We start from the raw sequence: 54,446 nt of genomic DNA on the forward strand, positions 1-54,446 counted from the left end.
AAGGGGAGGGCCGCGCATTCCGGCGTCAATCATAAAGAGGGAGCCAGCGCCATCGAGGCTCTGGCGCGCAAAATCGTCCGGCTTCACGCCCTCACCAATTATGCGACCGGCGTCACCACCAATGTCGGAGTGATCAAAGGCGGCAACACACACAACACCGTCGCGCCGTGGGCCGAGGCTGAACTTGATCTGCGTTTCGTGACCCTGGCCCAGCGCGGCGAACTCATCGCCGAGATCGAAAAGATCGTGAAAGCCGAGGACGTGCCGGGCACGAGCGCGGAGGTGAAGACGAGGGCGCTATTCCTGCCGCTCGAGGAGAAGCATTCGAAGGGCCTGTTCGACCTCTATCAGAAAGAGGCAGACAACCTTGGCTTCGCGGTGGAAGGCGAGTTCACGGGGGGCTGCGCCGATTCCGGCTTCACGGGCGCCCTCGGCATCCCGACTCTGTGCGGTCTCGGGCCGGTCGGCGGCAAAGCTCACACTGACGATGAGTTCTGCCAGCTCGAAACTCTGCTGCCGCGCACGCAAGCGCTCGCGGCGACGATCTGCGCGCTGGAGTAATCCGCCTAGCGGCCCATGCCGCGATGTCGCGGCGTGGCAAAAGGTGCGTTGCTGCCATGGCCCAGCTTGCGCGAAATCTGTTCGGCCGCATGCATCAGAGCGGCGATATCGCCCGGCCTGGCTTTTTCCGGCAGGAACTGGATCGAACCGACCATGGCGAGCGCGCCGACGCAGGCGTCATTGCTGTCGAAGATCGGCGCCGCAACCGCGTTGATGCCGAGCATTGATTCTTCCGGGGCCGCGCCATATCCGCGCTTGACCACTTCCTGCAGCGCTTTTTCAAGGCGCTCGGGCGAGACGATGGTCTTGGCCGTCACCTTCTCGAACGGACCGCGCAGCATGCGCGCCTGAAACGGCCTTGGCGCATAGGCAAGCAGCACTTTGCCTTGGGCCGAATTATAGAACGGCAATTCGCTGCCCGAGCGCACGCCAATTTCGATCGGCGAGGTACCCGGCAGCGTCACCAGCACCATGGCGCCGCGCGGCGTCATCTCCGAGAGCACGACGGTCTGTCCCAGCGCGTCGCGCAACTCGCGCATTGGGCCTTCCGCGACCTTCACCAGATCGGTGTCCGGCGACAGCCGCGCGAGCAAGCGACTCTTCGGGCCGATGGCATAGCGGCTGGTGGCAGGGTTCTGTGACAGATAGCCGCGCTCGACCATCGTCGTCAGATGACGATGCACCGAGCCCTTCGTCACCTTGAGCCGATCGGCAATCTGCGTGACGCCAAGCTCGTCGTCCGAAAAGGCCACTGCCTCCAGCACATCAATAGCGAGATGGACGGACTGAACCCCGCCTGAACTTTCCGAAGCCATCGTCAGACGCCTCAATCTTAAATGCGATGTTCGCGACAGCGAAACACGATACGCGCCATCTAAACACGCGCCAAGAACCAATTGCACTTTAATAACGCCGTCGCTCGTAAATTTTGTCAACGCACGCCGGCCGCCATTGACTCACTGCAAACCCCACCGATAGATTAGACAAAACGTCGTTCCGCGCTCGCGAACGACGAATGGGGGCGGAAACGAAGACCGTTTTGCTGCACTGCACGGTCGACTCCAGGAAGGTTACGTATGGCGACAAGTTCAACTTCTGACAGCGACATCGAAAAACGCGTCGACGACCTCCTGGTTGGCGCCATCGATCCCCACGTCCACAGTGGTCCCTCGATCGCCAAGCGCGCGTTGGATCACGTCGAACTGGCCCGGCAATATTCCAAGGCCGGGTTTGCCGCGGTGGTCACCAAGGACCACGACTACAGCGGCGTCATGACCGCCAAGCTGATCGCCGACAATTTCCCCGAACTGACGACCAAGGTCTATTCCGGCATCGCGCTGAACAACGTCATCGGCGGCTTCAACCCTTATGCCGTCGAACACACGGCGGCCGCAGGCGGCAAGGTCGTGTGGTTTCCGACGCTGGCAGCCGAGCAGCACTTCCGCTGGCAGGCGCAGGCCAAGAGCACGCATCCGGCCTCGACCGACAAGATCCGTCCGGCCGTCGCAATTCCCGTGCTCGACGCCAACAAGCAGGTGCGCGACGAGGTCAAGGAAGTGATCGATATTCTCGCCAAGACCGGCATGGTTCTGGCGAGCGGCCATATGCACATCAGCGAGACCTGGATCGTTCTCGAGGAAGCCAAGAAACGCGGCGTCAAGCGCATGTGCGTGACCCATCCCGAAGAGATCGTCGATGGCTCGTTGAACGACGTGAAGGGCCTCGCGGCCATGGGCGCTTTCATCGAACACTCGGTCTGCATGTTCCTCGACGGCTCGAAATTCCAGCATCGCCGGGAGGAAGAGCTCGGCCAGTTCATCGAAGCCGCCGGCGTCGACCAGACCGTGATGGGATCCGATCTCGGCCAGCCGGGCACGTTCCTGCCGCTCGACGGCATGCGCCGCGCCGTCAAGCTTTGCATCAGGCTGGGCTATAGCGACGAGGACATCCGCAAGATGTTCTCGCTCAATACGGCGCGCATGCTCGGTATCGAAGCGGACCTGCCGGCGAAGAACTGAACGCCGGACACCTTTGGAATCAAGACGACACTTCGGGAGTGAAGACGATGTATGACGCGAGCGATCCGCGTTCCGCTCTGGCCGCCAAGGCGCCGGCCGGCAAGGGCCCCGTCACCGGGCCGTTCGGCACCGCCGAGTATGTGCGATTCTATGAGGAACCGCCGCAGGAAGACAACGCGACCGGCAAGACCTGGATTGCCCGCGGCCAGAATCTGGTCATGGTCTGCATCGAGCCGAAAAAAGACTACGTCCTGTCTCGCGAGGCGCAGCCGGACGAATATGCGGTTCTGATGCCGGACCCCAAGACCGTCGTCGAGTTCACCACCAAGAACGGCACCCAGCGCGTCACCGGCAACAACCTCGCCTTCTTGCCGCCGGGCAAGTCATCGATGAAGGTGATCGAGCCGGGCCGCATCTACGCGATGTTCACGACCCGCTCGGAAGACCTCAACGCCAAGTGCAGCAACAAGGATCACTTCAAGACCGCGAAACCTTATGTCGCGCCGGTCGTGAACTGGCCGGAGCCGAAGGGCGGCTTCAAGCTGCGCGTCTACAGCCTCGACGTGCCGCCGGAGCCGGGCCGCTTTGGCCGCATCTGGCGCAGCACCACCATCATGGTGAACTTCCTCGACTATTACGACGGCCCGCGTGACGCCAGCAAACTCTCGCCGCATCATCACGACGACTTCGAGCAGTGCTCGCTCGCGATCTCGGGCGAGTTCATGCACCACCTGCGCTGGCCCTGGGTCGTTAACAAGAACAACTGGCTGCCTGACGATCACGAATTGTGCGGCACGCCGTCGATCGCGATCATCCCGCCGCCGTCGATTCACACGACCGAAGCCTGCGGCAAGAGCCGCAACCAACTCGTCGACATCTTCTGCCCGCCGCGCATGGATTTCTCGCAGAAGCCCGGCTGGATCCTGAATGCCGACGATTACCCGATGCCCGGCCAAAACTGAGAAACGGAAGACCCAGAATCATGAGCAGGACTTCGACTTTTCGGCAGCGCATGCAGGCGGGCGACAAGCTCGTCGGTTCGTTCCTGAAGACACCGACCAGCCACGCCACGGAAATCCTCGCCGGCGCCGGATTCGACTTCGTCGTCATCGACCAGGAACACGCTCCGTTCGACCGCACCACCACCGATATCGCGCTGATGGCGGCGCGCGGTCACGACATTCCCGCGCTGGTGCGGGTGCCCGGTCCGGACACCATTCTCTCGGTGCTCGATTGCGGCGCCACCGGCATTCTGGTGCCGCACGTGAAGAGCGCGGCCTATGCCCGCGAGGTGGCGGCGCTGTTCCGCTACCGCAACGGCGCCCGCGGTTTCGCCACCTCGACCCGCGCCGGCGCCTACACTGCCGTGCCGATGTGGAAGCACATCGCCGAGCAGGATCAGCAGATGACTTTCGTCGCCCAAATCGAGGATCCCGTCGCGCTCGACGAGATCGAAGCGATCGCGGCGGTCGAGGGTGTCGACTCGCTGTTTATCGGTCGCGGCGATCTCACGGCGGCCTATGGCGATGAAACCAAGGATCCGCCGGCGGTGGTTCGCGCGGTGGAGCGAATCTCCGAGGCTGCCCGCAAGGCTAAGAAGAACATCAGCGTCTACGTTGGTAACGCGCAGGAGGCGGCGTGGCTGAAGTCGCACGGCGCCAGCGTGTTCATTCTGTCGTCGGATCAGGGCTTCCTGCGCCAGGCGGCAATGAAGGGTCTTGGCGAAGTTCGCGACGTCGCTTCGAAGTAAATCGCATCATGCCGGCTCGCCGGCGATCTGAAGAATGACAAAACTCGGGAGGATTTTGAAATGAAGTACAGCAAGGCATTCATCCTGGCGGCGGCACTGTCCGCCGGCATGGCCGCGACTGCGTCGGCCGAAGACATCGTCATCGGCTCGTCGCTGGGTCTCACCGGCTACGGCTCGCTGACCGACGCTCACTGGCGCGACGGCCTCGCGGCGGCGATCGAGCAGGTCAACAAGCAGGGTGGCGTGCTCGGCAAGCAGCTGAAGCTGGTGACCGAGGACAACAAGTCGACGCCGCAGCAGGCTGTGGTCGTTTACCGCAAGATGATGAGCGAAGACAAAGTCGTCGCCTTCGACTCGGGGTGTATCTCGGCCGGCAATTTCGCGGCGGCGAGCTTCGTTGCTCGCGCCAAACTGCCGATGTTCCTGTGCTCGATCCTGCCGCGTCAGCCCGAAGAGATTAAGTGGGCGTTCCAGTTCCTGCCGCCGCCGAAGTACGAAGTCGACACGCGCTACCAGTACCTCAAGGAGAAGACCCAGGTCCGCAAGATCGGCCTCCTGGCCGATCCGAGCCCGTACGTGACACTGATGAAGGGCATCGCTGAAAAGACCGCGGCCGAGTTCGGCCTCGAAGTTGTCGCCAGCGAAACCTATCAGCAGGACGACTCGGACTTCAGCGTGCAGATCGGTCGTCTCAATGCGGCCGGCGCCGGCGCCGTCATCATGCTCGGCCAGGGCAATGCCGTGGTCACCGCCGCCAACAACATCCGCAGCCTCGGTCTGAAGAACATGCTGATGCTGGGCTCGATCCAGGAGCTCGACATCCACCTCGCCGCGGGCAAGGTGCTCGGCGACCAGTACATGGCGCCGTCGCCGCTCATCCAGCTCGCGTCGGAAGACATGAGCATTCTCACCGACCCCAAGGCTCGCGCTGCTGCCGAGCCCTTCGTCAAGGCGATGAAGGACAAGTTCGGCCGCTCCGATAACGCGCAGGCCTCTCGCGCCTGGGACTCGCTGCTGATGATGGTTGAAGCGATGAAGAAGGCGGGCACGACCGACGGCGAGAAGGTTCGTGACGCGTTCGAGAAGCTCGGCCCCTATGTCGGTGCCGGCGCCTCGTACAACTTCACCACCGAAAACCACATCGGTATCACCCAGAACCCGTACGTGCTCGTCTCCGTCAAGGACGACAAGCTGGTTCTCCGGAAATAAGATGACGGAGGCTACTCCTCTCATCTCCGTCCGCGATCTGGCGGCGAGCTACGGTCACATTGAGGCTCTTCGACCGACGAGCCTCCATGTGGCCCCGGGCGAGTTCGTCACGATCCTGGGTCCGAATGGCGCGGGCAAGACTACCTTGCTCCGCGCCATCACTCGGCTGATTCCGAGCAAGGGACAGGTCTTGTTCAACGGGCAGGATGTTACCGGCCTGAAGACACACGACCTGGCCAAGCTCGGCATCATCATGGTGATGGAGGGCCGCGGCCTGTTCGGCGACATGAGCGTGCGGGAAAACCTGCAGCTCGGCGCCTATAAGATGGCGGGCTCGCAGGCCGATCTCGACCGGCGGCTCGACAAGGTGTTCACGCTCTTTCCGCGGCTGAAGGAGCGTATCGACCAGACGGCGTCATCGATGTCCGGCGGCGAGCAGCAGATGCTGGCCGTTGGGCGGGCGCTGATGGCCGAGCCCAAGCTGCTCATTCTCGACGAACCGTCGCTCGGCCTGGCGCCGCGCGTCGCGACTGAAATTCTCTCGACGCTGGGCGCCCTCAACAAGGAAGGCCTCGGTATCCTGCTGGTCGAACAAAAAGCGCCGCTGGCGCTCAAGCTTGCGCAGCGTGTCTACATCCTTTCCTCTGCAAGCGTTCGCGCCGAATTGCCGACGCACGAGATCAAATCGCACCATGACCTCGCCCGCTATTACTTCAGCTAAACCGCCCGCGACCAAGTTCGCCTCGCGGTTCGACCGTTTCCAGGTCGGCTTGCTCGGCCTTGCCGCGCTCGCTGTTGTCGGCACGCTCATCTATGGCGGCTATCTGCTGACCGTGATGCAGCTCGCCATGATCTACGGCGTCTTCTGCATCGGCCTGAACTTCTTCATGGGTTATACGGGGCAGGCCTCCTTCGGCCAGAACGCCTTTGCCTGCATCGGCGGCTACGGCAGCGCCATTCTCTGCGTGCAGTTCGGCTGGGAGCCGCTGCTGGCCTTGATTGCCTCTATGGTGATCGCCGGCATCTTCGCACTGATCATCGGCTACCCGACCTTGCGCCTGCGCGGCCACTATCTGGCAATGGCGACGTTCTCGCTCGGGCTGATCACCTATGATATCTCGATCCAGTGGACGAGCGTCACTCAAGGCTACATGGGCTATGCCGGCATCCCGCCGCTCGGTATCGGCAGTTTCACCGTCGATAGCGAACGCTGGAAGCTGGTGGTGCTGGCCGTGATCCTCGGATTCAGCTTCTGGCTGTCGCTGCGCATGCGGGATTCCCGCTTCGGCCGCGGCCTGCGCGCGATCTCCGGCAGCGAGAACGGGGCCGCCGCGCTCGGCGTGCGCGTGCCCCGCTTCAAACTGATCGCCTTTATCGTCGCCGCACTCTACGCCTCGGCCGCGGGATCGCTGTTTGCCCACACCGTCGGCTTCATTAGCCCTGAAGTGTACGGCCCGCAAATGGCCGTGATGACCTTCACCATGCTCTTCGTCGGCGGCGTCGGCACCATCGTCGGCCCGATCATCGGCGCGGTGGTAACCTCGCTCCTGCAGGAAGTCGTGCGCGGCAGCGGCCACTTCCAGGATATCGCCTATGCCGTCGTCCTGCTGGCGACACTGATCTACGCGCCCAAGGGGCTGTCGGCGCTCGGCGCCCTGTTCCGCCGCAAGAAGGAGGCCTGATCATGGCTCTCCTCAAGACGAGCGAACTGACCAAGCGCTTTGACGGTCTGGTCGCCAACAATTCCATCGATCTCGAGGTGCCGGAAGGCAGCCTGTTCGCCGTGATCGGCCCGAACGGTGCCGGCAAGACCACGTTCTTCAGCATGGTGTCGGGCTTCTTGAGTTCGACCTCCGGCAGCATCGAGTTTGACGGCCGCGACATCACGCGCGTGCCGCAGCACGAGATCGCGGCCATGGGGCTGGTGCGCACCTTCCAGCTCGTTCAGCTGTTCAAGGGCATGTCGGTCTCCGAGAACGTCGAGGTCGGTTGCCACTTGGCGACCCGTGGTGGCGTTGCCGCCTCGCTGCTCCGACCGGCTTGGTTCCGCAAGCAGGAACTGGAAGTGCGCCAACGCGCTCACGAGCTGCTCGAGTTCGTCGGACTGAGTGCGCATGCCGATCTGGATGCCGAACTGTTGCCCTACGGCCAGCAGCGTTTGCTTGAGGTCGCCCGCGCGCTGGCGTCCGAGCCCAAGCTGCTGCTGCTCGACGAACCGGCCGCCGGCCTCAACACGCAGGAAACCGAAGGCCTCGCCGAGATCATTCTGAAGATCAACGCGCAGGGCACGACCGTGTTGTTGATCGAACACGACGTCGCCCTGGTCACGCGTATTGCGCACCGGATCGCCGTGCTCGATTTCGGCCGCAAGATCGCCGAAGGCACGCCGGACGAGATCAAGGTACACCCCGAAGTCATTGCCGCCTATCTCGGCGTCGAGGAGGCCTCCAATGCCTAGTGGCGTCGAACTCATCCAGAGCCTCGTCAACGGCATCGGTATCGGCCTGATCTATGGTCTGATCGCGATCGGCTTTTCGGTCATCTACAACGCCAGCGGCATCGTGAACTTTGCCCAGGGCGTGTTCGTGATGCTGGGCGGCATGTTCGCGCACACCTTGTTGATGCGCTACGGTTTGCCGATGTGGCTGTCGGCCATCCTCGCGACGCTCCTGACGGCGGTCGCGGGCGTCCTGGTGCAGATCTTCGTCATCAACCCGATGTGGCGCCGTAACGCGCCGTTGTTTGCCATCATCCTGGCGACGCTCGCGGTGCAACTGCTGATCGAGCAGATCGTCATTCTGACCTTGGGCGACCAGCCGCGAACCTATCCGGAATTCACCGCAGGCGGACCGCTCAAGATCGGCGCGATCGCCGTGCCCTATCAGCTGTTCTGGATCCTTGGCTGCGGCGCATTGATGGTGTTCGCGCTGACGCAGTTCTTCGAACGCACCCGCATGGGGCGGGCGCTGCGCGCCTGCGCGCAGAACCGCGAAGCGGCGGCGCTGCTCGGCATCCCGGTCGAACGCATGCTGGTCGTCGCCTTCGCGCTGAGCGCCGCTCTCGGCGGCGTTGCCGGCATTCTCATCACACCGACGCAGTACACGGCCTATCTCATCGGCACGCCGTTCGGCATCAACGGCTTCATCGCCGCGATCATCGGCGGCTTCGGCAGCCCGGTCGCGGGTCTGGTGGGCGGCATCTTCCTCGGCGTCATCCAGTCCGAGGCGATCGTGTTCTTCGGCGCCGGCTTCAAGAACATCGTCTCGCTGACGCTATTGCTGATCGTGCTGCTGTTCTTCCCCAAGGGCCTGTTCGGCGGCCTGGCGAAGAAGACCTGACGCATCACGAGAATTCCGACATGAATGTTCTGCTCGTTTACGCGCACCCGGAGCCGACATCGTTTACGGCTGCGCTGAAGGATGCGGCGGTTGAGGCGCTGACCGCGGCCGGCCACAGCGTCGAGGTGTCCGATCTCTACGCCGAAAACTTCAATCCGGTTGCCGGCCGGCACGATTTCGTCAGCATCCATGACGCCAGCCGGTTTCACTATCAGAACGAGCAGGGGCACGCCCACGCCAATGCGGGCTTCGCGCCGGATATTGTGCGCGAACAGCAGCGTGTGCTGAAGGCCGACATGATCGTCTGGCTCTTCCCGATTTGGTGGGGTGGCCTGCCGGCCATCCTCAAGGGCTGGTTCGACCGCGTGATGGCTTTCGGCTTCGCTTATGCCGACGGTAAGCGCTTCGACAGCGGCTTCTTCAAGCACAAGATCGGTCTGCTCTGCCTGACCACGGGCGGCACGGTCGAGCGCTTTTCGGCAGGGAATGTTTATGGCCCGGTCGAGCAAGTGCTGTATCCGACACAACACCTGATGGTCGAATACCTCGGCATGAGGTCGTATCCGCCGTTCGTGGCTTATGCCTCGCCGCGCATCGATGAAGCGGGCCGTAAGGCGTACCTCTCGCAATGGCGCGAACGCCTCCTTGAGATCACCAAAGACGCCGTGCCCTCGCAGTAGGGCGCGGCCCAATTTATTTCGATAGGAATGGCTCATGACAGCACACACCTCGGCTGACACCTATTCACTGACCGGTAAGGTCGTGCTGGTGACCGGCGCCTCGCGCGGCATCGGCGCCGCCGTGGCCAGGCGTTTCGGCGCCTGCGGTGCCAAGGTGGCGGTCGCCTATCGCAGCGGCGCCGCCGCTGCCGAGGCGGTCGTCAAGGACATCGCTGGCACCGGGACTGAAGCGATGAGTGTTGCCGGCGACATCGCCAAGGCCGACGACGCCAAGGCAATGGTTGCCAAGGTTGTGGAGCGTTTCGGCCGTATCGACGTGCTGGTGAACTGTGCCGGCGTCGCCGAGTATCGCCCGTTCGAAAAGAGCGATCTGGACCTGTTCCGCTCGACCTTCGACACCAACGTCTTCGGCACCGTCGCCATGATCCAGGCGGCGTTGCCGCATCTGCCGTCGCCAGGTGGTCGCATCATCAATTTCTCCTCGGCGTTGGCAACCCGGCCGATCCCCACCGCGTCGATCTATGCGGCGTCGAAGGGGGCCGTCACGAGCCTCTCGCATGCGCTGGCCAAGGAGTTCGGGCCGCGCGGCATCACCGTCAACACCATCGCCCCCGGCGTCATTGAGACCGAAATGACGACCAAGATCCTGAAAGAACGTGGCGACGGCATCAAGGCGATGACGCCACTCGGCCGCATTGGCCAGCCCGATGACGTCGCGGGTGTCGCGGTGTTCCTGGCTTCGCCGGACGCCGGTTGGCTGACCGGACGCACCTTCATCGTCGACGGTGGCGTGAGCTGAAGCCGGACCGGCGGCTGAAATAACCTGAGGTTACCCTCACGAGAGGTCTATGAAATTGCCTCGGCTTGGTCGAGGCTCTATGTCTTCACGGCTGCCTACGGAACCGGTCCCCAGACGGCCGGATTGTGATGCGGCTTCCAGGTGAGGACGATAGCCGATGAAGACCTCGATCGCGACCGTGTGTCTGGCCGGCAATCTGCTCGAAAAGCTGGAAGCCATCGCATCGGCGGGCTTCAAGGCGGTTGAGATTTTCGAGAACGATCTGATCGCCTATCCGGCCTCGCCGAACCAGGTGCGCCGCATCTGTGACGACCTGGGGCTGACGGTCGTGACCTGCCAGCCGTTCCGTGAATTCGAGGGCCTGCCCGACGATAAGCGCATCAAGGCGCTGGATCGCGCCGAGCGCAAATTCGATCTGTTGCAGGAGCTGGGCTCCGACCTGCTGTTCGTCTGCTCGAGCGTATCGACGGAGGCCTCCGGCGGCATCGACCGGCTGGCCGAGGATTTCGCCATGCTTGGCGAGCGTGCCGCCAAGCGCAACATGCGCGTCGGCTATGAGGCGCTGGCCTGGGGCAAGCAGATATTCGACTACCGCGATGCCTGGGAAGTCGTACGCCGCTCGGGCTCGGATCGGGTCGGCATCGTGCTCGATTCTTTCCACATCCAGTCGCGCGGCACGGATCTGAAACCGATCCGCAATTTTCCAAAGGACCGCATCTTCCTTGTCCAGGTTGCCGACGCGCCGAAGCTGGAAATGGATTATCTGTCGTGGAGCCGGCATTGGCGCTGTCTGCCGGGGCAGGGCGACTTCGATCTTGCCGGCTTCATGGATGCACTCATCGCCACCGGCTATGACGGCTACCTGTCGCTGGAAATCTTCAACGATCGCTTCCGCGCCGGCTCGGCGCGCTCGGTCGCGCTCGATGGTCATCGTTCGCTGATCTACCTGCTCGACCAGGCGTCGCGTCGTCACGGCGCCCCGGTCAAGGGTGCGGTGCCGATGCCGCCGCCGGCGCGGGTCGAAGCGGTCGAGTTCATCGAATTCGCCGTGGACGAGAGCGACCGCGACGGTTTCGAGCGGTTGCTCTCGCAGCTCGGCTTCGCGAAAACCGGACGCCACAAGTCCAAGAACGTGAATCTGTGGACGCAAGGGAATATCCGTATCGTCGTCAACAGCGAGAGCGACGGCTTCGCGCACAGCTATCAGATCACGCACGGCACCTCGGTCTGCGCCATGGCGCTGCGCGTGCCGGACGCTGACGCGATTACCGCGCGGGCCAAGGCGCTGCTCGACGTGCCGCATGAAGGGGCGATCGGCCCCGGCGAACTCAATATCCCTGCGGTACGCGGCGTCGGTGGCAGCCTTTTGTATTTTCTCGACGCAAAGTCGTCGCTCGGCGGTTGGTCCACGGTCGATTTTGAGCCGGTCGTGCCCGATACGCCGGATGCCGGTCTCTTCGCCGTCGATCACGTTTCGCAGACCATGTTCTACGAGGAAATGCTGACCTGGCTGCTGTTCTACTCGTCGCTGTTCGAAACGAAGCGGACGCAGAGCCAGGCGGTAGTCGATCCCGGGGGTATCGTGCAGAGCCAGGTCATCGAGAGCGGCTCGCTCGCGGCGCCGGGGCAGGGCTTGCGCCTCGTGCTCAACGGCTCGCAGAGCCATCACACAATGTCGTCGCGCTTCATCTACGAATTCTTTGGCTCGGGGGTGCAGCACATCGCGCTGGCGACAGCGGATATCCGTAAGACGGTGGCCCAACTCGTCGCCAATGGCGTCGAGATATTGCCGATGCCGCAGAACTATTATGAGGACCTCGCCTCGCGCGCCGACCTTTCGGACGAGGACGTCGCCGCGCTGAAGAAGCTCAACATCCTCTACGACACCGATCAGCACGGCGCCTATTACCAGGCCTATACCGGGACGATGGAAGGCGGGTTTTTCTTCGAGATCGTGCAGCGCGACGGCTATGGCGGCTACGGCGCTCCGAACGCAGCGATCCGGCTCAACGCCCAATCCTTCGCGGCACAGGGCGAACCGGTTCCGGATCGCTGATCAGGCCGGGACCTGGTCCTCACCAAGCGCGAGTGCTTCGCGTAGCGCCTGCTGGGGCACATCGCGTCCGGTGAAATGCCGGAAGGCGTCGACACCCTGGTAGAAGAACAACTCGTAGCCGCTCATCAATTCGACGCTTGCGGCACGCGCCGCGACGACGAAGGGCGTTTCGATGGGCGTGTAAACGGCGTCGAAGGCCCAGCGGCGGCCGCGAATTGTTTCGGCCGGGAACGGACACCCGCCAATACCGACCATGCCGATCGGCGTTGAGTTCACGAGCCCGTCGGCCTCGCGCGTCGCATCTTCAATGGAGGCCGCAACGCTCACCGATGTCGTCACCGGAAGGCGGCGCAGTGCCTCGGCTACCGATGCGGCCTTGCCGGCATCGACATCGAACAGTCGCAGCTCCGTGGCGCCGAGCTGACAAAGAGCAAATGCGATGGCTCGGCCGACGCCGCCGGCGCCCGCCATGGCGACGCGGCCAGGTGAGCGGTTGCCGAACACATGACGATAGCCGCCCATGAAGCCGGAGAAGTCGGTGTTCCAGCCCTGCGGCTTGCCGCCGCCGAACAGCACGGTGTTGCAGGCGCCGATGGCGCGCACCACGGGATCGGGCACGTCGAGATGCGCGATCACGCGCTCTTTGTACGGGTAGGTTATGTTCAGCCCGCGATAGCCATCGGCCTCCGCGAAGGACAGCACGTCCTCGAAACTCCGCTTAAGGTCGGCCGGTCGCAGCAGGTCGTAGCTCACTGCAAGCCCGGTCAGCCGGCCGGCAATCCTGTGCAGCGCCGGCGAACGCGAGGCGGCGATATTGTCACCGATTAGTCCCAAGCGAATTGGCGATGGGCCCATGCAGACCTCCAGCGAATGACCGCCTGCAATCTCGCATGGGACACCGAACAGAACAACTGAGATTATATGTTTACTCGGATGAAAACGGTATGACCCGTCAAACGATACGTCCCACGGCCAAGGCGTGCTCAACCCCGCCGGTAATGTGCGCCTTCAGCACTTCGCCGGCTTTGGCGGCATCGCGCTTCAGCGCCAGCTCCATCAGTTGGCGGTGCTCGCGGGCGGCGATCTCGCCGCGATCGGTCAGCGCCAGCATCTGGTAGCGCAGGTATTTGTCGAACACGGCGCCGTGGGTCTCCATCAGTTCGCGCGACCCGCAGGCCGAGATCAGCGCCTGGTGGAATTCCCAATCGTAGCGTTTCCAGGTCTCATTATCCGGACTGCCCTCGGACTTCTTCTTTTCTTCCATTGCTGCGAGCTTGTGATGGGCAGCGACGACGCGTGCCTCCCACTCCATGTCGCCGCTCTGGAACGATTGAGCGATGGCGTGGACCTCGAGCAGCAGCCGCAGCGATGCAATGTCCTTGAGTTCTTCGACTGACACCGGCGCAACTTCGAAGCCGCGCTGGCCCTCGGCGACGACAAGCTTTTCTGAGGACAGCCGGCTCAGCACCTCTCGCAAGGTACTGACGCTGACACCGTAATCTTCCTTGAGACGATCAAGTTTCAGCTTCTCGCCCGGCGCCAGCCGACCTTGCAGAATATCGCCGCGGATTCGGCGGTAGGCACGGTCGCCAATGGTGCCTTCATCGCTGTTCTGAGCCATTGGTGCCATGCGTTAAGAGGCGAGGGCGCCGGATTTAATAGTATGTTGCACGCAATCGCGAATGTGCTTCACAAGCACATCCGCGGCCGCGTCGGCGTCGCGTTTCAGCGCCGCCTTGAGCAATTCGCGATGTTCGCGCGCCGCCGCTTCGCCGCGGAATACCACGGCGATAATCTGGTAGCGCAGGTATTTGTCGAAGATCGCCGAATGAGCGTCGAGCAGCGCCTTGGAGCCGCAGCACGAAATCAGAGCGTGGTGGAATTCCCAGTCGTAGCGTTTCCAGGTTTCAGTCTGCGAGCGATCGCCTGACAGCAACTGTTTTTCCAGGGTCGCCAGCTTGTGATGGGCGGCGACGACGCGCCCTTCCCATTCGACGTCGCCGCTCTCGATCGACTGGCGCAGCGCGTGGCCTTCGAGCAGTTCGCGCATGGCCGCGATCTCATGCCAGCGGTCGGCCGACACCGGCATAACCTCGAAACCGCGCTGTCCCTCGGCGACGATGAGGCCTTCGACGAGCAGGCGGTTGAGCAGTTCGCGCAAGGTGGCGATGCTGGTCTCGTACTGGGTGCTGAGCCGCTCGAGGCGAAGCTTTTGGCCGGGGGCAAGGCGCCCGAAAATGATGTCAGAGCGGATCCGGCGGTAGGTCTTCTCCCCAATCGTCTCGGTCGATCCAGTCTGATCCAGCACGCGGGCAGTCCTCATCCGACGAAATCAGGAATCTACGATCTTTAGCACCCGGCGGGGGCGGGGCTCAATCGAGAGCAAGTCTCCGCCATTTGCCCGTGCAGGCACAGTTTGGTCAAATCATATGACCTTCTTTTCATCATAGATTTTCGAATTTGCCTATTGATTTCGGTTCCGTCCAATGGATAATCGACGCCAACAAGTTAGAACCGGGGAGGAATACCTAATGCACCAGCCCATCAGCCGCCGCACCCTGCTGGCCGCGTCGTCGGCGCTTGCCGCCGGATCGATGCTGCCGAGCGTGTCGTTCGCTGCGCCGACCAAGATGAAGTTGAGCGCCGCTCCCTCTGAGACCGATCTGCGCGTGAAAGGCTATGCCGCCTTCGCCGAGGCGCTCAAAGGCGACATCGAGATCGAGCCGCATTGGTCGAACTCGCTGTTCAAGCAGGGCACCGAGTTGGTCGCACTTCAGCGCGGCAATCTCGAAATGTGCAATCTTGCGCCCGCCGATATTTCCAAACAGCTTCCGGCCTGGTCGCTGATGACCTCGGCCTATCTGTTCCGCAATTACGACCACCTGAAGAAGACCTGGCAGAGCGATGTCGGCAAGGAATTCATCGACATGGCCCGCGAAAAGCTGGGCATCGAGGTTATCCGTCCGGTCTATTTCGGCGCGCGTCAGGTCAACCTGAAGCCCGACAAGCAGATCAAGACGCCGGCCGATCTCGCCGGCATCAAACTGCGCATGCCGCCGGGCGAATACTGGCAGTTCCTCGGCGAATCGCTGGGCGCCAATCCCACGCCGGTCGCCTACGCCGAACTCTACACCGCGCTGCAGACCGGTGTCGTCGATGGCCAGGACAACCCGCTGGTCGCCGGCCGCACGATGAAGTTCTACGAAGTTACGTCGCAGTTCGTCCTCACCCGGCATGTGCTGGGCTACGACATGCTGACCGTCGCCAAGAAGGTCTGGGATGGTCTGGGCAAGGACGTGCAGGCCAAGTTCCGCGCCGCGGCCGACAAGGCCTTCGACGCCAATGCGGCCGAATACGACAAGCAGGAATCCGAGGCGATCGAGTTCTTCAAGTCGCAGGGCAAGAAGATCTACGAGCCCGATCAGAACGCCTTCCGCGAGTTCGCGCAGAAGAAGTATCTCGCCCAGTACGGCAAGGATTGGCCGAAGGGCGCGCTCGAGAAGATCAACGCGATCAAGTAAGAGGTCGCGGTCTTTTCGGGTTCATTCGGCCGGCCTGAGTGCCGGCCGAAAATTTACCGGCGGGGGATCTGATTTGATGCCGACTGTGATGACGGCCGTTCAGTGGCTGAGCCGGCGAGCGAAGGATATTTTGGTCCTGCTGCTGGCGACGATGTTCGTCACCTTCGTCCTGCAAATCGTCTTCCGCTATCTGATCAACGAACCGTTGGGCTGGTCGGAAGAAGTCATCGTCGGCGTCTGGCTCTGGACCGTGCTGTGGGGCGCCGCCTTCGTCCTGCGCGAGTCGGAGGAGATCCGCTTCGACATCATCTACAGCAACATCTCGGAGCGCGCCCGGCGTATTTTCACCGTGATCACCGGGGTGGTGCTGATGGCGGTTTACGGCTTATCGCTGCCGGCGGCCTATTCCTACGTTACGTTCATGAAGGTGGAGCGCTCCGCCTATCTCCATATCCGCATGGACGTCCTCTACTCGATCTACGTCATCTTCGCGGTCGCGAGCATCGCACGCTACGCCTATCTCGTCTGGCACGCCCTGCGCGGTGATACGGTCACGCCGCAGACCAATCCCTCCGAACTCGGCGATTGACGATGCACATCAGTCCCTTCGCCATTTGCGTTGCGATGATCGTCGGCCTGGGCATTCTAGGCCTGCCGATCGGTCACTCGATGATCGTCGCGACGATTGTCTATCTGCTGCTGTCCGGGCTCGACCTCGGCACCGCCGCCGAACAGGTGCTCAACGGTCTGTTCAACAGCTATGTCCTGATCGCGATCCCGCTGTTCATCCTCGCCGCCGACCTGATGAACATTGGCAGCCTGACCGACAAGCTGCTGCGCTTCTGCCTGGTGCTGGTCGGCCGCTTCCGCGGCGGCCTCGGTCACGTCAACGTCGTCGCCAACATGATCTTCGCTGGGATGTCGGGCTCGGCCATCGCCGATGCCGTCGGCATCGGCCGCATCATCGTCGGCATGATGGCCAAGGACGGGCGCTATCCGGTGGCTTATGCCGCGGCGATTACCGCCTCCGCCGCCATCATCGGGCCGATCATTCCGCCGTCGATCCCGATGGTGGTCTATGCGCTCGTCTCCGACGCATCGATCGGCTACCTGTTCCTCGGCGGCGTCGTGCCGGGCGTGCTGCTCGGCGTCGGCTTCATGGTCGCGAACTCGCTGATCGCGCGGCGTCGCAACTATCCGGTTGAAGCGCCGGTGCCGCTGCGCGAGATTCCGAAGATCACGATCGATGCATTCCCGGCGCTGATGCTGCCGGTGATCCTGCTGTTTGGCATCTACGGCGGCGTCATGACGCCGACGGAGGGCGCCGCCGCGGCAGCGCTATACGCGCTTTTCGCCTCGACGGTGATCTACCGCGCCGTGACCTGGAAGCAGCTCTACGAGGCGATTCTCACCAGTGGCAAGGCGACGACATCGATCGGCATGCTGATCGCCGGAGCCTTCGCCTTCAATTATGTCGTCACCGTCGAGCGTATCCCCGACGGCCTCAACGTCTTCCTGTCGCAATTCGACTTCTCGCGGGCGACGTTTCTGCTGGCCGTCAATATCCTGCTGCTGATTCTCGGCTGCCTGCTCGAGGGCACAACGATTCTCCTGATCGTTGTGCCGATACTCATTCCGACGGCGAAGGCGCTGGGCATCGATCTGGTGCATTTCGGCGTCGTGGTCGTGGTCAACATCATGATCGGCCTGCTGACGCCGCCCTATGGCCTGCTACTCTTCGTGCTGGCCAACATGACAGGTCAACCTTTGGGCAGCATCGTCCGCCAGGCGGTGCCGTTTATTGTCTTGGCGATCGTCGTGCTCGGGCTGATCACGATTTTCCCGGATCTGGTGCTTTGGCTGCCACGCATCATGGGTTACAAAGGATAAGCGTCAGATGGCCAAGCCGATCTATGTTCTCAACGGCCCGAACCTCAACCGTCTCGGCAAACGAGAACCGGAAATCTACGGCAAGGCCACCTTGGCCGATGTCGAGAACTATTGCCGCGAGGCGGCGGGCTCGCACCCGGTCGTATTCCGCCAGAGCAACAGCGAAGCCCAGATTATCGACTGGATCCACGAAGCCATCGACGAAGGCGCCGGCATCATCATCAATCCTGCAGCGTTCACCTTCGTGTCCATGGCGATCATGGACGCGTTGAAGATGTTTCCTGGTCCGATCATCGAACTGCACATCACCAACATCCACAGACGCGAGCCGATGTATCATAACTCGCTGGTGTCGAAGGTGGCGACCGCGGTCATCGCCGGCCTCGGTGCCGACGGCTATCGCACCGCGACGAGCGCGATGCTGCGCCTGATTGCGGCCTGAGCGCTCCTGCTCAGGCGAGGATCGCGAACGCGGCCTGCGCCGCCATCAGCGCCAGCCCCAGCGCCACCAGCAGCAGCCGCGTCGTCACTCCGAGCGGACGGCCGAGATACCCTTCCTGGGCACAGACAAGTGCGACAATCGCGATGGTCGCGGTGACGATCGAGAGGACGACGTCTGCAACCGACCCGATCAGCAGCACACCGGGATTGTAGATGAAGACATAGGGAATAATGAACGCGACAATGGCGAGGCGGCAGCATTGCAAGCCGATGGCCATTGGATTGGCGTTGGCGATCGTTGCGGCCGCGAAAGCCGCGACAGCGACCGGCGGGGTGATCGCCGACATCGACGCGAAATAGACGATGAAGAGATGCGCCGGCAGTAGCGGAATGTTGAGCGCGAGCAGGGCCGGTGCGGCAAGCACGGACGCCAGCGCATAAACCGCTGGCGTCGGCATGCCCATGCCGAGAATGATGACAATCACGGTTGCGATGATCAGCGTCAGCAGGGCGTTGCCGTGGGCGAGCAGGAAGAGCGCCGACGAGATTTTTCCGGTCAGATCCGTCATGGCGAGTGTGCCGACAACGAGGCCGGCGACGGCGCAGGCAACACCGATGCCGGTCATGCGCCGTGTCGAGTCATCGAGCGCGCGCACTAACGCCTTGCCGGCGGCGGATGGATTGCGGACGCGGACAAGAAGGATCGGAACGAGCGACGCCATCGCCAGCGCGGCCGAGAAGGCGGGGCGATCGACTGTCAGCACGTACCAGACCAGAATGAAAATCGGGATCAGATAGTACCAGCTATGCCGGAGCACCGTCAGGACGCTCGGCGTGTCTGCCGATGCCGACGGCTGAAGGTTATCGACGCGCGCGCGCAGATGCACAGCCAGGAACACCGAAAGGTAATAGAGCAGTGCCGGCACCACCGCCGCGATGGCAATGCTGCTGTAAGGAATGCCGGTGAAATCCGACATCAGAAATGCGGCGGTGCCCATGACCGGCGGCAGCAGCGCGCCGCCTGTCGAAGCCGTCGCTTCCACCGCGCCGGCATAGGTCGGCGTGAGGCCGGTGCGGATCATCAACGGAATGGTGAATGAGCCGGTCGTCACGACGTCGGAGGTCGGTGAGCCGGAGATCGAACCGTAAAGGCCCGACGACACCACGGCGACTTTCGCGGGGCCGCCGGCCTGTCGGCCGACGAGGCTATTGGCAAGATCGAAGAAGAAGTCGCCGCCACCGGCCGCGTCGAGCAACGTCCCGAAAGCGACAAAGGCGAACACCAGAAGCGCGGCGACCGCCAGAGCGGGGCCAAACAGGCCGTTGGTGGTGTAGACGATCTGGTAGAGCATCTCCTCGAGGCTGAGCTCGCGGTGCCAGAAGGGTCCCGTCAGCAAATGGCCGAAGATGCCATAGGCCAGGAACACCATCACGACCAAGACGAGAGTCATGCCGATGCAACGGCGCGTCGCTTCGAGCACCAGGACGATCAGGATCACGCCCGCGATCTGGTCGATCGGATTGAGACCGTCAATCATCGGCAACCGCTCGTCGTAGATCGGCTGCATGACCGTGAAATAGACCGCGATGGCGACCGAGACGATCGCCGCGGTCCAGGAAAAAACCGTCCGGCCGGTCGGACGCTTCGGGTTTCCGGTGGTCGTCAGGAAGGCGACCGCGAGAATGGCACCGATAAACCAGTTGAGCGCAATCTGGCTTTGCACATAGACGCCGAAGGCCAGCAGGATGAAGAACACTGATGTGGCGATCGCGATGACCGAAACCACGCCGTTTTCGAACTTGCCGAGCTGACGGCCGCGCCCCGGCGCAAGAGTCATCACGAAATCAGCCAGCACTTTTTCTTTCCTTGTGAAGGCAGGGCGTCCGTCGTCAGGCGGCGGCTTCGTGAGCCGCCGCCTTCTCGCGTCAGGTCGGACTACAGCAAGCCGGCGTCTTTGTAGGCCTTCTTCGCACCAGGCGCGAGTTCGATCGGCCCGACATCGGTCAGGCCTTTCTTGCCCATGCGCGCGAACGACGGGTAGGCCTTGGTGAGATAATCAAAGTGCTCGATCAGGCCCTTGGTGATCGCTTCCGCTTCGGCATCCGGCATCTTGTCAGACGCATAGAGTACGACGAAGCCAGTGACGGTTTTCACGTCCGCCGTTTCGAATGAATAGCTCTTGGCCGGAATGGTGACGCTTTTCGTGCCGGCTTCGCTATCAATCTTGGCGATCGCAGCATCCGGGACGGGCAGCAGCTTGATTGCCATGTCGTGCGAAATCCGCTCGACCTGCGCTGACGGGAAGGCCAGCATGTTGAGGACGATATCGACCTGACCGTTTTTCAGCATGTCGAGGCCGTCGTTATAGGCGACATATTCGACGCGGCCGCCCCAGGAGGCGAGGTCCTTCACCGAAATGCCGGCCGCGGCGAACACTTGTTCGCCCGCGATCGACATCATCGTGCCCCGCTTGTTGAGCGCGATGCGAACCGGCTTCTTCTCTTTGGCGATTTGCGAGAGACTGTCGAAAGGGGCGTCCTTGCGCGCAATGATCTGCACCACCGCTTCGGGATCGAGCAGGGCGATGGCGCGCAGGCTCGTGATCTTGGACTTGAAGGGGGCTTCGCCCTTCGTGGCGCGTAGCGCCATCTGCGCGTGGGCAATGCCGAGTTGCGCCTTGCCCTCCGAGACCAGGATCAGATTGGCCGCGTCGACGCCGGGTTCGTAAGTAAAGGAAGAGCCCGGTACTTGCTGCTGAATGGTTTGACCGATGGCCGCGCCCATCGCACTCCAAGCGCCGCCGACCGAGCCGCCGGCCAGCGTGATCTTGAGCGGGTCGGCCGAAGCACCGGCAATGAGCGCCACACTCAATCCGAAAGCGGCAAGTAGAACTCGCTTCATAGGACGTTGCATCGATACCCTCCAGGTGGTGAATGCAGGGGCTGGTCTTCCAGCAGATGCGGTGACGTCCGCCGGGGGCCCGCCAATTCATTTGCGTACATATAATCTCTTCGTATGACCGAGACTGTCAATGATTATGCATGCCCATAATCGTGGCAGGGGCTGCCCGATGTTTGATAGCGATTGACAACCTACGATGCCGGGATATTGTTTGTGTACAAACGATATGCCGGCTGACGCGCGTGCTGCGCTGCAAAGGAAGAAGCCGATGCTTGATCATTATATGACGGGCCGCCTGATCGATCTGTGGTTTGCCGAGGACATCGGCGCCTGCGATCTCACCGTCCAGTCGATGATTGACGCCGATGCCAAGGCAAAATTCCGCATGAACGCCCGCGAACCGCAGACCGTGGCCGGTCTCGACGTCGGCGCCGCGGTGTTTCGCCATTATGACCCACGGGTCGAAGTGACCGTGACCGCCAAGGACGGCGACAAGGCGGTGAAGGGCACCAGCCTCATGGTTGTGTCAGGTCCGGCGCGCAGCCTTCTCACGGCCGAAAGAACAGCCCTCAATATCGTGCAGCATATGTCCGGCATCGCCACCGAAACGGCGCGCTTCGTGGCGGCGATCGCCGGCACCCGGGCAAAGCTGATCGACACCCGCAAGACAACGCCCGGTTTGCGCATGCTGGAAAAGCACGCGGTGATCTGCGGCGGCGGCGCCAATCATCGCCTCGGCCTCGACGGCGGCGTCATGATCAAGGACAACCACATCGCGGTGGCCGGCAGCATCAAGGCGGCGGTCGCCCGCGCCCGCGCCGCGATTCCCTCGCTCATCAAGATCGAAGTCGAATGCGACCGCCTCGATCAGGTGCCCGAGTGCCTCGAAGCCGGCGCCGACGTCATCATGCTCGACAACATGTCGCTCGATGACATGCGCTCGGCGGTGAAACTGGTAAATGGCCGCGTCCCGCTCGAGGCCTCCGGCGGCGTCCGCTACGAAACCGTGCGCGGCATTGCCGAGACCGGCGTCGATTACATCTCGACCAGCCGCATTACCCAGGCGGCGCCCGCGGTCGATATCGGTCTCGACGACGCCAGTTGATCCGGCCATGACGACGGGGACGTTCTTTCTTGTCGTCGGCCCGAGCGGCGTAGGCAAAGATACGCTGTTGGACGGCGCACGCGTCGCGCTGCGGGGCGAGGGCCGATTCCTGTTCGCGCGGCGCACGATCACCCGCCCTGCCGATGCCGGCGGCGAAGATCATGAAGCGGTGACCTCCGAAGAATTCATCCGGCGCCAGCAGGCCGGCGCATTCCTTCTGACCTGGGGCGCGCATGGCCTCGCGTACGGATTGCCGGCGTCGCTGTCGGAGGCGCTGGCGCAGGGCCGTAATGTCGTCGCCAACGGCTCGCGCGCGACGATTGCCGAGCTTTCCCGCCTTGTGCCGAAACTGGTGGTTATCGAAATCAATGCCTCGCCCGAAGTCGTCGCCGCGCGTCTGCGCGCCCGCGGCCGCGAGGACGAAGCCCAGGTTGCCGCCCGCGTGGCGCGCACCGTGCCGCCGATGCCCGACGGCATCGCGCTCGTTCGTATTCTCAACGATACGGACGTTCCGACCGGCGTCGCCAAACTGGTCGCGGCGCTGGCGGAGCCGCGCTCATGAAATTGCGCGCGCTGCCGATCGACAGCTGGCGTGAGCACATGGCTTATCTGCCGGCCGGCAGCACGGAAGTAGCGGCGGGAGATTTCCTTGGCCCCGGCCGCATCGAAGTGTCGAACGGCGTGCGCAGCATTCGCGCATCGGTACACGTCATCGACGATCCCTGTTTGCTCGGCGTCACGGACATCGGGCTGTCGCGGAGCGCCTTCGAGGCGCTCGGCTTGCCGGAAGGCTCCGACGTTCGCATCGAGCGCACGCCGTCGCCGGAAAGCGCCGAGGCTTTGCGCGCCAAGCTGCGCGGCGAGGAATTGAACGATGCCCAGATCGGAACGCTGATCGGTGACATGGTCGAAGGCCGCTATCCCGACCGCGAAATGGCAGCATTTCTCGTCGCTGCGACGCGCGGCCTGACGGATCGCGAGGTGGTGGCGCTGGCTCGCACGCGGGCCGAATTCACCGATCGCCTCACCTGGGACGAGCCCATGGTGGTCGACAAGCATTCGATGGGCGGTATTCCCGGCAGCCGCATCACCATGATCGTGGTGCCGTTGGTTGCGGCGCATGGTCTCGCCATTCCGAAAACATCGTCGCGCGCCATTACCCAGGCGTCCGGCACCGCCGATGCCATGGAGACGCTGGCGCGCGTCGATCTATCGGCAGCGGATGTGCGCCGCATCGTGGAGCAAGCGCGCGGTTGCGTCGCCTGGAACGGCAAGCTCAATCATTCGGCCGTCGATGACGTGATGAACGCGATCACGCGGCCGCTCGGACTGGATTCGACGCGCTGGTCGGTCGCCTCCATTCTCTCGAAGAAGCTGGCGGCCGGCTCGACCCATGTCATCATCGATCTGCCTTATGGGCTTCAGACCAAGCTGAAGACGCATCAGGAGGCTGCCGAACTCGGCGCTCTGTTCGAGCGAATCGGCAATGGCCTGGGCCTCGTCGTCGAAGCGCACGCGACCAATGGCGAGCGGCCGATCGGGCGCGGCGTCGGCCCGGCGCTGGAAGCGCGCGATGTCTTCGCGGTGCTCGACAACGTGCCGGAGGCGCCCAACGATCTGCGCGACAAGGCGCTGTTCTTTGCCGGTCGCATTCTGGCGTGGGATCCGGCCGTCGGGTCGCAAGAAGCCGGGCAGGCGCGCGTCAGCGAACTGTTGGCGTCCGGCGCCGCGCGTGATGCGCTCGACCGCATTATCGATGCGCAGGGCAGGCGGCAGCCGCCCGTGCTGCCGGGCTCCCATATGCAAGCCGTCAAAGCCGACCGAAGTGGCATCGTCACCGGCGTCGATGGCTGGGTCATTGCCGGCGTCGCGCGCCGCGCCGGCGCGCCGAGCGATTTGCGCTCCGGGCTCGATCTCGTTGCCGCGGTAGGCGATGCGGTCAAAGCGGGCGATCCGCTCTATGTCATTCACGCCGGCACTGAAAGTGACGCGTCAGCGGCGGCCATGCTTGCGCAGGCGGCGCACGGCTATCGGATCAGCGGCTAAGCCGGCTTCTTGCTGTCGAGCTTCTTGGCGATGCGGCCGAGGTCAACCACCATGCGCTCGTGGGTACCCTTGCCGATCTCTTCGATCTCGTCACGCGCGGTGACGTCGAATTCGAGGCGGCGGCCATCGACCTTGGTCACGACTGCTTCCGCGGTGACCTGATGGCCGACCGGCGTAGCCGCCATGTGCTTCACATTGACGATGGTGCCGACTACGCTTTCGCCCGGTTCGAGATAATCGCGCACCGCGTTGAGCGCCGCGTTCTCCATGATCGTCACCATCATCGGCGTGGCGAAGACCGGCGGCAGCACCGAATCCTTGAACTGGCTGGCCAGATGCGCCGGTGTCACGCGCAGCGTGTAGGTGCCTTTGGCTCCGACGGGGACAGGGCGCATGCTGGGTGAACTCCGGATCTAATGGGTCTGGCGCGGGATGTGATTGATCGCCGACGCCAGGACAATGAGCAGTATACCGCATAAGCCGATGGGCCAGAAGGCCGCGGACGCCAGGCCGGTCAGATCCCATAGTGCGCCGGCAATCACCGGTATGACGACTGCCCATGTGTAGCTGATGGTGAACATCGCCGCGGTGACGCGATGCACGTCGTCCGGCGGTGCCAGCAGCGGCGGCAACGCGAGCACCAGGATCAGGATCGAGGATGCCGCATAGCCTTGCAGAGTCGCGGCAGCGACCAGCCAGACGCCGTGACCAAACACCAGGCCGGCTGTGGCGCCGATGCTCAGCACACCGCAGACGATATAGGGCCACACCTTGCGCTCCAGCCGGCCGGCGACTGCGAGCAGCAGCATCGATGCCGGCAATTGCCCGGCATTGAGTCCGGTGAGCGCGGCGCTGATCCAGCCGTCCTCACCGATGCTGCGCAGATAATCGGGGATGAAGGCGTTGGTGGCAAAATAGATGGCGTTGATGGTGCCGAGCATGAAGCCGAGGCGCCAGATCAGCATGTTGCGCCAGTCCGGCCACCACTTGCGTCGCGGCGCGGTCGCGGAGGCTGCAACAGGCTGTGGCGCGAAGATCATGACCAGCACGGCGATGATCGCGACGGGCACGCTCCAGAACACGAAGGCCCACTGCCACGAGCCCCCGACCAGCGGCAGCACCATGATCAGCATCAGCGCGACCGGGAAGATCTCGCCGACGATCAGGCCGTTGGTGTAAACCGCGGTCGCAAAGCCGATGCGGCTCGGCACCCAGGTGCGCACCGCCGGCGGCATAGTCACCTGCATGATGGCGACGCCCGCGGCCATGGCGATGGTCATGGCATAGAGCCACCATACGTCGGCCACGAGGCCGCGCAGCGCGCCGAAGACCGCGGTGATTAGCAGTCCCGCCACCATCGCCGCGCGCACGCCGAACCGTGCGATCAGCAGCGACCCCGGCACCGCGGCCAAAGCGAGCAGCATCGAGGGCAAACCGGTGAGGATGCCGACCTGGGTGCCGCTCAACGCCAATTCGTCATGAATCAGAGGAATGACCGGCGGCACCGCCAGAATGGTCAGCCGTAATGCGTTACCCGCCAGCCATAGCAGGGCGAGCGATGTGAACATGCGAGTCGGCGCATCGCCGCCCGCTAGCGAAGAATGAGTTCCCGGCATTTCCCAGCAACAAGGCAAGAAACCGGGTCTTTTTTCTCGACTTTGCCCGGCCCGCTGCGGCAATAACATAGCCCAAAGCATCATGCACGCAGCACAGGCAGGCACCGACCGCATGGGTCGCATCTACGCTATCGGCGACATTCACGGCCGGCTCGACCTTCTCGAGCGCGCCATCGTTGCCATCGGCCGCGATATCGACAAACGCGGCCCCGCCGAACTCACGCTGACGCTCGGCGATTATATCGACCGCGGCCCGTCGTCTTCCGGCGTCATCGAGCGGCTTCTTGCCAATCCGTTTCCGACACCGCATGTGGCGCTCAAGGGCAATCACGAGCAGGTGCTCGAGCAGTTCCTCGTCGACCCGCGCATTCTCGACGAGTGGCGGGGCGGTGGCGCGCTGGAGACGCTGCATTCCTACGGCGTACCGGTCGCCGATGCGATGATGGGACGTAACTACGACGCGGCGTCGAAGGCGCTGGCCGAGGCCTTGCCGGCGGCGCATCGCGACTTCATCGCCGGATTGAAAACCTCATATGTCACCGATCGCTATTTCTTCTGTCATGCCGGCGTCAGGCCCGGCATTCCTTTCGCAGAGCAGAGCGACAACGATCTGATGTGGATCCGGCACGAGTTTCTCTCGAGCGATGAGGATTTCGGCAGGCGCGTCATTCATGGCCATACGCCGGTCGCCGAACCGGATGTTCGGCCGAACCGCATCAATATCGACACCGGCGCTTTCGTTTCCGGAAGGCTGACCTGCATCGCTCTCGAGGACGCCGGATACCGCTTTCTGAAAGTGTGATGGGTAGCCCACGCGCAACGGCGCTTGGCTCAACTCGGCGCGAGCATTCGCCCGACCAACACCGGCAGCGAGTCCGTCGCGGCGTCGAACCTGGCGCCGCGAATCCCGAATGCCGTGGCGGCAGCGATGTCGATGTCCTTGTCGCCGATCATGAAGCTGCGAGCGCGGTCGATCGGCCAGTCGGCGGCGGCCTGTTCGAGCATGCCGATGCCGGGCTTGCGGCAGGTGCAGCGGATGGCAAAGCGCTCGACGGTGCCTTGTGGATGATGCGGACAATAATAGAAGGCATCGATATGCGCGCCGCGCGCCGCGAGCCAGGTCTGCATGTGTGCGTGCAGGATGCCGATGGCCGCTTCGTCGTAATAGCCGCGGGCGACGCCCGACTGGTTGGTCACGACGATGACCAGATATCCGCCATCGTTCAGGAGCTTGATCGCCTCGGCGGCGCCCGCGATCCATTCGACCTGATCGATGCGGTGCACGTAGTCGCGATCGACATTCAGCACGCCGTCGCGGTCGAGAAAGGCGGCCGGCTTCAGCGCCGCGCGCCCCGTCACGGCGTGTCGCCCGGCGAGGGGCTGGCCGCGACGGCCGTGGCGGACCGCCGGCCATTGCTCACGATCCAGACGATTCCGCCGATGGCGCCGATGGCGAAGAAGGTGAGGCCGATGAGCACCGAAACGACGAGGCCGTCGCTTTGCGGCAGGCCGGCATAGCCGAAGGCGACGATCATGCTGCCTTCGCGCACGCCCCAACCGGCAATCGAGATCGGCACCGTTGCGATGAGGATCACCGGCGGCACCAGGAACAGCAGCAGGGCGAAGCTGGTCGTCGCCGACACCGATTGCACCATGCACCAGGCAGCCAGAATGGTCATCAGGTGCACGACGAAGGATGATGCGGCGATGATGCCGAGGGCGTTGCGCGATCCGCAAATGCGCCAGGCCGTGCGTGACACCTCGACAAGATGCCGGGTCGGCGCCCAATGCATCAACGGCTTCCAGCGGATGTGGCCGATGGCGAGAAAGACAACGGAGCCTGCAATGGCGCTGATCCCGATCAGCACCAGCACGGTGCGCGCCACCGGGTCCTGTACCACGCTCAAGGTCCAGGGCAGGCAGAGAAAGACGATCAGCGTCAGAGCGATGAGGCCGGCGACACGGTCGAGCAGGACGGAGTAGGCGGATGCCGCCCAGCCGCCGCCATCGCGCGCCAGCATCCAGATGCGCGCGGCATCGCCGCCAACGGTGGACGGCAGTACCTGATTGAAGAAGGTGGCGATGAAGGAGATGCGCAACACGCTGCCGAAGGACGGATTGATGCCGCAGCCCTCCGCGATCAGCCGCCAGCGTGCCGCCAGGATGAACACCTGCGCGGCGAGGATTCCGACCGCGGCCGCGAGCCAGCCGCTATGGAGCCGGCTCAGGCGTTCGCCGAGCACGGCCAAATTGACGGCGCGCAGCGATACATAAAGCAGCAGGCCGGAAATCGCCGCCTTCAGTAGCAGCATGATGAGACGCCGCATGACGGCACGACCTCTTAGGCGTCCAGGCAGGGACGTTCCGCCCTTCGCTTGGCATGCCGGTGGGGCCGGGGCAAGGGTCGGCAAGCAACCGCCTGATCCGCGCAAAAGCGGGGAAATGACCGGGATTCACGGGAGAAGTCCGCGTGGCGGACGATCCGGAGGCTGCAACCCGACGGCATCCCGCGTAAGCCGTTGCGCGACCCCACCGGGACGGCTGATCCCGGCCCGTCGGCGGGTCGGCCGGGTTTGCAGGCATGACGGGTTCGTATAAACGTCGTCGCGGTACGGTGGCGCCCTTCGGTGCCGGCTGGAATTTCGCTATATTGCGCCGGATCCGAGAGAAAAGGTGACTTTTGAACTATCCGTCGAGCAAACCTGACATGTCGTCCCGCGAAAGCGGCCTGACCCCCGACCTCACCGTGGTGGGCGGCGCCGGCCATGTCGGCATACCGCTGGTCCTGGCTTTTGCCGAAGCCGGGCTGACCGTGAACGTCAACGACCTCAACGAGAACACGCTCGCCACCCTGCGCGCCGGCAAGCTGCCGTTCATCGAATACGGCGCCGCACCGCTGCTCGCCAAAGCCCTGGCCGAGAACAAGCTCATCTTCACCGCGACGCCTGGCGCCATGCGCGGCAACGGCCCGGTGATCGTCACCATCGGCACGCCGGTCGACGAGTTCCTCAATCCGGTGACCTCGGCGGTGCAGAAGTGCATCGACGACCTGTTGCCGCATATCAATGACGAGCAGCTCATCGTCCTGCGCTCGACCGTGTTTCCCGGTACCACGGACTGGCTGCACGATTATCTCGCCCGGCTCGGCCGCAAGAACCGCATCGCGTTCTGCCCGGAGCGGGTGGTTCAGGGCTACGGCATCAAGGAACTGCGCGAGATGCCGCAGATCGTCAGCGGCACGACGCCCGAAGCGGAAGCCGAGGCGGTGGCGCTGTTCAACCGCATCGCGCCGGAGGTGGTGACGATCAAGCCGCTCGAGGCCGAACTCGCCAAGCTCTACGCCAATGCCTATCGCTACATCGAATTCGCGGCGACCAACCAGTTCTACATGATCGCCAAGTCCGCCGGCGCCGACTATTCGGCGATCATGAAGGCGATGAAGCACAACTATCCGCGCGCCCGCACGCTGCCGGGGCCGGGCTTCGCCGCCGGGCCCTGCCTGTTCAAGGACACGATGCAGCTTGCCGCCTTCGCGCGCAATCAGTTCAACATCGGCCACGCCGCGATGCAGATGAACGAAGGTCTCGCATTGCAGTTGATCGACGATCTCAAGCGCCAGTACGATCTCTCGAAGATGACCGTCGGCCTGCTCGGCATGGCGTTCAAGGCGGAGATCGACGACGTGCGCGCCTCGCTGAGCTACAAACTGAAGCGCACATTGCTGACCAATGCGCGCGAGGTGCTGACCACCGATCCGTTCGTCACCATCGATCCGGCGATCAAGCCGCTCGACGAGGTCGTCGCCAAGAGCGACCTGCTGATTTTGTGCACGCCGCATTCGGCGTACAAGGAAGCCGACTTCTCCGGCAAGCCGGTCGTCGACATCTGGGGCTTCCTCAAGAATGCCAACGTGGTCTATTGAGACGCGTGGCAGCGCCTTGGTGACCGGAGTGGCGGACAGAGCTTCATGAGCGCGCGGCTCGACATCGTCATCCCGGTCTACAACGAAGGGCCGAACATCCTGGCGACGCTCGGGTCGCTGCGTAACAACGTGCGCACGCCGATGCGCATCCTCATTTGTTACGACCAGCCCGACGACGACACGCTGGCCACGATCGACGCCAATCGCGCGACGCTGCAAGGCATGCACATTGAATATGTGCGCAATCCAGGACGCGGCGCCCACGGCGCGGTGATGGCGGGCTTTGCCGCCAGCACGGCCCCCTACGTCATCGTTCTGCCGGCCGACGACGACTTCAACGGCGGCATCATCGATGGCATGGTCGCCAAGGCGGAGCAGGGCGCCGATCTGGTCTGCGCCAGCCGTTTCATCCCGGGCGGCAGCATGGTCGGCTGCCCGTGGCTCAAGGCGACCTTGGTCCGCACCGCCGCTTTCACACTCTATCATGTGGCGCGGCTGCCGACGCACGACCCGACCAGCGGCTTCCGCCTGTTTTCCCGACGCGTCGTCGACGCCATCGCCATCGAATCCGACAGCGGATTCTGCTATTCGATCGAACTCCTGGTGAAGTGCCATCGCCTGGGCTGGCCGGTCGCCGAAGTGCCGGCGCAGTGGATCGAGCGCACCAAGGGCGCCAGCCGTTTCCGCGTGCTGCACTGGCTGCCGGCCTATCTACGTTGGTACCGTTACGCCTTCGCCACCACTTTCCTGCACCGTCCGGCCAAATCCGTGAAGCTGCGGCCGACCTGGAAGCCCGTGACATGACGAAACTGACGCCGCGCCAGTACCTGATCATGCTGCACGACGTGCTCGCGGCCGCGGCGGCGATCATTGCTACGCTCGTCATGCGCTTCGACACCGACGTCCTTGTCGAGAAGCTGCCCGGCCTTGAAGTGTTTCTGCCACTGTTCCTGATCTACGCCGCGGCGGTTTTCTTCTTCTTCAAGCTGCACCAGAGCAAGTGGCGCTTCACGTCCGTTCCCGATGTCTTCAACATCGTGCAGGCCTCGACAGTGCTCGCGGTATCGCTGGTCGCGCTCGATTACGTGCTGCTGTCGCCCAACGTCTACGGCGCGTTCTTCTTCGGCAAGATCACCATCGTGCTCTACTGGGTCCTCCAGATGTTCTTCCTGGGGGGCGGCCGGATTACCTATCGCTATCTGCATTACGCGCGCACCTTGCAGCGCGTGCGGGTGGCCGACGCAGCGCCGACCCTGATCCTCGGCCGCACGGCGGATGCCGAGGTTCTGATCCGCGCCATCGAAAGCGGGGCGGTCAGGAAGATCTGGCCCGTCGGCATCCTGTCGCCGTCGCAATCGGATCGTGGACAGACGATCCGCTCGATCCCGGTGCTGGGCGATCTGGACGATCTGGAACGGGTCGCCGGCGATCTCAAGTCGCGCGATACACATGTGACGCGCGTCATCATGGCGCCGTCGGCGATGACGCCCGATGCCAAACCGGAATCGATCCTGATCCGCGCGCGGCGGCTCGGTCTGGCGCTCAGTCAGATGCCGTCGCTCGACGGCGGCCCGGCCGTGCAGCTCTTGCCGGTGTCGGTCGAAGACCTTCTGCTGCGGCCGAGCGCGAAGATCGATTACCAGCGGCTCGAAGACTATGTGAAAGGCAAGTCGGTCGTGGTCACCGGCGGCGGCGGCTCAATCGGCTCCGAGATTTGCGAACGCGCTGTCGCCTTCGGCGCCGCGCGGCTTTTGATTCTCGAAAATTCAGAACCGGCGCTGCACGCGATCACCGAGCGGCTCAAGAGCGAGCAGGGCGAGGCGCAGATTTTCGATCGCATCGCCGATATTCGCGACCGGGCGCGGACCATGCGGCTGATTGCCGAGTTCAAGCCCGACATCGTGTTCCACGCCGCCGCGTTGAAGCACGTGCCGCTGCTGGAGCGCGACTGGGACGAAGGTGTGAAGACCAATGTGCTCGGCTCGGTCAATGTCGCCGATGCCGCCGCCGCGGCCGGCGCCTCAGCGATGGTGATGATCTCGACCGACAAGGCGATCGAGCCGGTGTCGGTGCTGGGCGCGACCAAGCGCATGGCGGAGATGTATTGCGACGCGCTCGACGTCGATCTGATGCGCCGCGCTGCCGACGGCGCGCGGCCGATGCGCCTGATTTCTGTGCGCTTCGGTAACGTGCTGGCGTCGAACGGTTCGGTGGTGCCGAAGTTCAAGGCGCAGATCGAGGCCGGCGGCCCGGTGACCGTGACGCATCCCGATATGGTGCGTTACTTCATGACCATCCGTGAGGCTTGCGATCTGGTGATTACGGCGGCGACGCACGCGCAAAGCGATGCGGAAAAGCGCGCCTCGGTCTACGTGCTCAACATGGGTCAGCCGGTGAAGATCGTCGATCTCGCCGAGCGCATCATCCGCCTGAGTGGCCTCGAACCGGGACGCGACATCCAGATCACCTATACCGGCATCCGCCCCGGCGAGCGCCTGCACGAAATCCTGTTCTCGCAGGAGGAAGAGATGGCGGAGATCGGCGTGCCCGGCATTGTCGCCGCAAAGCCGGTGCAGGCTTCCCTGGCGGAAGTCCGTGCTTGGCTCGCAACTTTGGAGCAGGCGCTGGGGCGCAATGAGCGTGAGGCGATCTACAATGTGCTGCGTCAGGCTGTGCCGGAGTTTCGCGGCGAAGCGGCCTGAGGCTGCGTCCGCTCTGGAACCGGCTGGCGGATGCACCGTTGGCGAGGCGGAGAGCATCCGTGGCCGTTCAGCAACCAACTGCCATCAAATCGTTGCGAGCCTTACGCGGCGCTGAGAATGCCTGCACGCGTTGCCCGCTATACAAGAATGCGACGCAGGCCGTCCCGGGCATTGGCGCGACGCAGGCAAGGATCATGCTGGTCGGCGAACAGCCTGGCGATCAGGAAGACATACAAGGCAAGCCCTTTGTCGGCCCTGCGGGGCGCGTGCTCGACGAAGCGCTGGAGGCGGCCGGCCTGTCGCGCGGTGATTGCTTCATCACCAATGCGGTCAAACACTTCAAGTTCGAGCAGCGCGGCAAGCGGCGGCTGCACAAGCGTCCAGGCGCCTACGAGATCGATCGCTGTCACATCTGGCTCGACAGCGAAATCGCGCTGGTAACGCCTGCGCTGATCGTTGCGATGGGCGCCACGGCGGTGCGGAGCGTCTGTGGCAAGCCGATGACGATCGGAAAGATCCGCGGCCACGCCATCGCGTTGCCTGACAATCGCCGGATGCTCGCCACCGTGCACCCGTCCTATATCCTGCGCATTCGCGACCAAGATGACCGGCACGCGCAGTTTCGCAAGTTTGTCACCGATCTGAAGGCCGGCATCCGGTTCCTCAAAAAGCCCGCTTAAACCGCTCATTTTGCCGCGGGAACCGGAACCGGCCGCGGCTAGTTAGTTCATCGGGAATTGCCGCAACCCTGTAGGCCGCTCCGGCCATGCAGATGGAGGATTTGATGACCGATAAACCAAAGAACCATGCCGATAAGGAACGCCGCCGCATCGAGAAGGAAGAAGACTCCGTCGTCGTCAATTCTGATGAAAGCTTTCCGGCGAGCGACCCGCCGTCGTTTAATCCAGGCACCACCAGCGCCAACGATGTCAAGGAACTGAAGAAGAAGCGCTAACCGGTTTATTTATCTATCCTGCGCCCGCGCCGGAAACCGGCGCGGGCTTTTTTATTGTCGAGCGCTCAGGGAATCTTCAGCGGTTCGCGCAGCGCGCGGCGTGCGAATTTGCGCGCCTCGGCTGGCTTACCGAAAAAGTAGCCTTGAACCAGATCGAAGCCGAGCTCGCGCGCCATGATGAAATCGGCGCGGGTCTCGACGCCTTCGGCAACAGTGCGCGCACCCAATGTATCGGCGAAATCGACGATACTGCGGCAGGTTGCCTGCTTGAGGCGGTCGTCGGCGAAACCCGTGATGAAGCTGCGATCCACCTTGATTTCGACGAACGGGCAGTCGCCGATTTCCATCAGCACCGGCCAGTCGGCTCCGACATCGTCAACCGACACACCGATATTGATAAAGCGTAGCTGCCGGGCCGCAGATTTGGCGAGTTCCGGATTGGCGGCAAGCTCGCTGCCGTTGATCTCGACGATCATGCCCTTGAACGCCGGATGCGCAGGCAGATGGCGCGCCAAGGCTTCGACTGCTGCCGGCTCATTGAAGAATGTGAGCGGCAGATTGACGGCGATTTCAACATGGCCGAAATCGGGGACGAATGAATGCCAGTCGGTCATGGCCGTGGTGAGCACGAAATTCGACAGCTCGGTGAAGTGCGGATCGTCGGCGTCCGGAAGGAACTGCGCCGGCGGCATGATGCCCCAGCTTGGATGTCGCAGACGGATCAGGCCTTCCGTACCGTCGATGGTGAGCGAGCGGATATTGACCTTCGGCTGATACCAGAGCTCAAGCCAGCCGGCACGCAGCGCCTGCGCGGGGTCGATCGCCGGTGAAGGCACCGGCTCCTGCGGAACCAGGAAGCTCACGGCCTGGCGCAGGACGCCATCGCTGAACGGTGTCGGCAGCAACGGCAGCATCGACAGGCCGATGGCCTCGCCGAGATCGAGCAAGGCATCGACCATCGGCATGCCGGGCTGAGCAAAAACCAGAACGTGGCCGTCGAAGCCGAGCTCGCGCAAGGTCTGCAGCGCCACGCCTCCGGCAACGCCGCCCTCCGACAGGCCGAGCATGACCATGTCAATCTTCCGTCCGGTGATTAGGTCGGCGAGATGGTCGGTGTTGCTGTCATCGGTGACGAAACCAATATCTTCCAGCGCCTCCCGGACAAACTCGCGCACGTGCGGCTTGCCGTCGATGATGAGGGCAGACGGCTTGATGCGGCGTCGCCCAAATCTTTCGGCGGGTCCTGCGTTCCACTGCGATTGTTCGATCAACATGCTGGCATACTCCCTTCGTAAACGGGAGCTAACCTAAGCGCAGCATGATCACCATGAAACCCATGTGCATTACTCATGCACGGGCAAAGATATCTTTATCACTAACCTCTCGGATAAGCATAAAGTTTGAATTTCACTGTCGCTTAATGTGACGAATTTCAGGTAATGACGCGCACGGCTTTGCCGTCGATAAAGGCGCGAATGTTTTCGACAATGTCGCGGAAGAAACGGCGGTACGTTTGCTCGCTGACGTAGCCGAGATGCGGCGTAATGACGACGTTGTCGAGCCGGCGGTAGGGGTGATCGAGCGGCAGCGGCTCGATCTCGAAGACATCGAGCCCGGCGCCGGCGATGCGCTGCTCGTCGAGCGCCTTCAGCAGCGCCGATTGGTCGACGATCGGCGCCCGCGCGGTGTTGATGAGGTATGCCGTCTTCTTCATGCGGCTAAGATCGTCGGCGCCGACGAGGCCGCGCGAGCGGTCGCTCAGCACGACATGAATGGTAACGATGTCCGCCTTGGCGAACACCTCCTCGCGTGTCGCATAGGTGGCGCCGCCTTCGGCCGCCTTTTCCGGTGTCAGGTTCGGGCTCCAGGCGATGACGTTCATGCCGAAGGCCTTGCCGACCGCGGCGACGCGCCCGCCGAGCTTGCCGAGACCGACGATGCCGAGGGTGAGCCCCTCGAGGTCGAGGCCGATCGTGGTCTGCCACGGCGCGCCGGCCTTGAGCCGCGCGTTCTCGAAGCCGATCCGGCGGGTCAGTTCCAGGATGAGGCCGAAGACGATGCCGACGGTCGGGTTACCGACCGTCCCGGTGCCGCAGACCGTGATGCCGCGTTCGGCCGCGGCCTTCAGGTCGAAGGAATTGTTCCGCGCGCCGGTGGTGATGAGCAGCTTGAGGTCCGGCAACGCCTCGATTACGGCGCGCGGGAAGGGCGTGCGCTCGCGCATGCCGGCGACAATGGCGAAGCCCTGCAGCTTCTCGATGGCCTCGGCCTGGTCCCTGAACGGCTCGTTGAGGACCGTGACCTCGACATCCTGAGCGATCGGCGACCAGTCGGCGTATTTCAGCGCGACGCCCTGGTAATCGTCGAGAATGGCGGCCCGAAGCATGTGCGTTTTCCTTCCCAAGAACCGGACTTCGCCGGTCGGCGCACCTTAAGGGGGGAGCCGGGAAAGGAAAGGGTATCGGCGTGCGGATCAGTTCTGCGCCGGACCGCGTTTGGCGGCGCAGGCCGGTCCGGGGCCGCGCATATAATGACGTTCGGGGCGGTAGGTATCGAACATCAGGCGGGTCAGCCGTCGGCAGAAGTCGCCGACGGAAGCGCCGAGCGAGGCGAAGGGGCGGTTTAGGAAGCCCGCCGCGGAACCGGATATGGCCAGGATTGCCCGACCCATGACACGCCTACCTCAAAACGGAACGGGCACCGTTGCCCGCCCACCTTGGTCGCCTGTGCGGTCGCCAAGGTTCATCCCGCATCATCCTGACGTCCAGCCGTTAAAGCCGGGTTGGTAAATGCCGGTGCCGCAAAGAAATTCGGACCGATTTCGCGCTAGCCTTTCCAGACTTTTACCGGCCCCGGCGCCGGCCGGCGCGCAACCGGCGGCTTGCCCTGAAGGGTTCCGATCGTTACATCCAGCTCAGATTTTCCCGACATTGGGGTTGGCTGCGTGCTCGCGCGCCTTTGCGATCTGCGCGCCGCGGCCATTCCGGCCGGTATTGAGGGGTTTTTGACGTCATGAACGGACGCCAGTTCATCTACCATATGCAGGGCCTGACCAAGGCCTATCCAGCCGGCAAGAAGGTGCTGGATAACGTCCACCTGTCCTTCTACCCGGACGCCAAGATCGGCGTGCTCGGCGTCAACGGTTCGGGCAAGTCGACACTCCTGCGGATCATGGCCGGCATCGACACCGAGTACTCCGGCGACGGCTGGGTCGCCGAAGGCGCCCGCGTCGGCTATCTCGAACAGGAGCCGCAGCTCGACGGCTCGAAGTCGGTCCGCGACAACGTCATGGAAGGCGTCGCCGCCAAGAAAGCGATCCTCGACCGCTACAACGAACTGGCCGTCAATTACTCGGACGAGACCGCCGACGAGATGGCGAAGCTCCAGGACGAGATCGACGCCAAGAACCTCTGGGATCTCGACAGCCAAGTCGATCAGGCGATGGACGCGCTGCGTTGCCCGCCGGACGATGCCGACATCTCCAAGCTGTCGGGCGGCGAGAAGCGCCGCGTCGCGCTGTGCAAGCTGCTGCTCGACCAGCCCGACCTGCTGCTGCTCGACGAACCGACCAACCATCTCGACGCCGAAAGCGTGAACTGGCTCGAAGGCCACCTGCGCAATTATCCGGGCGCGATCCTGATCGTGACCCATGACCGCTACTTCCTCGACAACGTTACCGGCTGGATCCTCGAACTGGATCATGGCCGCGGCATTCCCTACGAGGGCAACTACACCTCGTGGCTGGCGCAGAAGCAGAAGCGCATGGAGCAGGAGGGCCGCGAGGACGAAGCGCGCCGCCGGACGCTGGAGCGCGAAAGCGAGTGGGTGTCGTCCTCGCCCAAGGCGCGACAGGCCAAGTCCAAGGCGCGCTACCAGCGCTACGAGGAACTGCTCAAGATCGCCAATGCCAAGACCAATACCGTGGCGCAGATCACCATCCCGGTGGCCGAGCGCCTCGGACAGAACGTCGTCGACTTCGAGAACATGTCGAAAGGTTTCGGCGACAACCTGCTGATCGAGGATCTGACCTTCAAGTTGCCGCCCGGCGGCATCGTCGGCGTCATCGGTCCGAACGGCGCCGGCAAGACCACCTTGTTCAGGATGATCACGGGCCAGGAAAAGCCCGACAAGGGCACGATCAAGATCGGCGAGTCGGTGCAGCTCGGCTATGTCGATCAGTCACGCGATGCGCTCGATCCGAAGAAGACGATCTGGGAAGAGATCTCGAACGGCCAGGACATCATCCTGGTCGGCAAGAAGGAAGTGCCGAGCCGCGCCTACGTCTCGCTGTTCAATTTCAAGGGCGCCGATCAGCAGAAGAAGGTCGGCACGCTATCGGGCGGCGAGCGCAATCGCGTGCATCTGGCCAAGATGCTCAAGTCTGGCGCCAACCTGCTGCTGCTCGACGAGCCGACGAACGACCTCGACGTCGATACTCTGCGCGCGCTCGAAGAGGCGCTGGAGGATTTCGCCGGCTGCGCCGTGATCATCAGCCATGATCGCTGGTTCCTCGATCGTATCGCGACGCACATTCTCGCTTTCGAAGGCGACAGCCATGTCGAATGGTTCGAGGGCAACTTCCAGGATTACGAGAAGGACAAGATGCGCCGTCTCGGCACCGACAGCATCATCCCGCATCGGTTGAAGTACAAGAAGTTCAGCCGCTAGTGTTTCTAATTCGGGCGCGTTAGAGTTCCGCCGGCGGCGGAGCTTTGACTATGCAGGAAACTGTCATTTCGCTCCTGGTGGGCGCGGCGTTGATCGGTGCCGCGCTCGGCAGCGCGGCGCTGTACAATCGAGTCCCCGAACGGCATCGACGGGCCGAGGCCGAAGAGATCGTTCGCCTGATCGCCAACATTTTCGTTGTTCTGGCCTCGCTGGCGCTCGGGTTGATGACCAATTCGGCCCGCACCGCCTTCGACAGCGTGGACAAGGCCGTTCACGCCTATGCCACTCAACTCATCCTGCTGGATCGCGCCATGCGGCACTACGGCCCCGAGACAGCCGAGGCGCGTCGGCATCTGCGGGAATACGTGGCGCAGGCGGCGCGCCGCATGGCGCAAAGCGATCCGGTGCTCGGCAGCCGTCCGGCCGAAGCCTTGCTCAACGATGTGGGCGAGGGGTTGCGTACATTGTCTCCCGGCGATCCCGAGCATGTGGCCCTGAAGGCGCGGGCTGAACAGCGCTTCGAAACAATCTATGAGATGCGCTGGGCGCTGGTCGAGCAGTCTGAGGGGACCATTCCCATGGCACTGATCGTGCTGATGGCGGCCTGGTTCATCGTGGTGTTTGCCAGCTATGGCTACCGCGCGCCGAATAACCCGGTGATGACAGCAAGTTTTGTGGTGTCGGCGGTGCTCATCGCCGGTACGGTCTATCTCACACTGGATATGGACGTGCCGTTCGACGGCACGATCCAGGTGTCACCGATGCCCCTCGAGCGCGCGCTTGCCGAGATGACGAAGGCATGACGTCCGGTCTTTCGCGGCGCAGCACCGGAATTGCAGGGCGCCGCGGTTTTTCGGGTCGCAGCCAACGGCCGCAAAATGTAGAGTGACGTCGCAGTCAATCCTGTGAAGTCGAGGGAATCTCCGCATGAATGTCACGACCGCGATGCCGGCCGTTCCCAGGCCGGCGCCCGAATTGATCGAGGCGTTTCGGGGCGCATCGACATCCATCATCAGCGACAATCTGGCTCGCCTGCCGGGCGCCGTCGGGCTGCGGCCTTTCCACAAAGGCGGCCCGCTGGTCGGCGTCGCCGTCACCGTGCGTACGCGGCCGGGCGACAACCTCGCTATCCATATGGCGCTCGAGCTGGTCGGGCCGGGCGATGTCATCGTCGTCGATGGCGGCGGTGACGAGAGCCGTGCGCTCATCGGCGAGATCATGCTCAACATCGCCAAGTATCGCGGTGCGGCGGGCTACGTCATTGATGGCGCCGTGCGTGACGCCGGCGCGCTGGCCGAGTCCGATTTCCCGATCTACGCGCGTGCCGCGATCCACCGCGGCCCCTATAAGAGCGGCCCGGGTGAAATCAATGTGCCCGTCTCGATCGGCGGCTCGGTGATCACGCCGGGCGATATCGTGGTCGGCGACGAGGACGGCGTCGTGGCGTTTCCGCAGGCCATCGCGCCATCGCTGCTCGAAGCGGTCCGCGCTCAGATCAAGCGTGAGGCCGATATCCTTCTTTCTATCCGCGAAGGCCGCTATCAGGGCAGCTACGGAAAATCGTGAGCGCGTCAGAGCCGGGGGCGCCGAACGAACCGCCGGACGGCCGCTACCCCTTGGCTTCAGTCTTCGCGGCGTACTGCTGATCCGTGACTTTCTCCATCCAGGTCACTGTGTTGCCGTCGAGCGCCTCCTGAATGGCGATGTGGCTCATGGCGGCGGTCGCGGTGGCGCCATGCCAGTGCTTTTCATCCGGCGGAAACCAGACCACGTCGCCCGGGCGGATCTCTTCGATCGGACCACCCTCGCGCTGGGCCCAGCCGAGGCCCGAGGTGACGATCAGCGTCTGGCCAAGCGGATGGGTGTGCCACGCGGTGCGGGCGCCCGGCTCGAAGGTGACATGGGCGCCGCGCACCCGCGCCGGCACCGCGGCTTCGAGCAACGGATCGATCCGGACGCTGCCGGTAAAATAGTCCGTGGGGCCCTTGCCGGATGGCCGCGAGCCGCTCCGCTTGATGTCCATTCGATGGATCCTTTCGTCGTTCAGTCGGTCTTGTGCGCGCGGCGCGCAACGCGCTTTGGTTTTGCCGCTGCGGCTTTCTCTTCTTTCTTGTCATCGAAAACCCGCGACAGGCCGCAGGTCATAGCCTCTTTCTGTGTCAGTTCCCGCTTCTCGGTGGCCGCGACATAGATCGCGGCGCCAAAGATCCCCAGGACGCAAACCTGCGCCGAGGCCGTCGCCGTCATGGCAATAAGGCCAAAGGCCGCAAGCGCGGCCCGCAAAAGTGTCCGTTTCATCGTCGCCCCCCATAGTCTCAGCCGACGTAACAGTTTCACCATTCAAAGCGGGTTGGAAGGGGCTTGCGGCGTGACCGGACGGCGTGGCGCTGGTGCAATTTTATGACGAAGGCGCGCGGCGTCTTGGCGCAGGGTGGTGCAGCGTCTCCGTCCTTGCCCACAGCCGAATCGCCTATAAATCCTGCGCTCGCCAGCCGACGGCGTCCCGCCGCACGGCCACCAAAGGTTATCCCGCCATGTCGATGTCAGCCGACGTCCCCACCCCGCCCCCGGAGCTCGCCGGCCGACTCCGGCCGCTGCCGCAGCTCATCTTTTCGTCGCGCTGGCTGCAATTGCCGCTCTATCTCGGCCTGATCGTGGCGCAGGGCGTCTATGTCATTCTGTTTCTGAAGGAGCTCTGGCACCTCGTACTTGGCGCCATGAGTTTTACCGAGCAGGAGATCATGCTGGTGGTGCTCGGTTTGATCGACGTGGTCATGATCTCGAATCTGCTGATCATGGTCATCGTCGGCGGCTACGAGACCTTCGTGTCCCGCCTCGAGCTTGAACGGCACCCGGACCAGCCGGAGTGGCTCAGCCACGTCAATGCCAGCGTGCTGAAGATCAAGCTGGCGATGGCGATCATCGGCATTTCGTCGATCCACCTGCTGCGTACTTTTATCTATGCGGGGCAGCTCGGGCAGTCGGGCTCGTCGCTGACCGAAACCGGCGTGATGTGGCAGGCGATCATTCACGCGCTGTTCGTGTTCTCGGCGGTCGGCATCGCCTATGTCGAGAAGATCGGCCAGACACCGGACACCAAGGGCGCTCATCACTGAGTCTGGCCGTGGCTAAGCCAATAAAACGCCCGCTCGCAACCGCGAGCGGGCGTTTTGTTTTGAGGATGAGAGCGCAGTCTATTTCTGACGCAACGACGCCAAGGCCGACGACCACTTTGCCAGTTCGTCGACCATGTTCTTGACGCTCAGATCGATCAGCTCGTTCGACTTGAACACGCCATGCTCGATCTGCTTGCCGGCAAACGGGAGCGGCACGCCCTCGGGCAACGGCATCATCTTAAGGGCGGTCAGCATGAGCTTGAGTGCCTGGGCCGATCGCAGGCCGCCCGAGACGCCGCCATAGCTGACGAGGCCGGCCGCCTTGTAGTGCCATTCCTTGGAAAGGTAGGTGAGGGCATTGATCAGCGAAGCCGGCGGGAAATAGTCGTATTCCGGCGTCACAAAGACGTAGGCATCGGCGGCGTCCACGATCTTCGACCACTTCTTGGTGTGTTCGTGCTGGTAGTCCTGCATGAGGGGATGTTTCGGTTCGTCGAAGACCGGCAGATTGATCTCGGCGAGGTCGACCAGCGTCGGCGCGAAGCGCGCGTCCTTGACAACGGTTTCGTTGAACCACTGCGCGATGGGCAGGCCGATGCGGCCGGGACGGGTTGAGCCGACGATGATGCTGAGTTTGATAGCCACAAGACACCTGTGAGACGATGAGGGGACAGGTGCTGACTAAACGTCGCCGACGATGCCGTTCAAGGCACAAGATTGATACCGGTCAAACTTAGAGCGAAGTGGTGTGCGCAGAAGGCGGCGGCGTTAATGTCGAATTTACCGGCCACCATCCGTTCTCCGATTCGCGGATGTTCCTCGAACGTTCGAAAGTATCCCCGATGCTGTGTCGGCTTCGCCAGTGCAAACCACATCTAGCGGCTTTGGCGCTGGCCCTTGCGTTCGCGCTGCCGAATCGGGCCTTCGCCGATTCGGCGTTTGAGCGTTTTCTCGAAACAATGTGGCCGCGCGCGCAAAATTTAGGCGTGACAAGGCCGGTGTTCGACGCGGCGATCAAAGGGCTGACGCCGGATCTGTCGCTGCCCGATCTCGAAATCGCCGGCCAGCCGGAAAAGCCGCCGCCGGGGCAGCCTGAGTTTGTGCAGACGCCCTCGCAATACTTGCGCGAGAAGAGCTTCGATCGGCTGGCGGCGCGCGGTCAGCAGTTGCAGGCGCAATATCGCGACACCCTCGACCGCATTGAAAAGGAGATCGGCGTCCCCGGCAATGTCGTGCTGGCGATCTGGGCCCGGGAAACCGATTACGGCTCCTACAAGCTGCCGCATGATGGCATTCGCGTGCTGGCCACGCAGGCCTACACCGGCCGGCGCAAGGCCATGTACCAGAACGAATTCGCCTATGCGCTGAAGATGTTGCAGGACGGCGTGCCGCGCTCGGACATGCGCTCGTCCTGGGGCGGCGCGCTCGGCCTCACACAATTCCTGCCGTCGGATTACTATCGCTATGCCGTCGATTTCGACCGTAACGGCCGTGTCGACATCTTCCATTCGGTGCCGGACGCGCTGGCCTCGGCGGCCAAACAGCTGGCCGGCCGCGGCTGGCAGCGCGGCGAACGCTGGGCTTATGAAGTACGCGCGCCCGAGAATGGCGATTGCTCGATGGGTGTGCCCGAGGTGAAAGCGCCGATCGGCGAGTGGGTGCGGCGTGGCTACCTCCTCATTCCGCCACGCAAGATGACACAAGAGGCGCTGGCGACGCCGGCATCGCTGTTGCAGCCGGAGGGCTCGTATGGGCCGTCATTCCTGACATCGAAGAATTACTTCGTCATCAAGGACTACAATTTCTCGGACCTTTATGTGTTGTTCGTCGGCCATCTGTCCGACCGCATTGCCGGCGCCAAATCGTTCGTCACACCATGGAGCAAGAGCGAGCAGCTCAAGACCAAAGAGGTCGAGGCGATGCAGCAGCGGCTGACCGATCTGGGATTTTACAAAGACAAGATCGACGGCAAGGCCGGCATGCTGACGCGGGCTGCGGTCGGGCACTATCAGAAGCGGAACGGCCTGAAGGTGGACTGCTGGCCAACCTCGGCGGTGCTGCGCCACATGCAGCGCTGAAGAACGCCGAAGGAAAACCTCGAAGGGGGCGGCCGGAGGTTCAGGGCCGCCGCCCTTCCTTCGAGGATCGTCTTTACCGGCATCCGGGATGGTGACACCGGACGCCAGCCATTTTCATTTAGTCGCAAACTTCGACGCGACGATGGCGCCAGCCATAACCGTCCCAGAAACGTTGGCGCTCGATGTGGCAGGCCGGGCCTTCGTAATACTCGCGTTCCGGTTCCACATAGACGGGGGCCGGGGCCGGACCGTAATAGGCCGGCGGGGGAACCTCGTAGGCGCGCGGACCGGCGATGGCCGAGCCGATGATCGCGCCGGCGGCGAGACCGCCGACGACGCCGGCGGCGACGCCGCAGCCGTGGCAGCGGGCATCGGCGGTGGTCGGCAGCGCGGCGACCGACAAAGCCGCCGCGGTCAGAGCGATGACCTTGAAGTTCATGGAACTCATCCTTTCAGGCCGAAGCCTTATTCACAGAAACTGGGCGGAGTGTGCCCCGGGTTGGTTACGCGAGCCTTAAGGGCGACAAAGCGTCAGCCTCGCAATCGGTGGATACTGGATACGTCGCCATCGGAGTTGCGGCTGTGACCCAAATCACAAATCTGGGCGATAAAAAGCCCGGTTCCACATCGGGACCGGGCTTTCCATTATTCGAAGGCGATGGAGGGTCTAGTTACAGACCCGAACGCGGCGCAGACGCCAGCCATAGCCGTCCCAGATCCGCTCGCGGCGCCACCAGCAGTGCGGGCCGTAGTAAACCGGGCCTGGGCCATAGTAGGCCGGGCCGGGGCCGTAGGCGTAAGCCGGGCCGCCGTAGTAGCCGTAGCCGTTCGACGCGATGCCGCCGATGATGGCGCCGGCGGCGAGGCCGCCGATGATACCAGCGGCGATGCGACCGCCGCGGGCCTCAGCCGGCTGCGGCGCCGCAACCACGGCGAGGGTGAGAGTTGCGGCAGCGGCGAGCGCTGTCAGGGTCTTTCCGATACGGGTCATCGCGCACCTCCTGGGTTCGCCGATTGTGTGGGCCTTATCAATTCAACGGGCCGTTCGCAGATTTCCTGCGGCATGATCACACACTGTTAACGTTGAGCGTGATCGTGAGGTTCCTGCTTGCGGGCTGAACGCAACGTGAATGCGAGCGACCGGAATCAAAGGGTTTTTTGCATCTTCCGGCTCGGATTGCGGAGAAATCGTGGCGAAGCGATCGCGCTGGCTTCTGACGTCAGCCGGCGAGGCGGCTGAGCACGCGCTGAAGAATAGTCTTCGACGCAGGTGACGGCGGGGGCGGCGCAACGCGATCCGGCAATGGCGCAGCGGCGGCCGGCGTCGCCGCCTGCAGGCGCATGCTGGCGTCCCGCGGCTTGCCTTTGGCTTTGCCTTTGCCGCGACTTTTGCCTCTGCCTTTGCGTGCAGCCTTGTCTTTGCCGGGCTTGCGTTTGCCGGCCTTGTTCTTGCCGCTCTTGCCGCCCTTGCCGCTCTTGCCGCCTTTGGCCTTGCTGGTCTTGACCGACTTGAGCTTGGGCTTCTTGCTGAGCCTGGCAACGGCGCCGGATTTCTTCGGCACCGGCTTGCCGACCGCGCGATGCTTGGTGCCTTGTTTGATATTGTGCTTGGCCTTGCGCTTGGCGGCGCGGCGTTTGTGCTTGGCGACGGCGCGCGCCGCGGCGTGACGCAGGAACAGCTTCTCCAGCGGGTAGCTCAGACGCCGGATCGCCGCCTTCAGCGGCAGCCATTCGACGGCGACGATATCCGTCATCAATTCGTAGCTCGGGTCCTTCTCGGCCTCCATGCGCCAGAACTGCACGACCTTGGGCCGCCCGCCGGCGCGATAAGTAATAGCGCCGAGATATTCGTGGATGGCGACACGATGGCCGGTCTCTTCGACGACTTCGCGCCGCGCGCCGGTCATCGGGTTCTCGTCACGCTTGAGCTTCCCACGCGGCAGCACCCAGGCATCGTCCTTGGCGCGCTGCACAACGGCAATCAGACCGCGGCCGCCTTTGCGCACCACGATGCCGCCTGCCGCTTCTATGGTCTTGCTCGCCACCGTTTTGTCCGCGCCGGCATGGGTTGTGAATCCGGTTTAGCAAAAATGCGCCGTTTCATCAGCGAAATATGCAGGCGGTGCCGATTGCTGTGGGCAATTCGCGCTTGGGTGGCCGCTCGACAAAGGACTGTCACATCGTGACGGCGCTTTCATCTCGCACCCGGTGCCGCCGGCGCGCGTCATCGCCATGTCGTGAGCGGCGCAGGGACGAGCAGCCGGCCAGCAGCGGCCGACGACAGGAATAATAGCTTTAGGAATGATGTCGGACGGCGCCCTTCGGCCCGTAGCGGTGACTAGGCGCGAGTGGAGTTCCTTTCCACACGCAAAGCATGTGCAACCAAAAGTAGGTCACCTAAAAATTCATCAACCGCATTTACGAGGGGTTTACGGGACACTCGTATACCGGGTGGATCGTAGATCCACACGATTCCGGCGCGGCATTTCCACGGTGCCGTTCGGGGCTGAGCAGACGAACACCTGCAACTTCGCCACCATAGTAAACGCAACGGAGTAACTGGATGGCCAAGCTTCTGAGCTTCTTCAAGGACGAGTCAGGCGCGACCGCGATCGAATACGGGCTGATTGCCGCGGGCATCGCGGTCGTGATCATCGCGACCATCAACACGATCGGCACCAAGATCAATACCAACCTCACCACGATCTCGACCCAGCTCAAGTAGCAGGGGCGAAGCAGGGGGGCCGTTTTTGAACAGGGGCGGCTCCCCTGCGGTCGGGCGCGTTTTTGGCGCGCCGCCGCCGCATCGAGACGTTCTATTGCGGTCGCCACCGCATCTTGTTCACCGGAATGCCCGACACCGGATTTCGATCTTCACCGTCATCGACAAAGCCGTGCTTCCGATAGAAGGCGATCGCCCGGTCATTGTCCTTGTTGACCAAAAGGGTGAGGCCGCCGGGCGACAGGCGCTTGGCTTCGTTGATCAAGGCCTCGGCGATGCCGCCGCCCCAGCGCTCCGGCGCCACCACGATCTGATCGAGATAACCGGTTTTCCGATCGACCGTCACGAAGCCGACCAGCATGCTGTCGGTGTTGGCGAGGATGATATCCGCGGCCGGCACCAGCTCGTTGCGCCAGCGTTCGCGCCACCACGGCACCCGGGCGTCAAAGTCGATGTGCGGATAGTGCTTGGCCCAGGTCCGACGCCATAATTCGACAGCCTCGTTCTCGTCGGCCGGCAGGTAGGGACGGAGCGTCACGATCATGGCTCATCCTACGTCGTCATGACGATATTTGTAGCGGTCGAGCCAGTATTCGTTGTGCAGAAGAAACGTTTGGAAAGAGAACGCCTGTGAATTGGAACCTCAGGCTGCACGCCTGAGCTGAGCCTGCAACTGGCGCAATATCACGATGATGGTGGTTCGGTCGGACGCCACGGCGCCGTAGCGCAAGGCGCGCTCGCGTTCGACTGCGGTCAGGTCGTAATGCGGCTTCGTCGTCTTGGGCGGGCCCTGATACGACGAGCGGTGCAGCCCCAGCTCGCGGGCGAAGCGATGCAGTTCGTCGATATCATCGGCCAGCAGGTGACACCACTTGCGGCCGGCCCAGCTCCAGATTGCGTCATCGACGTAGACGGACATTAATCGCCTTCTATATTTCCGCCGTCATGGCTTCGCGGCGGCCCGTGATGTCCGAAAGTGATGATGCGCCCGGATTTCAACGTTCCGTCAGCTTGAATTCGATGCGGCGATTCTTGCGATAGGCCTCGTCGGTGGTACCGGTGTCGATCGGCTGGAATTCGCCAAAGCCGGCAGCGACCAGATGTTGCGGCCCGATGCCCTTGGTGGCCAGATATTTGACCACGGCGATGGCGCGCGCCGCCGACAGGTCCCAGTTCGACTTATAGACGCCGCCGCTGATCGGACGAACGTCGGTGTGACCATCGACCCGCAGCACCCACGGGATGTCCGCCGGGATTTTCGCGCCGATCTCGGCCATCGCCGCCGCGATCTTGTCGATCTCGGGGAGGGCCTCCGGTTTCAGATCGGCCTTGCCGGTGTCGAATAGCAACTCGGATTGCAGCACGAAGCGGTCGCCGACGATGCGGACGTCGGGGCGGTTGCCGATGATCTGGCGCAGTCGGCCGAAGAAGTCGGAGCGATAGCTCTTGAGCTCCTCGACGCGCTGCGCCAGCGCCAGATTGAGGCGCTGGCCGAGATTGGCGATCTGCGCCTGGGACTCCTTGTCTTTCTTCTCCGACGCATCGAGCGCCGATTCGAGCGCGGCGAGCTGGCGCCGGAAGGCGGCGATCTGCTGGTTGAGGATTTCGACCTGGGCCAGCGCCTTGGCCGAGATCTTTTTCTCGCCTTCGAGCTGGGTCGCCAAATCGCTGGCCTTGCCCTGCGCCGCGGATAGGCCGGCGCCCGAGCCTTCGGCGATGCCCTTATATTTGTCGCGGTCGGCCTCGGCGGTGGCGAGTGATGCGCGCAACTGCGCCATCTGCTGCTCGATATCGCCCTTGCTCGAGGTCTCCATCGACAGGAGTTCGGTAAGCTGTGCGATCTGCGCGTTGAGGCGCTGCAACGCGGTGTCCTTGCCGGAAATTTCCTGTTGCAGGACGAACTGCACGACGACGAAGACGGTGAGGATGAAGACGATGCTCAGGATCAGCGTCGACAGTGCGTCGACGAATCCCGGCCAGTAGTTCATCGATTCGCCGCCACGGCGGTTTCTCGCAAGAGCCATTGCTATTTCACTCCAACCATCGCGTGCGGTGCCGCGGGCTCGGCGCGACTCCCTCTCTCCTTGGCCCACCCAAAGCCGGATATATCCGGCTTTGGCAATTTAGCTGCCCAACTCGGGTAAACACGAGTGGAGTGGGAGAGGGAAAGAACGTTCACCGTTCAACGCGCTCGCGCACCATCACTTCGAGAAGTTTCTTGATCTCGCGCTGTTGCTCGGCCTGGCCATCGACCCAGTCGCGGATCATCTGCTGCTCGGTACGCATGTGATGGACGAGGCCCTGAATCGCTTCGGCGAGATTGGCCATAGCGATTGAAGCCTGCTTGCCCGATCCGGTCTGCTCGACCGCCTCGCGAAGTTTCTCGACCGCGCTGCGCATTTCGAACGGCATCGTGCTCGGCGCGCCGGTCGGCTCGGCCGAGTAGTCGGACACGGTGGTCGAAAGCCAGTCCTCCAGCTCGGTGTAGAAACGGTTCTGCGCCTGGCTCGATTGCAGATCGAGGAAGCCCAGCACGAGTGAACCGGCGAGACCGAACAGCGAGGACGAGAACGAGATGCCCATGCCCGACAATGGCGCGGCGAGACCGTCGCGCAGTGTGTCGAACATCGAGCCGGCGTCCCCTCCCGTCTTGAGGCCCTGGATGACGGCACCGACCGAACCCACGGTTTCGATCAGGCCCCAGAAGGTGCCGAGCAGGCCGAGGAAGACGAGCAGGCCGGTCATGTAGCGGAGGATGTCGCGCGCCTCGTCGAGACGCGTCGCGATCGAATCGAGGATCGAGCGCATCAACTGCGGCGACATCGCCATGCGGCCCATGCGACTGCCGAGGATGGCGGCCATCGGAGCCAGCAACACCGGCGGACGCTCGACCGCGAGGCCGGGATCGGCGAGGCGGAAATTATTGACCCAGGCGATTTCGGGATACAGGCGCGCCACCTGCCGGATCGCCAGTACGATGCCGATCAGCAAGACGGCGATGATCACCGCATTGAGGCCGGGATTGGCCATGAAGGCCGTCTGGATTTGTTTGTAGAGCAGGAAGGCAATCAGTCCGCCCAGGATGACGAAAATAGCCATCCGGAACAGGAATATGCGCGGCGACGACAATTTCAGCGGGTCAACGTCTTTGGCCATAAGCGTCCTGGGCTTGTTCTTGGGCGTCACGCCTCAATAGGGGTCAGGGCCTGCCGGCCGATTCCGGCACCGGAAACTGCCATCCAATATGGCACAGACTGGTGACAAGCGAAATTAATCCCCGTCCGGAACCGGCGGGGTTAGAACTCGCGATTGGGTTGAAATTGCGGTGCGTTCTTGTCCGCCCGCGCCGCGGCGGGCAGGGGCCAATCAGAGGCTTTTGAGGACCCGGACGATTTCCTTGCGGATCGTATCGTTTCCGGCCGCGACTTCGCCGACGTCGAGCATGGCGTCGCCGCCGTCGCAATCGGTGACGAAACCGCCGGCTTCGCGCACCAGGATGATACCGGCGGCGACATCCCAGGCGCTCAGGCTGCGTTCCCAGTAACCGTCGAAGCGGCCGGCGGCGACGAACGCGAGGTCGAGCGCCGCGGCGCCGAAACGGCGCAACCCGGCAACCTGATCGAGCATGGCGCCGGTCTCGCGCTTCACCGTCGCGTGGTCGCCGTGGCCGAGGTGGGCGAGCCCGCAGGCCAGCACCGCCTCGCTCAAGTTCTTGCGGCCGGCGACACGGATGCGGCGATCGTTGAGGAAGGCGCCCTTGCCTTTCTCTGCAATGAACAGCTCTTCGGTGATCGGATTATAGACAAGGCCCGCGACGATGGCGCCTTCGCGCTCCAGCGCGACCGAGATCGCGAACTGCGGAATGCCGTGCAGGAAATTGGTGGTGCCGTCGAGCGGATCGACGATCCAGCGGTGCGTTTTGTCGTCGCCTTCGCGGATGCCGCCTTCCTCGCCGAGAAAGCCGTAGCCGGGGCGCGCCTTGGTAAGTTCGGCATAGAGCGCTTCTTCGGCCTTGCGGTCGGCGGCGGAAACGAAGTTGGCCGGGCCCTTGAGCGAAACCTGCAGGTTCTCGACTTCGCCGAAATCGCGCTTGAGCGAGCGCGCGGCCTTGCGGGCGGCGGCGATCATGACATTGAGCAAAGCGGAGTGGTGCATGGCGGGGTCTCTGCCCGGGGGCGCGGTGAAGGTCAAGCGCGCGGTGGCGGGCCGGTTAAGGCTGGGGTGACGTCAGGATTTCGGCTCGACCAGCGTGGACATCCACTTCTTTGCAGCCTTTTCGGCGGCGTCGCGGACCTGCGGCGTCTGTTTGGCGGCGAAGGCGTCGAGCTCGGGATCGCCGGCGCCGGCCGCCTTGGCGACGATATGCCATTTGATGGCTTCAACCGGGTCGGCGGGCATACCGCGGCCGGCCATCAGGATACGGGCGAGGCGGTTCTGTGCGATCGGCGAGCCACGGCGGGCGGCGCGCAGGAAGGTATCGGCGGCCGCGGCTTCATCCTTCTCGGTGCCCTCGCCGTTGAACTGCATGATGGCGAATTCGACCATGGCATCGACATTGCCGGCGATCGAGGCCTTCGCCAGCAGCAGCGCCGCCTGTTTCGGGTCCTTCGGCACGCCGCGGCCCTGCTTGTACATCACGGCAAGCGCGTATTGCGCTTCAGGATTGCCGGCATTGGCGGCGATGCGAAACAGTTCGCCGGCCTTGTTGAAGTCCTGCGGGTATTGCTGGCCCTGGAGATAGAGAAGGCCGAGATCGTAGTTGGCGGCGGCGTGGCCGAGCTTGGCGGCTTCGCCCAGGAGCCTGGCGCCCTCGGCCGGATCGCGTTTGCCGGCGCGGCCTTCGAACGCGAACATGGCGAGCGCGAACAGCGCGTCGCGATCGCCTTTGGCGGCCGCCATCTTGTACCACTGCGCCGCCTTGGCGTCGTCGCGCGGCACGCCTTGGCCGTTGTCATAGAGCAGGCCGAGCAGCGTCATCGCCGCCGGGTCGTTGTCCTTGGCGCGCTTGGTTGCTTCGTTGAAGGCGGTGACGAAGAGGCCGCGCTGATAGGCGCCGTAAGCGGCGTCGGTTGCCGCGGTGCTGGCCGCGGGCGCGTTCGGCAACGGCGAGGGTTGCGGCAGGGGAGCGGTATTGGACGGCGATTTGGTCTGCGCCAAGGCCGGCGTCAGGGCGGGTACGACCGTCACGAGCGCCGTCAGCAATGCCGCACGCAGCGGCCTCATAACGCGCCCTCGGGCAGCTTGAGATGCGGCGCCAGCGCGGCGATGGCGCGCGCCGGCTCGCGCCAGATCCAATCGTCGGCATCGTGACCGACGGCGATGAAATCGGCGCCAGCCTCGACCAGGGGGGCCACCTCGTCGAGCGACGCGGCATAGGCGACGCAGGGCGCTTCGAACACTTCGGCCCACCACGATACCCGCTCGCGGATGGCGTCGAGCGCTGCGCGGTGGCGGTCGGCATCGATCTCGCCGAACATGAGGTAGTCGCAGCCGGCCTCGGCCGCGGTCATGGCGTCGTGACGGCTCGACAGTTCGCCAGCGCCAACGACCCAATCGGGTTTCAGGACCTCCAGCGCCTCGGTGATGGCGTCGATGCCGGAGGCATGCGCGCCATCCGCGCCGGCACGAGCGACCAGGTTCGGATGGCCGTCGATCAGCAGCGCGGCGCCGGCGTCCTGCGCGGCGGCGGTCAGCGTCTTGATGCGGTTGATCTGGGTGCGCTCGTCGGCTTCGGTGAGGCGCACCAGGACGGCGGCGACGTCGCCGGCAGCGAGCGCCTCGTTCAGCGCCGGTACGAAGCCCGGGGCATCGGACAGTGGCGGCGTGACCAGGTAGAGACGCGGCTGCGGGCGCGGCTCGGGATTTTTCGGGCGTTGGGCCATGACGGTGCCATGCTAGCCTAATCTGGCGGAATAGGGGCGTTACTTGCCCGCAACCGCAGCGGCCATCAAGCGGCGAAATCCACGGCCGTGGTATTGCCGCCGCAGACCAGCACGGCGACGCGTTCGCCCGGTGCGGGTCGGTAACGGCCCGACAGCAACGCCGCGAAGGCCGCTGCACCGCCTGGCTCGGCCACAACCCGCATCACCGACCACAGCGCCGCCTGAGCGCGGCGGATATCGTCGTCGCTGACCAGGACGACCTGGGGATCGACGTAAGCCGAGGCGATGCGGAAGGCGAGTTCGCCGATGCGGCGGGGCGCCAGACTGTCGGCGGCGATGCCGCCGGTGGGCGCATCGACCGGCCGGCCGGCGGCAAAGGCCGCGTGCAGGGTCGGCGCGTCGGCCGGCTCGACGGCGACGACTTTCCTGGCCCCGGCAAACCACGCCGCGAGGCCGCCGATGAGACCGCCGCCGCCGACGGCGACGAGTACGGTCGTCGCAGCGGGTGCATCGGCCTCGATCTCCAGGCCGACGGTGCCTTGACCGCGCAGGGTCTCGACCTGGTCGAACGCGTGCACCTGAAGCGCGCCGGTTTCGGCCGCTCGCACTTCGCTGGCCGCCAGCGCATCGGCATAGCGGTCGCCGCCAATGACAATGTCGGCGCCATAGCTGCGAATGCGGTCGATCTTGGCCTTCGAGGAAATGCTCGGCACGAAGATCGTCGCCGGCACGCCACGGTCCTGAGCGGCGTAGGCGACCGCGGCGCCGTGATTGCCGCCGGACGCGGCGATGACGCCGGTCTTCGGAACCTCGCGCAACAACAGATTGGCGAAGGCGCCCCGCGCCTTGAACGAACCGGTGTGCTGCATCAGTTCGAGCTTGAGGTCGACCGGCGAGCCGACAAGACCGAAGTCGCCGGCATCAACGGTGATCGTCGGCGTGCGGCGAATGAAAGGCCGGATGAGACCTTCGGTGTCGGCGATGTCGTTACGGCTGACGAACATGGTCATCGTAGGTTTGTTCCCGAAAGTTCGCACGATGAATAGCAGATCGGCACGGCGGCAAATATCAAGATTGCCGCGTAAAACATATCACGATGAACAGCCATTCATCGGACCGATACTCCGCAGTGCGCAGGGTCTGCCCCCCGGCCGCGTTGAATGACTGGTGGCATTCGTCACCAGAAGAAACGCGGTGCCTGATCGTCGAGTTGATCGCGCGCCCTGCATCGGAGGACCTTCGTCCATGAAAACCATATATCTCGCTGCCGCTCTGTTGATTTCGGGCGCGGTCATCTCGACCGCGTCGGCGGCACCTGTCGCGCCGATGAGCGGCCTCACGCATCAGGCGCCGGTCATCGACGTGCAGTATCGTCACCGCGACAATCACAACACGCGCCGGCACGTGCGGCCCGCGCCGCGCTATCGCGCCGGTCACCGCTACAGCAGCGCGCCGCGTGGCTGGCATCGTTATGGCCGCCGCCCGGGCGACTGGAATCGCCGGGGGTGTGTGATGGTCGGGCCGGTGTGGTTCTGTCCGTAAACCTGACCCTCGGTCATGAAGCGAAAAGCCCCGGCTTCGGCCGGGGCTTTTTATTGAGGATTTACTTGGGCATCGGGATCGGTCCCATGTCCTTCGGCACCTGGTAGCCCTTCTGCACCGCCGGGCGCGCCGCGATCGCCGTGTACCAGCGCTTCACCTCGGGGAAGTCGCCCAGATCGACGCCGTGCCATTCGAACCGCGACACCCACGGCCAGATCGAAATATCGGCGATGGAATAGTCGCCGGCGACGTACTCGCCCTTCACCAGCTGCGTGTTCAGCACCTTGTAGAGGCGCTGCGACTCCTTCAGGTAACGTTCCTCGGCATAGGGCACCTTGCCGGGATTCTGCTTATGGAAGTGATGCGCCTGGCCGAGCATCGGTCCGAGGCCGCCCATCTGCCACATCAGCCATTCGATCACCTTGTAGCGGCCTTCGCCGGATTTCGGCATCAGCTTGCCGGTCTTGTCGGCGAGATAGATCAGGATCGCGCCGGATTCCATCAACGACATGCCATTGTCGCTGTCGACGATCACCGGGATGCGGTTGTTCGGGCCGATCTTTAAAAATTCAGGCTTGAACTGTTCGTCCTTGCCGATGTCCACGGCGTGAACCTTGTACGGCAGGCCGACTTCCTCGAGCATGATGGAGGCCTTGCGGCCGTTCGGCGTGGTCCAGGTATAAAGATCGATCACGGGCAATTTCCTCGGGTGTTTTGGAACGCGGCGCACGGTAAGACGTTGACCACCTCTCTTCAACGACAAACGCCGCACATGAGCCTACGCCGCCGGCAAATCTGCGGAACAGGCGGCGGCCGGCAGCGTTACATCGCCGAAGCTTGATTACATCATTTGACGCTGATGAGGAGGCGACCCATGAAGATGTCCGTTATCGCTCTCGCCCTGACCGCGACCGCGTTCGGCGCGAT

General features: G+C 63.5%; 60 protein-coding genes (2 of these 60 only partly in view). 33 read left to right on the top strand and 27 right to left on the bottom strand.

Going from position 1 to position 54,446, the window contains the following annotated elements; all coding sequences use genetic code 11:
- On the top strand, positions 1-561 hold the end of the coding sequence (locus ASD45_RS01930) for a M20 family metallopeptidase (RefSeq protein ID WP_082540589.1). It extends 618 nt beyond the left edge of the window; the window shows 561 of its 1,179 coding nt (coding positions 619-1,179); its start codon lies beyond the left edge, outside the window; its stop codon occupies positions 559-561.
- Between the two features lie 5 nt (positions 562-566).
- Here the strand turns inward: ASD45_RS01930 and ASD45_RS01935 are convergent, their stop codons facing one another.
- A complete protein-coding gene (locus tag ASD45_RS01935) occupies positions 567-1,376 on the bottom strand; it encodes an IclR family transcriptional regulator (RefSeq protein ID WP_056909932.1) in 810 nt (269 codons plus the stop codon).
- Positions 1,377-1,637: 261 nt separating this feature from the next.
- On the opposite strand from ASD45_RS01935, the gene ASD45_RS01940 reads away from it, so the two are divergent.
- The 11 genes from ASD45_RS01940 to ASD45_RS01990 all read left to right on the top strand — a co-directional run bounded on the left by ASD45_RS01940 (position 1,638) and on the right by ASD45_RS01990 (position 12,411).
- On the top strand, positions 1,638-2,579 hold the full coding sequence (locus ASD45_RS01940) for a DUF6282 family protein (protein ID WP_056909933.1): 942 nt from the start codon (positions 1,638-1,640) through the stop codon (positions 2,577-2,579).
- A 47-nt stretch (positions 2,580-2,626) separates the two neighbouring features.
- Positions 2,627-3,541 carry a hypothetical protein gene (locus ASD45_RS01945; protein ID WP_056909934.1) on the top strand — a complete coding sequence of 305 codons (915 nt, stop codon included), beginning with the start codon at positions 2,627-2,629 and terminating at the stop codon, positions 3,539-3,541.
- 20 nt (positions 3,542-3,561) lie between these two features.
- Positions 3,562-4,329 (top strand): aldolase/citrate lyase family protein, encoded by a 768-nt coding sequence (locus tag ASD45_RS01950; protein ID WP_056909935.1) that lies wholly within the window; start codon positions 3,562-3,564, stop codon positions 4,327-4,329.
- A gap of 60 nt (positions 4,330-4,389) precedes the next feature.
- On the top strand, positions 4,390-5,538 hold the full coding sequence (locus ASD45_RS01955; protein ID WP_056909936.1) for an ABC transporter substrate-binding protein: 1,149 nt from the start codon (positions 4,390-4,392) through the stop codon (positions 5,536-5,538).
- A gap of 1 nt (position 5,539) precedes the next feature.
- On the top strand, positions 5,540-6,259 hold the full coding sequence (locus ASD45_RS01960; RefSeq protein ID WP_056909937.1) for an ABC transporter ATP-binding protein: 720 nt from the start codon (positions 5,540-5,542) through the stop codon (positions 6,257-6,259).
- Positions 6,231-7,220, top strand: a complete 990-nt coding sequence (locus ASD45_RS01965; RefSeq protein WP_056909938.1) for a branched-chain amino acid ABC transporter permease — start codon at positions 6,231-6,233, stop codon at positions 7,218-7,220. The genes ASD45_RS01960 and ASD45_RS01965 overlap by 29 nt, the downstream gene beginning before the upstream one ends.
- A 2-nt stretch (positions 7,221-7,222) precedes the next feature.
- Positions 7,223-7,996: an ABC transporter ATP-binding protein gene (locus ASD45_RS01970; RefSeq protein WP_056909939.1), complete on the top strand. Its 774-nt coding sequence runs from the start codon at positions 7,223-7,225 to the stop codon at positions 7,994-7,996.
- Complete coding sequence (locus ASD45_RS01975) at positions 7,989-8,876, top strand: branched-chain amino acid ABC transporter permease (protein ID WP_056909940.1); 888 nt, start codon at positions 7,989-7,991, stop codon at positions 8,874-8,876. Before ASD45_RS01970 ends, ASD45_RS01975 begins: the two co-directional genes overlap by 8 nt.
- A 20-nt stretch (positions 8,877-8,896) precedes the next feature.
- Positions 8,897-9,556 carry an NAD(P)H-dependent oxidoreductase gene (locus ASD45_RS01980; protein WP_056909941.1) on the top strand — a complete coding sequence of 220 codons (660 nt, stop codon included), beginning with the start codon at positions 8,897-8,899 and terminating at the stop codon, positions 9,554-9,556.
- Positions 9,557-9,590: 34 nt separating this feature from the next.
- Positions 9,591-10,355, top strand: a complete 765-nt coding sequence (locus ASD45_RS01985; protein WP_056909942.1) for a 3-oxoacyl-ACP reductase family protein — start codon at positions 9,591-9,593, stop codon at positions 10,353-10,355.
- A gap of 157 nt (positions 10,356-10,512) precedes the next feature.
- The gene (locus tag ASD45_RS01990; protein WP_056909943.1) at positions 10,513-12,411 is read left to right on the top strand and encodes a sugar phosphate isomerase/epimerase and 4-hydroxyphenylpyruvate domain-containing protein; all 1,899 of its coding nucleotides are present in this window, start codon (positions 10,513-10,515) and stop codon (positions 12,409-12,411) included.
- Here ASD45_RS01990 and ASD45_RS01995 read toward each other — a convergent pair whose 3' ends face one another.
- From ASD45_RS01995 to ASD45_RS02005, 3 genes are all read right to left on the bottom strand, one after another.
- A complete protein-coding gene (locus ASD45_RS01995; protein WP_056909944.1) occupies positions 12,412-13,266 on the bottom strand; it encodes a shikimate dehydrogenase in 855 nt (284 codons plus the stop codon). It lies immediately after the preceding gene.
- A 97-nt stretch (positions 13,267-13,363) separates the two neighbouring features.
- Positions 13,364-14,032 carry an FCD domain-containing protein gene (locus ASD45_RS02000; protein WP_056909945.1) on the bottom strand — a complete coding sequence of 223 codons (669 nt, stop codon included), beginning with the start codon at positions 14,030-14,032 and terminating at the stop codon, positions 13,364-13,366.
- Positions 14,033-14,044: 12 nt separating this feature from the next.
- Positions 14,045-14,734 (bottom strand): GntR family transcriptional regulator, encoded by a 690-nt coding sequence (locus ASD45_RS02005; protein WP_056909946.1) that lies wholly within the window; start codon positions 14,732-14,734, stop codon positions 14,045-14,047.
- A gap of 208 nt (positions 14,735-14,942) precedes the next feature.
- On the opposite strand from ASD45_RS02005, the gene dctP reads away from it, so the two are divergent.
- The 4 genes from dctP (at position 14,943) to ASD45_RS02025 (ending at position 18,264) form a co-directional block, all read left to right on the top strand.
- Positions 14,943-15,932, top strand: a complete 990-nt coding sequence (gene dctP, locus ASD45_RS02010; RefSeq protein ID WP_056909947.1) for a TRAP transporter substrate-binding protein DctP — start codon at positions 14,943-14,945, stop codon at positions 15,930-15,932.
- A 76-nt stretch (positions 15,933-16,008) separates the two neighbouring features.
- Positions 16,009-16,521, top strand: coding sequence for a TRAP transporter small permease subunit (locus ASD45_RS02015; protein WP_056909948.1), 513 nt, complete (start codon positions 16,009-16,011; stop codon positions 16,519-16,521).
- A 2-nt stretch (positions 16,522-16,523) separates the two neighbouring features.
- The gene (locus ASD45_RS02020) at positions 16,524-17,822 is read left to right on the top strand and encodes a TRAP transporter large permease (RefSeq protein WP_056909949.1); all 1,299 of its coding nucleotides are present in this window, start codon (positions 16,524-16,526) and stop codon (positions 17,820-17,822) included.
- 7 nt (positions 17,823-17,829) lie between these two features.
- On the top strand, positions 17,830-18,264 hold the full coding sequence (locus tag ASD45_RS02025) for a type II 3-dehydroquinate dehydratase (protein WP_056909950.1): 435 nt from the start codon (positions 17,830-17,832) through the stop codon (positions 18,262-18,264).
- 10 nt (positions 18,265-18,274) lie between these two features.
- On the opposite strand, the gene ASD45_RS02030 is transcribed toward ASD45_RS02025, so the two are convergent.
- Positions 18,275-20,119 carry a TRAP transporter fused permease subunit gene (locus ASD45_RS02030; RefSeq protein WP_056909951.1) on the bottom strand — a complete coding sequence of 615 codons (1,845 nt, stop codon included), beginning with the start codon at positions 20,117-20,119 and terminating at the stop codon, positions 18,275-18,277.
- Positions 20,120-20,199: 80 nt separating this feature from the next.
- On the bottom strand, positions 20,200-21,177 hold the full coding sequence (locus ASD45_RS02035; protein WP_082540590.1) for a TAXI family TRAP transporter solute-binding subunit: 978 nt from the start codon (positions 21,175-21,177) through the stop codon (positions 20,200-20,202).
- A gap of 256 nt (positions 21,178-21,433) precedes the next feature.
- On the opposite strand from ASD45_RS02035, the gene nadC reads away from it, so the two are divergent.
- The 3 genes from nadC to ASD45_RS02045 are packed head-to-tail and all read left to right on the top strand — an operon-like array spanning position 21,434 to position 24,316.
- Entirely contained in the window at positions 21,434-22,270 is an 837-nt protein-coding gene (gene nadC, locus ASD45_RS02040) for a carboxylating nicotinate-nucleotide diphosphorylase (RefSeq protein ID WP_056912544.1), read from the top strand.
- A gap of 7 nt (positions 22,271-22,277) precedes the next feature.
- Positions 22,278-22,832 carry a phosphonate metabolism protein/1,5-bisphosphokinase (PRPP-forming) PhnN gene (gene phnN / locus ASD45_RS22875; RefSeq protein ID WP_082540591.1) on the top strand — a complete coding sequence of 185 codons (555 nt, stop codon included), beginning with the start codon at positions 22,278-22,280 and terminating at the stop codon, positions 22,830-22,832.
- Positions 22,829-24,316, top strand: a complete 1,488-nt coding sequence (locus tag ASD45_RS02045) for a thymidine phosphorylase family protein (RefSeq protein ID WP_082540592.1) — start codon at positions 22,829-22,831, stop codon at positions 24,314-24,316. The genes phnN and ASD45_RS02045 overlap by 4 nt, the downstream gene beginning before the upstream one ends.
- Here the strand turns inward: ASD45_RS02045 and ASD45_RS02050 are convergent.
- Both ASD45_RS02050 and ASD45_RS02055 read right to left on the bottom strand, forming a co-directional pair.
- A complete protein-coding gene (locus ASD45_RS02050; RefSeq protein ID WP_056909953.1) occupies positions 24,313-24,711 on the bottom strand; it encodes a thioesterase family protein in 399 nt (132 codons plus the stop codon). The two genes, ASD45_RS02045 and ASD45_RS02050, sit on opposite strands and share 4 nt — an antisense overlap.
- A gap of 18 nt (positions 24,712-24,729) precedes the next feature.
- A complete protein-coding gene (locus ASD45_RS02055; RefSeq protein ID WP_056909954.1) occupies positions 24,730-25,884 on the bottom strand; it encodes an MFS transporter in 1,155 nt (384 codons plus the stop codon).
- Positions 25,885-26,014: 130 nt separating this feature from the next.
- Here ASD45_RS02055 and ASD45_RS02060 point away from each other — a divergent pair, with 130 nt between their 5' ends.
- Positions 26,015-26,734, top strand: coding sequence for a metallophosphoesterase family protein (locus ASD45_RS02060; protein ID WP_082540593.1), 720 nt, complete (start codon positions 26,015-26,017; stop codon positions 26,732-26,734).
- A 29-nt stretch (positions 26,735-26,763) separates the two neighbouring features.
- On the opposite strand, the gene ASD45_RS02065 is transcribed toward ASD45_RS02060, so the two are convergent.
- Both ASD45_RS02065 and ASD45_RS02070 read right to left on the bottom strand, forming a co-directional pair.
- Positions 26,764-27,291, bottom strand: coding sequence for an HAD family hydrolase (locus ASD45_RS02065; protein WP_244485175.1), 528 nt, complete (start codon positions 27,289-27,291; stop codon positions 26,764-26,766).
- Positions 27,288-28,259: a lysylphosphatidylglycerol synthase transmembrane domain-containing protein gene (locus ASD45_RS02070; RefSeq protein WP_056909956.1), complete on the bottom strand. Its 972-nt coding sequence runs from the start codon at positions 28,257-28,259 to the stop codon at positions 27,288-27,290. Before ASD45_RS02070 ends, ASD45_RS02065 begins: the two co-directional genes overlap by 4 nt.
- Before the next feature lie 380 nt (positions 28,260-28,639).
- Between ASD45_RS02070 and ASD45_RS02075 the strand changes: the two genes are divergently transcribed.
- The 5 genes from ASD45_RS02075 (at position 28,640) to ASD45_RS02095 (ending at position 33,511) form a co-directional block, all read left to right on the top strand.
- Positions 28,640-29,854: a nucleotide sugar dehydrogenase gene (locus tag ASD45_RS02075; protein WP_056909957.1), complete on the top strand. Its 1,215-nt coding sequence runs from the start codon at positions 28,640-28,642 to the stop codon at positions 29,852-29,854.
- Positions 29,855-29,899: 45 nt separating this feature from the next.
- Complete coding sequence (locus ASD45_RS02080) at positions 29,900-30,658, top strand: glycosyltransferase (protein WP_056909958.1); 759 nt, start codon at positions 29,900-29,902, stop codon at positions 30,656-30,658.
- Positions 30,655-32,556 (top strand): SDR family NAD(P)-dependent oxidoreductase, encoded by a 1,902-nt coding sequence (locus ASD45_RS02085; protein WP_056909959.1) that lies wholly within the window; start codon positions 30,655-30,657, stop codon positions 32,554-32,556. The genes ASD45_RS02080 and ASD45_RS02085 overlap by 4 nt, the downstream gene beginning before the upstream one ends.
- Positions 32,557-32,615: 59 nt before the next feature.
- Positions 32,616-33,236 (top strand): UdgX family uracil-DNA binding protein, encoded by a 621-nt coding sequence (locus tag ASD45_RS02090; RefSeq protein WP_056909960.1) that lies wholly within the window; start codon positions 32,616-32,618, stop codon positions 33,234-33,236.
- A gap of 104 nt (positions 33,237-33,340) precedes the next feature.
- The gene (locus ASD45_RS02095) at positions 33,341-33,511 is read left to right on the top strand and encodes a hypothetical protein (protein ID WP_156380675.1); all 171 of its coding nucleotides are present in this window, start codon (positions 33,341-33,343) and stop codon (positions 33,509-33,511) included.
- A gap of 65 nt (positions 33,512-33,576) precedes the next feature.
- Here the strand turns inward: ASD45_RS02095 and ASD45_RS02100 are convergent, their stop codons facing one another.
- Together ASD45_RS02100 and ASD45_RS02105 are read right to left on the bottom strand one after the other, a co-directional pair.
- Positions 33,577-34,785, bottom strand: a complete 1,209-nt coding sequence (locus ASD45_RS02100) for an EAL domain-containing response regulator (RefSeq protein ID WP_056909962.1) — start codon at positions 34,783-34,785, stop codon at positions 33,577-33,579.
- A gap of 158 nt (positions 34,786-34,943) precedes the next feature.
- Positions 34,944-35,897: a D-2-hydroxyacid dehydrogenase family protein gene (locus ASD45_RS02105; protein ID WP_056909963.1), complete on the bottom strand. Its 954-nt coding sequence runs from the start codon at positions 35,895-35,897 to the stop codon at positions 34,944-34,946.
- A gap of 626 nt (positions 35,898-36,523) precedes the next feature.
- Here ASD45_RS02105 and ettA point away from each other — a divergent pair.
- The 3 genes from ettA (at position 36,524) to ASD45_RS02125 (ending at position 39,745) form a co-directional block, all read left to right on the top strand.
- Positions 36,524-38,179, top strand: coding sequence for an energy-dependent translational throttle protein EttA (ettA, locus tag ASD45_RS02115; protein ID WP_056909965.1), 1,656 nt, complete (start codon positions 36,524-36,526; stop codon positions 38,177-38,179).
- A 50-nt stretch (positions 38,180-38,229) separates the two neighbouring features.
- Positions 38,230-38,982 (top strand): DUF4239 domain-containing protein, encoded by a 753-nt coding sequence (locus ASD45_RS02120; RefSeq protein WP_056909966.1) that lies wholly within the window; start codon positions 38,230-38,232, stop codon positions 38,980-38,982.
- Positions 38,983-39,106: 124 nt separating this feature from the next.
- The gene (locus ASD45_RS02125; protein WP_056909967.1) at positions 39,107-39,745 is read left to right on the top strand and encodes an RraA family protein; all 639 of its coding nucleotides are present in this window, start codon (positions 39,107-39,109) and stop codon (positions 39,743-39,745) included.
- A gap of 43 nt (positions 39,746-39,788) precedes the next feature.
- Here the strand turns inward: ASD45_RS02125 and ASD45_RS02130 are convergent, their stop codons facing one another.
- Both ASD45_RS02130 and ASD45_RS02135 read right to left on the bottom strand, forming a co-directional pair.
- Positions 39,789-40,202 carry a cupin domain-containing protein gene (locus ASD45_RS02130; protein ID WP_056909968.1) on the bottom strand — a complete coding sequence of 138 codons (414 nt, stop codon included), beginning with the start codon at positions 40,200-40,202 and terminating at the stop codon, positions 39,789-39,791.
- Between the two features lie 20 nt (positions 40,203-40,222).
- Entirely contained in the window at positions 40,223-40,477 is a 255-nt protein-coding gene (locus ASD45_RS02135; protein WP_156380676.1) for a hypothetical protein, read from the bottom strand.
- 236 nt (positions 40,478-40,713) lie between these two features.
- Here ASD45_RS02135 and ASD45_RS02140 point away from each other — a divergent pair, with 236 nt between their 5' ends.
- Positions 40,714-41,295 (top strand): TIGR00645 family protein, encoded by a 582-nt coding sequence (locus ASD45_RS02140; protein ID WP_056909970.1) that lies wholly within the window; start codon positions 40,714-40,716, stop codon positions 41,293-41,295.
- A 78-nt stretch (positions 41,296-41,373) separates the two neighbouring features.
- Here the strand turns inward: ASD45_RS02140 and ASD45_RS02145 are convergent, their stop codons facing one another.
- Positions 41,374-41,940 (bottom strand): NAD(P)H-dependent oxidoreductase, encoded by a 567-nt coding sequence (locus tag ASD45_RS02145; RefSeq protein ID WP_056909971.1) that lies wholly within the window; start codon positions 41,938-41,940, stop codon positions 41,374-41,376.
- Between the two features lie 197 nt (positions 41,941-42,137).
- Here ASD45_RS02145 and ASD45_RS02150 point away from each other — a divergent pair, with 197 nt between their 5' ends.
- Positions 42,138-43,373 carry a lytic murein transglycosylase gene (locus ASD45_RS02150; RefSeq protein WP_056912546.1) on the top strand — a complete coding sequence of 412 codons (1,236 nt, stop codon included), beginning with the start codon at positions 42,138-42,140 and terminating at the stop codon, positions 43,371-43,373.
- A gap of 118 nt (positions 43,374-43,491) precedes the next feature.
- Here ASD45_RS02150 and ASD45_RS02155 read toward each other — a convergent pair whose 3' ends face one another.
- From ASD45_RS02155 to ASD45_RS02165, 3 genes are all read right to left on the bottom strand, one after another.
- Positions 43,492-43,812, bottom strand: coding sequence for a hypothetical protein (locus ASD45_RS02155; protein ID WP_056909972.1), 321 nt, complete (start codon positions 43,810-43,812; stop codon positions 43,492-43,494).
- A 228-nt stretch (positions 43,813-44,040) separates the two neighbouring features.
- Positions 44,041-44,355 (bottom strand): hypothetical protein, encoded by a 315-nt coding sequence (locus ASD45_RS02160; RefSeq protein ID WP_200949715.1) that lies wholly within the window; start codon positions 44,353-44,355, stop codon positions 44,041-44,043.
- A gap of 238 nt (positions 44,356-44,593) precedes the next feature.
- Entirely contained in the window at positions 44,594-45,418 is an 825-nt protein-coding gene (locus ASD45_RS02165; protein ID WP_056909974.1) for an NUDIX domain-containing protein, read from the bottom strand.
- A gap of 518 nt (positions 45,419-45,936) precedes the next feature.
- Between ASD45_RS02165 and ASD45_RS22880 the strand changes: the two genes are divergently transcribed.
- Positions 45,937-46,098 (top strand): Flp family type IVb pilin, encoded by a 162-nt coding sequence (locus tag ASD45_RS22880; RefSeq protein ID WP_082540594.1) that lies wholly within the window; start codon positions 45,937-45,939, stop codon positions 46,096-46,098.
- Between the two features lie 91 nt (positions 46,099-46,189).
- Here ASD45_RS22880 and ASD45_RS02170 read toward each other — a convergent pair whose 3' ends face one another.
- The 8 genes from ASD45_RS02170 to ASD45_RS02205 form a co-directional block, all read right to left on the bottom strand.
- Positions 46,190-46,639, bottom strand: coding sequence for a GNAT family N-acetyltransferase (locus ASD45_RS02170; protein ID WP_056909975.1), 450 nt, complete (start codon positions 46,637-46,639; stop codon positions 46,190-46,192).
- Positions 46,640-46,738: 99 nt separating this feature from the next.
- Entirely contained in the window at positions 46,739-47,014 is a 276-nt protein-coding gene (locus ASD45_RS02175; protein WP_056909976.1) for a DUF4031 domain-containing protein, read from the bottom strand.
- 76 nt (positions 47,015-47,090) lie between these two features.
- Positions 47,091-48,119 (bottom strand): peptidoglycan -binding protein, encoded by a 1,029-nt coding sequence (locus ASD45_RS02180; RefSeq protein ID WP_056909977.1) that lies wholly within the window; start codon positions 48,117-48,119, stop codon positions 47,091-47,093.
- Between the two features lie 151 nt (positions 48,120-48,270).
- Positions 48,271-49,251: a MotA/TolQ/ExbB proton channel family protein gene (locus tag ASD45_RS02185; protein WP_056909978.1), complete on the bottom strand. Its 981-nt coding sequence runs from the start codon at positions 49,249-49,251 to the stop codon at positions 48,271-48,273.
- Between the two features lie 210 nt (positions 49,252-49,461).
- Complete coding sequence (locus tag ASD45_RS02190; RefSeq protein ID WP_056909979.1) at positions 49,462-50,250, bottom strand: inositol monophosphatase family protein; 789 nt, start codon at positions 50,248-50,250, stop codon at positions 49,462-49,464.
- A gap of 72 nt (positions 50,251-50,322) precedes the next feature.
- Positions 50,323-51,318 carry a tetratricopeptide repeat protein gene (locus tag ASD45_RS02195; RefSeq protein WP_056909980.1) on the bottom strand — a complete coding sequence of 332 codons (996 nt, stop codon included), beginning with the start codon at positions 51,316-51,318 and terminating at the stop codon, positions 50,323-50,325.
- Positions 51,315-51,977, bottom strand: coding sequence for a thiamine phosphate synthase (locus tag ASD45_RS02200; RefSeq protein WP_056909981.1), 663 nt, complete (start codon positions 51,975-51,977; stop codon positions 51,315-51,317). The genes ASD45_RS02195 and ASD45_RS02200 overlap by 4 nt, the downstream gene beginning before the upstream one ends.
- A gap of 65 nt (positions 51,978-52,042) precedes the next feature.
- On the bottom strand, positions 52,043-52,987 hold the full coding sequence (locus tag ASD45_RS02205) for a threonine/serine dehydratase (RefSeq protein ID WP_056909982.1): 945 nt from the start codon (positions 52,985-52,987) through the stop codon (positions 52,043-52,045).
- 235 nt (positions 52,988-53,222) lie between these two features.
- Here ASD45_RS02205 and ASD45_RS02210 point away from each other — a divergent pair, with 235 nt between their 5' ends.
- On the top strand, positions 53,223-53,519 hold the full coding sequence (locus ASD45_RS02210; protein WP_056909983.1) for a hypothetical protein: 297 nt from the start codon (positions 53,223-53,225) through the stop codon (positions 53,517-53,519).
- A 61-nt stretch (positions 53,520-53,580) separates the two neighbouring features.
- Here the strand turns inward: ASD45_RS02210 and ASD45_RS02215 are convergent, their stop codons facing one another.
- Positions 53,581-54,213 carry a glutathione S-transferase N-terminal domain-containing protein gene (locus ASD45_RS02215; protein WP_056909984.1) on the bottom strand — a complete coding sequence of 211 codons (633 nt, stop codon included), beginning with the start codon at positions 54,211-54,213 and terminating at the stop codon, positions 53,581-53,583.
- A 180-nt stretch (positions 54,214-54,393) separates the two neighbouring features.
- On the opposite strand from ASD45_RS02215, the gene ASD45_RS02220 reads away from it, so the two are divergent.
- On the top strand, positions 54,394-54,446 hold the 5' portion of the coding sequence (locus ASD45_RS02220; protein WP_056909985.1) for a hypothetical protein. It continues 235 nt past the right edge of the window; the window shows 53 of its 288 coding nt (coding positions 1-53); its start codon is at positions 54,394-54,396; its stop codon lies beyond the right edge, outside the window.

Origin of the sequence: Pseudolabrys sp. Root1462 (genome assembly GCF_001426945.1) — a bacterium.
In the GTDB taxonomy this organism is placed as follows: Bacteria; Pseudomonadota; Alphaproteobacteria; order Rhizobiales; family Xanthobacteraceae; genus Pseudolabrys.

Coding starts and splice junctions, on each gene's coding strand:
- ASD45_RS01995 (WP_056909944.1), bottom strand. CDS start 13,266: ATGGGCCCATCGCCAATTCGCTTGGGACTAATCGGTGACAATATCGCC.
- ASD45_RS02135 (WP_156380676.1), bottom strand. CDS start 40,477: ATGAAACGGACACTTTTGCGGGCCGCGCTTGCGGCCTTTGGCCTTATT.
- ASD45_RS02200 (WP_056909981.1), bottom strand. CDS start 51,977: ATGGCCCAACGCCCGAAAAATCCCGAGCCGCGCCCGCAGCCGCGTCTC.
- ASD45_RS02205 (WP_056909982.1), bottom strand. CDS start 52,987: ATGACCATGTTCGTCAGCCGTAACGACATCGCCGACACCGAAGGTCTC.
- ASD45_RS02005 (WP_056909946.1), bottom strand. CDS start 14,734: ATGAGGACTGCCCGCGTGCTGGATCAGACTGGATCGACCGAGACGATT.
- ASD45_RS02045 (WP_082540592.1), top strand. CDS start 22,829: ATGAAATTGCGCGCGCTGCCGATCGACAGCTGGCGTGAGCACATGGCT.
- ASD45_RS02190 (WP_056909979.1), bottom strand. CDS start 50,250: ATGCACCACTCCGCTTTGCTCAATGTCATGATCGCCGCCGCCCGCAAG.
- ASD45_RS02155 (WP_056909972.1), bottom strand. CDS start 43,812: ATGAACTTCAAGGTCATCGCTCTGACCGCGGCGGCTTTGTCGGTCGCC.
- ASD45_RS02210 (WP_056909983.1), top strand. CDS start 53,223: ATGAAAACCATATATCTCGCTGCCGCTCTGTTGATTTCGGGCGCGGTC.
- ASD45_RS02100 (WP_056909962.1), bottom strand. CDS start 34,785: ATGTTGATCGAACAATCGCAGTGGAACGCAGGACCCGCCGAAAGATTT.
- dctP (WP_056909947.1), top strand. CDS start 14,943: ATGCACCAGCCCATCAGCCGCCGCACCCTGCTGGCCGCGTCGTCGGCG.
- ASD45_RS01980 (WP_056909941.1), top strand. CDS start 8,897: ATGAATGTTCTGCTCGTTTACGCGCACCCGGAGCCGACATCGTTTACG.
- ASD45_RS01975 (WP_056909940.1), top strand. CDS start 7,989: ATGCCTAGTGGCGTCGAACTCATCCAGAGCCTCGTCAACGGCATCGGT.
- ASD45_RS02020 (WP_056909949.1), top strand. CDS start 16,524: ATGCACATCAGTCCCTTCGCCATTTGCGTTGCGATGATCGTCGGCCTG.
- ASD45_RS02070 (WP_056909956.1), bottom strand. CDS start 28,259: ATGCGGCGTCTCATCATGCTGCTACTGAAGGCGGCGATTTCCGGCCTG.
- ettA (WP_056909965.1), top strand. CDS start 36,524: ATGAACGGACGCCAGTTCATCTACCATATGCAGGGCCTGACCAAGGCC.
- ASD45_RS02170 (WP_056909975.1), bottom strand. CDS start 46,639: ATGATCGTGACGCTCCGTCCCTACCTGCCGGCCGACGAGAACGAGGCT.
- ASD45_RS02095 (WP_156380675.1), top strand. CDS start 33,341: ATGACCGATAAACCAAAGAACCATGCCGATAAGGAACGCCGCCGCATC.
- ASD45_RS01965 (WP_056909938.1), top strand. CDS start 6,231: ATGACCTCGCCCGCTATTACTTCAGCTAAACCGCCCGCGACCAAGTTC.
- ASD45_RS02025 (WP_056909950.1), top strand. CDS start 17,830: ATGGCCAAGCCGATCTATGTTCTCAACGGCCCGAACCTCAACCGTCTC.
- ASD45_RS01935 (WP_056909932.1), bottom strand. CDS start 1,376: ATGGCTTCGGAAAGTTCAGGCGGGGTTCAGTCCGTCCATCTCGCTATT.
- ASD45_RS01960 (WP_056909937.1), top strand. CDS start 5,540: ATGACGGAGGCTACTCCTCTCATCTCCGTCCGCGATCTGGCGGCGAGC.
- ASD45_RS02050 (WP_056909953.1), bottom strand. CDS start 24,711: ATGCGCCCTGTCCCCGTCGGAGCCAAAGGCACCTACACGCTGCGCGTG.
- ASD45_RS02120 (WP_056909966.1), top strand. CDS start 38,230: ATGCAGGAAACTGTCATTTCGCTCCTGGTGGGCGCGGCGTTGATCGGT.
- ASD45_RS02185 (WP_056909978.1), bottom strand. CDS start 49,251: ATGGCCAAAGACGTTGACCCGCTGAAATTGTCGTCGCCGCGCATATTC.
- ASD45_RS02085 (WP_056909959.1), top strand. CDS start 30,655: ATGACGAAACTGACGCCGCGCCAGTACCTGATCATGCTGCACGACGTG.
- ASD45_RS02140 (WP_056909970.1), top strand. CDS start 40,714: ATGTCGATGTCAGCCGACGTCCCCACCCCGCCCCCGGAGCTCGCCGGC.
- ASD45_RS02195 (WP_056909980.1), bottom strand. CDS start 51,318: ATGAGGCCGCTGCGTGCGGCATTGCTGACGGCGCTCGTGACGGTCGTA.
- ASD45_RS01955 (WP_056909936.1), top strand. CDS start 4,390: ATGAAGTACAGCAAGGCATTCATCCTGGCGGCGGCACTGTCCGCCGGC.
- ASD45_RS02035 (WP_082540590.1), bottom strand. CDS start 21,177: ATGCAACGTCCTATGAAGCGAGTTCTACTTGCCGCTTTCGGATTGAGT.
- ASD45_RS02055 (WP_056909954.1), bottom strand. CDS start 25,884: ATGTTCACATCGCTCGCCCTGCTATGGCTGGCGGGTAACGCATTACGG.
- ASD45_RS02125 (WP_056909967.1), top strand. CDS start 39,107: ATGAATGTCACGACCGCGATGCCGGCCGTTCCCAGGCCGGCGCCCGAA.
- phnN (WP_082540591.1), top strand. CDS start 22,278: ATGACGACGGGGACGTTCTTTCTTGTCGTCGGCCCGAGCGGCGTAGGC.
- ASD45_RS02015 (WP_056909948.1), top strand. CDS start 16,009: ATGCCGACTGTGATGACGGCCGTTCAGTGGCTGAGCCGGCGAGCGAAG.
- ASD45_RS01945 (WP_056909934.1), top strand. CDS start 2,627: ATGTATGACGCGAGCGATCCGCGTTCCGCTCTGGCCGCCAAGGCGCCG.
- ASD45_RS01985 (WP_056909942.1), top strand. CDS start 9,591: ATGACAGCACACACCTCGGCTGACACCTATTCACTGACCGGTAAGGTC.
- ASD45_RS02060 (WP_082540593.1), top strand. CDS start 26,015: ATGCACGCAGCACAGGCAGGCACCGACCGCATGGGTCGCATCTACGCT.
- ASD45_RS02150 (WP_056912546.1), top strand. CDS start 42,138: ATGCTGTGTCGGCTTCGCCAGTGCAAACCACATCTAGCGGCTTTGGCG.
- ASD45_RS02000 (WP_056909945.1), bottom strand. CDS start 14,032: ATGGCTCAGAACAGCGATGAAGGCACCATTGGCGACCGTGCCTACCGC.
- ASD45_RS01990 (WP_056909943.1), top strand. CDS start 10,513: ATGAAGACCTCGATCGCGACCGTGTGTCTGGCCGGCAATCTGCTCGAA.
- nadC (WP_056912544.1), top strand. CDS start 21,434: ATGCTTGATCATTATATGACGGGCCGCCTGATCGATCTGTGGTTTGCC.
- ASD45_RS02080 (WP_056909958.1), top strand. CDS start 29,900: ATGAGCGCGCGGCTCGACATCGTCATCCCGGTCTACAACGAAGGGCCG.
- ASD45_RS01970 (WP_056909939.1), top strand. CDS start 7,223: ATGGCTCTCCTCAAGACGAGCGAACTGACCAAGCGCTTTGACGGTCTG.
- ASD45_RS02105 (WP_056909963.1), bottom strand. CDS start 35,897: ATGCTTCGGGCCGCCATTCTCGACGATTACCAGGGCGTCGCGCTGAAA.
- ASD45_RS01940 (WP_056909933.1), top strand. CDS start 1,638: ATGGCGACAAGTTCAACTTCTGACAGCGACATCGAAAAACGCGTCGAC.
- ASD45_RS01950 (WP_056909935.1), top strand. CDS start 3,562: ATGAGCAGGACTTCGACTTTTCGGCAGCGCATGCAGGCGGGCGACAAG.
- ASD45_RS22880 (WP_082540594.1), top strand. CDS start 45,937: ATGGCCAAGCTTCTGAGCTTCTTCAAGGACGAGTCAGGCGCGACCGCG.
- ASD45_RS02175 (WP_056909976.1), bottom strand. CDS start 47,014: ATGTCCGTCTACGTCGATGACGCAATCTGGAGCTGGGCCGGCCGCAAG.
- ASD45_RS02075 (WP_056909957.1), top strand. CDS start 28,640: ATGTCGTCCCGCGAAAGCGGCCTGACCCCCGACCTCACCGTGGTGGGC.
- ASD45_RS02130 (WP_056909968.1), bottom strand. CDS start 40,202: ATGGACATCAAGCGGAGCGGCTCGCGGCCATCCGGCAAGGGCCCCACG.
- ASD45_RS02180 (WP_056909977.1), bottom strand. CDS start 48,119: ATGGCTCTTGCGAGAAACCGCCGTGGCGGCGAATCGATGAACTACTGG.